Raw genomic sequence first — 57,671 nt, forward strand, 5'->3', positions numbered from 1 at the left:
TGCTGTGATCTTTAACGCCGATGGCACGCAAGTGGCCGTTGCGGAGAATGGCATCGTCCATATGCACAAGATCACCATCGCGCGCGATTTCGGCACCTCATTGGAAGTGCGTGACGGCATCAAGGCTGGCGACGAGGTGGTACTGAATCCGATGGTGAATCTGGCCGAGGGTCAGAAGGTGAAGGCCCACAAGCAGGCGGCGTGAGCAGGAAAGGAAACGTAGCCATGGTGCAACTGTTAGGCGTCTTGATGCTATCGCTGTTGGGCTGCGATGCGGTTCTGGCGCAGGTCTCGACCATGGGCACGACGTCGATGGGGCTTCCGACCACTCCTGGTACGATGGTTTCCTCGCCGCTTAACGGGCCGAGTCCGTTCTCCGCGGCGACGCTTCCGGGGGCGGCAGATACCAGCCTGGCTCCGGTGCCGCTGGCGTCGGATCCGACAACGCCGGGCACCGTTATCAATTGCGCGCCAACCACAGCGCCAAGTGCGGCGACGCCCGCCGCCGCACTGGGAACGATCTCGACGGCGAATCTCGGTAGCGCGACCGGTACGGCCACCCCGACCGCGCCGGTTGGTAGCCCGCTGGACTCCAGCAGCTGTATCCTGAACGGGAATACCAGCCCAAGCGATCCTTCATCGTTGCCGCTCACGACTCCGCTGATTTCCAGCGTCCTGCCCGGCACGCTTGAGGCGCCGACTGCCATCCTCGGCGACACCAGTATCGCTCCGTCGGCGACGATGCCTACACCGAACGCGACGGCCTGCAACGAGACCGTCTCGATGAACCTTGCCGCTCCCGGCATGATGGCGGCTGCCAATGCCACGGGTGCCACGGCGACGCCAGGGGTAACCGCGCTTTCGGGCTGCTGACTTAAGGTGCAGAGCTGTGCCTATGACTTCTTCTGGCGCAAAGCGGACATGAACGCCATATGCGGTGGCTGAGATGGCGCCTTTATATTCATATTCGTTCATTGTTACTTTTAAGCGAAGTGAGAGAACCTGATCGGCAAACGATATCGACCCACAGCTGGCATTCACAAGGCGTTCAAACGGGCCTAACCAATATCTAGAGGTCGTACTCACCAAACGCTGTAAAATGGCACAGCCGGGCACATCTGACGGGCAGGTTGCCTTTGCGGCGTGAATGGCCGCTCTGCGCCGAAGATAACGGCGGCGTTTCCGAAACCCTGCTAAAATTCTGGTAGAACCTGAGGCAATACTTCTATGCTGCGCCGCAACATATGGTTTCCAAGCAGGTGCAATGGTGAACCGAGAGATATTCTTCGGGCCGTTCCGCTTCGACGCAGCTACCCGTACACTATGGGACGGAGGCGTTCCGGTTCGGCTTGGCGCTCGCGCGTTAGCCATTCTGCAAGTCCTACTTGAAGCGCCCGGCGCAACCGTCAGTCGGAGCGCCTTGATCAGGAGCGCATGGCCAAGCTTGCACGTTGATCAAAGCAATTTGCGGGTCCAGATCTCAGGGCTGAGAAAAGCTCTGCGTGATTACGGCGCCGCAATTCAGGCTGATCCATCTCAGGGCTATCGTTTCGACGCTAATGTTGTGAAAGAGCCGGTCATCCGTCGCTCTGAAAACCAGCCCCGGTTCGGCATTCCTGGAATTGTTGTGAGGCCGATCGGGCGCGAGGCGGCAGCGGATGGGATTCATGAGCTTCTAAGTAGCCGACGACTTGTGACGATCCTTGGATCGGGTGGCATCGGGAAAACGACGATTGCATTGCAGGTCGCAAACGACCGGGCCGCAAACTACGCGGATGGCGCCTACTTTATCGATCTTGGCAGAATATCCTCAACTGATGTTGTCTACACGGCATTGGCGAATGCGATCGGGTTGAGAGTAACGGACTGGCCCGGTATCGAACAAATCGTGTTGGCGCTCCGCGACAGGCGAATGCTTCTAATCCTGGACTGTTGTGAGCATGTGCTGGGTCCAGTGGCCAAGCTCGTTGCCAGCTTTCTCGCTAAAACGGCGTATGTGGATATTCTCATTACGACGCGAGAGCCGCTGCAGCTTGATGACGAGGCCGTCTGGCGCCTCGCCCCCCTTACAGTTCCCCCGAAGGCTGCCGAAGCGCATACGGATAACATCAAGACTTATTCGTCAGTCCAACTATTCCTGAAGTGCCTGCATCAGCGGGCGGCGAAGCTGCATTTCGATGATAGCCAAGCTGCTGCTGTCGCGGAGATTTGCCGGCGCCTCGATGGGATCCCATTGGCAATTGAAATTGCGGCTTCGATTGCCGCTGTGCTTGGCTTCGAGGAAACGCTCCGCAGCTTGAATGAAAAATCGTCAGTGATCAATGTCGACCGAAGAAGCACGGTTCCCCGTCAACGGTCGTTATTCTCGACGATTGACTGGAGCTATAATCTGCTGTCCGAGGCAGAACAATCCGCTCTGCGACACATCGCTTGCTTTGCTGGGACCTTCTCGCTTGACGCCGGCATCGCCGTGGCAAGCAGCGACCAACTCTGCGCGTCCGCTGCGCGCGACGCCATTATTGGACTGTCTCACCGCTCACTTCTCTCCTCCGACCCGGACTCGATACATGCGGAGTATCGTCTGCTGGATACAACGAGAGCATACATAGCTCAGTTGGATTTCCCTGGCAGCGACATGGCGCAAAGACGCCACGCGGAATACTTCCTCCGACTGCTCGATGGCATCGACTGGGACCTTTACGACGAGACATCCGAGAATACCAAAATGCGGGGCTACCTGGACGAGGTCCGGGTGGCTCTTGATTGGGCGTTTTCGTCAGATCCTGAACTCGGCGTAAAACTTGTTATCGCAGCGGAACGGCTTTGGCTTGCGCTCACCTCGCTGGTTCAAGGGGTCCCTTATCTAACCAGGGCGTTTCATCTCGTCGATGATAGTTCAGCATTTGATGCCGCCGTGCGGCCTCGCTTGCTGGTGTCACTTGCGTCCGCTCAGGTATACTTGCCGGGATTCGAGGGAGCGAGCTTGTATGAGCGTGCCTGGCACGCGGCGCAAGCTGCAGAAGATGACTTCCTGGAGCTACGGGCCCTCTACGGTATCATCCAGAATATGCTTCTCACTCGCCGCCAAGCGATGCGTCATCTCGACGCCTTTGCCAAGGCAGCGGAGCGATCCAATGCCCCTGATGTGCACTATCTTCTGCAACGAATAACAGCATTCAACGATTTTGAAACCTCTGCCATACGATCGGCCCATGAGAGGTTCGAGATGTTCCTGCAGGACTGCCCGTCGATTTCCAGAAGCGCCTACTTGTATTTCGGAGGAATCGACTCGTTCATCTCCTGCAAGATCGGGTTGGCGCTTGCCAAACACTACATGGGATACTGCGAACAGGCATTGTCGCTTGCGAACACAGCGGTTGATGAGGCCGAGGCAAAAGGACATCTGACAACCACCTATTTTACTCTTGCCCAAGGTGCAACATGGGTGAACATATCCTCGGGGGATTTTCACCGTGCGCGCAGCTGCCTGCAGAAATTGGAGGAGGTGTCGCGGCACTACCGGCCTTGGCATGCGGTTGCCGAGGCATTTCGAGCGCTTCTTCTCAAATATGCTGACGGAGACGCTGGATCGGCCGAACGCATCCTGACTTCCTGTTTGGCGGATGAGTTCATAATTAAAACAGGTTCTCTTCATCCGATTTTGTGGGTCGAACTTGCCGATGCACGACGAATTGTTGGCGATCTGGACGGTGCAGAATCTGCACTCTTGAAGGCGATGAGCCAGTGCCTGGGCCCGTCCGATGTTCGTCTCATCGGTAAACACCACCCAATCCTTGCCAAGGTGCTCATTGCTCGGAACCGGCCCGGGGACGTCGATACGGCATGCGAGCTGTTCAGGCAGGCAATCGGGCTAAGCAAGCTGCACGATTTCTATCTCTATGAGTGCGAAGCTGCTGTCGGCCTCGCCGAGCTTGAGTTGAACATGGGACGACCGTGGGTGGCTCGCAATGCACTTATCGATCTCCTATCCAATTTACAGGACAGATCACGCGTGCCGTTTCTCTCTCGCGCTCAATCTATCCTCGCCGGGATTAACGGGCCCTAATGCTCGCGAACTGCGACCACTCGGAGAGACGGGCGTTCAGGAATTTCGAGATCGTTCTTCAGCCATCAGCCAGCGGTAGCGTCGTGACGGAAAACTGATATCTGTGCTTGATGTATGTTCATGCGGAAGCAGTCATACGAGGCCGATGCCGCTTACTGAATTATCGACGGTTAGGCCCGTGAAGTCTAAAAAAGCGGGAAAGGCGGTACTCTGGGGGGCTGATCTCATGATTTACGATCAGGAAGGATTTATTGGCGAGCGCGATAACCGCCTCGCGAACGATGGACGCATCCGTGATGTCATCAGCGGCGACCGCAACCGCATCATCGAGGGTGAAAGCACCAGTAAAAATCGCCAAATGACGTAGCACCGCTCGTTCGTTGACTGGAAGAAGATTTCTGCTCCAGTGTAGTCTCGAGAACAGAGAGTGCTGCATGGGGTTGGCGGCTTGGCGATCGGACTCCAAAACGGACGAGCGTTGATCGAGGTTGCGGAGGATTTCGCCAATGTCGAGAGTGCCGACCATGGAAGCCGTCATTTCGATGGCTAGTGGAATTCCGTCCAGACGTCGGCAGACTTCGACGACGGCCGGTGCGGTGTCGTCGTTAAACCTAAAGTCGCCCGAAACATCGGTCGCGATTCTTATGAAGAGCTGAACTGCAGAGTAGCGTGCAGCATTCACCGCGGTATTACTCGGAGAGGGCGGCGGCACGTCGAGCGGTTCGAGCTGCCAGACGTATTCAGCTCCAACCCTCAAGGTCTCTCGGGACGTTGCCAGGATCCAGACTTCATTGGAGAAGCTCAGAACCTGCTCGACCAGCAACGCTACCGCATCGGTAAGGTGTTCGCAGGAGTCAATGACCAGTAGTAGGCGTCTATCCTGCAGCGCGACCTTTATTTGCTCAAGGGCAGGCGCCTCCCGGGCGGGGAGGTTGAGCAAGCGCGCCAGAGCTTCGCAAATCTGATCGCCGCGCGCAATCCTGTTAAGATCGACGAAGCAGGTTTCATCCGCAAATGTATCGGCTAGTCGACGTGCAATCGCGCGCGCGACAGTTGTCTTCCCGATGCCGCCAGGACCAAGGATCGTTACCAGACGGCATTCTTTGAGAAGGCTAACTATATCCGCAACCACATCGTCGCGACCAACAGGCTCGGTGAGAAACCCTGGCGCCAAGAAGCATCGCTGCCGGGTGCTGCGATACGGATCATTCGGCACCGTTTCTCCGAGAAAGCGATAGCCCAACGAAGATTCGGTCCTGATCAATCCCTCGCAGCCGCGAAGTGCTTTTCGCAAAGTGGAAATTTGTACTTTGAGATTTGCGTCGTCTACGCAGCCATCAGGCCACACTCGCTCTAGCAGTTCACGTTTCCCTACAAGACGTCCGGGGGTCTCGGTGAGCACGCTCAGAATTGCCAGCGCCCGTGCCCCAACTTGTAATAAGATATCCCCTTCCCACAACATTCGCCGATCTCGATCGAACCGGTATGGTCCGAATGAAATTCTCACGTCGGGCCTATGTGCAGGCTGGTCGGTGTTTTTACCGCTCGTTGAGCTCGTTGGAGCGGCTGATCGAGACGCCACCTTCACCGGGATAACCCGGTTTGCATCAGAGGCGAAGCGCCGGAGAGGGCGCTCTGTAGATTTGGCTTATCAGCCAGTGCCTCCGAACGACGACATCGCATAGTTCGACCAATCCATCGGTAAGAGCTATTCGAACAAGACTTTAACCAGGAGTCTACACGCAGAAGGGCTAAGGTGCACGGGCCCCGACTACAGCGGACATTTCGCCGCAGGACCGGCCCCGGGTGAAATTTCCCGCGGGCAGTGAGCGGCGGTTTGGCTATCTGCAAGCTGCGGATTATTTCTCGGCGATTTCGGCTATTTTTTGGGCATACTGTGGATCGCCATGCGCATTACCTCAACGCCACCTTCAGCAAGCTCTGGAAGCTTGGCGAACCACTCCTGTACATAGGGCATGGCGTTATGTGCGTCGAAATCGGCTTGACTGGCAAAAATCTCGTAAAAGGTGAAATGCCCCGGTTTGGCGCGATCTTCCTGAAGAAAGTAAACTAGGTTCTTTGGATCGGCGCGAACCAGGTCGATGAGAGGCAAGGTAGCTGCCCGCAGAGCATCTTCCTTTCCAGGCTTGGCTCGCACCTGGGCGACTACTGAATAGGCGCCTTCGCGAATATCCTGGTAGCGCACATGCGGGGCCTGCTGGGCGACTGCCGCCGACGCCGGAAGGGACAGCGAGAGGGCCAACAGCGCCGTGGCGAGCGAATTGCGGCGGATCGTTTGCATCATGGGTGCCTTTACATCGTTGTCACGAACATCTGGCCAGTGCGACAGGAGATCGTTCGTCCGCCGGAGCTTGCGCGTTAGCGTGTGATAGTCTGCTGCCGTTTCGCCAAGGCTTGGGCAAAACGTTGCTTGACCGGCCCCAGCGCTTTCACAAATTCGAGCTGCTCGCCTTCCGGACCCTTGCAATAGATCAGTTCCCAGCCGTCCGACGGCGCCTCGGTCACCTGGTTCGTGTTGGCGCTGCGGGGAGCTGCCTTGCGGTCCGCCTCGGTCATGACCCGGACAGTGCGGTTCGCTCTCACTTGCGTCATGCCGCGGCGCGCGGATTCTGCCTCGAGGTCGGCGATGAACTTGTTGAAGTCGACATCGTCGCGAACATAGAAGCAGATGTGCATCATACGCGGAAAAGCGGGGCTCATGTGCTGCACTGGCTCGGCAAAGCTCCTGGAGCTACCCATGGGCTGATCCGCGTCTCGATACTGGAGCAACTCGATCACCACATTGTCGAACTGGATGAAGCGAACATCGAGCCTCTGCGCTCCACCGCGCAGGTCGGGAACACCGATCGTCCGAGGATTGACCCCGCGTGCGTTCGCCTCGATTTCCTGGTCGGCCAGCAGCGTGTTCTGCACCCCATCGCCCTGGAAGTCGCCGTGGCGGAAAACTTCGGTGCCGCCCAGCACCTCGGTGTAGAACTGATAGGCCCGCTCCATGTTCTGGACGGTCAGCCCGAAATGCTGAATGCCCTGGAGCCGCGCGCCGAGCGGTGCCTCGTTGCGCTCGGCCGCTGACATTCCGCCGGTGTCAGGTACAGCGGCCGGTGCGGCTGTCGGCGTGCCGCCGATCGCCAGGCCTGCGATCATGGCTACGCCGGCTGTTCGAAGCGCGGCCCGGCGGCCTATTTCAGGGGCATTCTGTGGTTCATCTGTCATTTCTGTCTCCTTGGTCGTTCGGTTGAATTTGCCTGCACCATCCTGCGTTCAAGCGATGCCCGAGCGGACGAACTTGTTGCGATTTCGGGTAGCTCAATCGAGCCCGATAAGAGGGGCTGCGGGACTGACGAGGCCCGCCGAACGGAGCTCGCGCCAGAAATCGGCGGGTATGGATTCCTCGAGCGCGGCACGATCCTCGGCGATACGGCTCGGACGGCTCGCACCCGGAATGACGGCCGCAACTACCGGATTTGCGAGCGCAAACTGCAGGCCTGCGGCCTTCATGCTGACGCCATAGCCGTCGGCAATCGTCTTGATCCGCGCCACCTTGTCGATGATCTCCGGAGGCGCCGGTGCATATTCGAAGTTCGGACCGCCGGCGAGCGCTCCCGAGCTGTAGGGGCCGCCGACAACAATGGCGAGCTCATGCTCGGCGACCATCGGCATCACCCGCTGGAGTGCTCGGGCATGGTCGAGAAGCGTGTAACGGCCCGCGAGGAGGAAGCCATCGGGGCGCGGATCGTCGAGCGCAAGCAGGAGTTCGATTGGTTCGACCCGGTTGACACCAAGTCCCCAAGCCTTGATCACGCCTTCGTCGCGTAGCTGGTCAAGCGCCTTGAATGCGCCCTTGCGCGCACTTTCGAACACCGCCAGCCACTCGTCGCCATAGAAATCTTGCGCTACGTCGTGCACGAAGGCGATATCGATGCGGTCGGTGCCCAGCCGCCTCAGGCTGTCCTCGATAGAGCGCAACGTCGCATCTTTCGAATAATCGTTGACGATCTTGTTCGGGCGTCCATGTTTGAACACGTCGCCTTTCTCGCCGAGGTCACGGGCATCGACATCCTCGATCTCATCCAGGATCACGCGTCCGACCTTGGTGCTGATGACATAATCGCCACGCGGCCTGCCGGTGAGGGCGGCGCCCATACGGATCTCCGCGAGCCCCGCGCCGTAGAACGGTGCGTTGTCGAAGTACCGGATGCCGTCGTCCCACGCTGCATTCACCGTCGCGAGCGCTTCCTGCTCCGGGATGTCGCGAAACATGTTGCCGAGTGGCGCCGCACCGAAACCCAGCTTGCCGGGCAGTATATCCTTGAGTGCCATATGGCATGTCCTCTGTTTCAGGCGGACCAGGTCATCCGTCGAGAGATAACCGTGAGAACATCGACCTCGGCCATCGACGCTCTGCCGCGTCAACTTCAGTCGGAAGCGGATGTGTCTGCGCTCTTTATGAACGCTGCGACCTCGCGCGGATGCGACAGCATCACCGCGTGGCTGCTTTTCAGCTCAGCCACTTTCGCGCCCGACCGCCGGGCCATATTGCGTTGCGCGGTCGGCGGGATCATTTGATCCTCACTTGTCACCATGTAGTAAGTCGGCTTCGCCTTCCAGGCCACACGAGCGACCTTGGTCTGCACCGCCTGCAATCCCCACGGCAGTTGCGCGGCACTCATGAAGCGGGTTGTGGCGGCATCAACATCGGCCGCGAATGACGAGGGGAATTTATCGGCTTCGACGAAGAGGTAATTCCCTTCAGCGACGATCGGAGCCTTGTGCTCGCCGGCTGGCGCAGGCGCTTCTGCGAGTGTACTCACCGACTCCCCGGCCTCGGGAGCAAATGCCGCGAGATAGACGAGGCTGCGGACCTTTGGATTGTCGCCTGCTTCCGTGATGACCATTCCTCCGTATGAGTGCCCGACGAGAACAACCGGGTGCCGGGCCTTGGCGATCACACGTTCGGTTTCGGCGACATCGTCGCGAAGCGAGATCGTTGGCTGCTGGACGACGAGTACCTCATAGCCGGCACTTGAAAGTATGTCGTAGGTGCTCTTCCAGCCCGACCCGTCGACGAAGGCGCCATGGACAAGGACAATGGAAACGGTTCTCTCGGCCGAGGCCGCAGGGACGACTTGAGCGGCGACGATCGATATTGCGGCAAGCGCGGAGATAATTGGTTTCATAACAGGCTCCACTCCTCGATGGGCGGCAATTTCTGTTCGACGAGCGCCATCACTAGATCACGCGTGCATTCAGGTATTTCCGATTCCTGCGCGATGAGGGTCGAATCCTGCTCATCCCGGGCGAAGTCACCCTGCTTGCGATGTGCAATCAGGCCGTGTGGTTAAGCTCTTGCTTTGCCTGCCTTTTACTTCTTTTAACCGCTCCACCCCTCGACTTGGCAGTAAGCTTATTCAGCAACTTCGGATGGATCGGCACGGCGCTCCGGTGCGGCGCGCTGCGAGATTTTTCCGTGGCCGACAGTGTTCACGATTCCAGTCGCACACAGGGACGGGAATCAGCGCTCGCTTGCGATACGGGGCCGGGACTCGCTGCAGCTAAGGGGAGTCACAATGATGCTCGTCACGCATGGAGATCAAAAATATAAGAACAGCGAGAAGCTCGCGGAGACCGCGGATTGGCCTGCACTGAGCATCGAACATCGAAGGTTCGAGGCAGGGCGGCAGGCTACGCCCGTTCCGATTTGCACGGAGATCATGATGCTGCTGTCAGGCGGCGGAATGGTCTATCGGGCCGGCAACGGCGAAGTTCAGAAGAGCCTTGCCCGGCCGGGAATGAGCTATCTCGTACCCGCGGGAACGCAGGAGAGTCATCTCGAGCTTTCGGACCGGATGGAATGTCTTCACCTCTATCTCCCTCCGACGCTGCTGGACCAACGTACCCTCGCAGATTTTGATGTCGATCCCGCAGAGGTGCAGATCGCCTATGCCCACGGTCTGGCGGACCAAGTGCTCTTCCACATCTGCTCGCCGCTTCGTGACCTGCTTCATCGTCCTCGCCAACCGACCGACGCGTTGTTCGTGGAGGGCATTCAAATCGCGCTCGCAGCGCATCTTCTGGGGCACTATACGATTAATCGCTGGCGTCCGCCCGAAAAGTCACCGTCGCTCGATCCGCGAAGGCTCCAGCGCGTGTTGGGCTATATCGACGCTTCCCTTAATCGCGAGATCAGGCTCGAGGAACTCGCGGCCCAGGCCTGCCTCAGCCCGTTTCATTTCTCTCGCCTGTTTCGCGAAGCAACTGGATTGTCACCGCACCGCTATGTGATCGATCGCCGCGTCCAAGCCGCACGGCAAGAACTGGCGCGCAGAAACCTATCCCTGGCGGAAATTGCCCTGGAACTCGGCTTCGGCTCTCAAGCCAATTTCACGCGGGTGTTTCGAAAGGCCACGAGACTTACTCCGGGGCAGTATCGCGAGTTGTGCTGTGGCCAGATCGACGTGAAAGCTGATCGCGACGGTAAGGATTCCGCAGGGATTGCACATGATCCCGCAGGATTCGGAAATACTGCTTAGCTCCCGTGAGGCAGTGCTGGTGCACCAGTCAAATCCGCCAGGGACATATCGACATGATCGAACTCACGGTCAACGGGATCAAGCGGCAGGTCGACGTCGTTCCCGAGATGCCTTTGCTTTGGGTATTGCGCGACGAGCTCGGCATCACAAGTCCCAAATACGGCTGCGGGGTCGCTCAATGTGGCGCCTGTACCGTCCAGATCAACGGAAAGGCTGTCCGATCCTGTCAGTCACATATAGGCGAGGTCGCGGGTAAGTCGGTGGTCACGATCGAAGGGGTGGGCAACAGGGATGACCATCCGGTCCTGCAGGCCTGGATCGAACATCAGGTTCCGCAATGCGGCTACTGTCAGACTGGCCAGATCATGCAAGCCATCTCGCTTCTCGAATTGATCCCCCGGCCGACAGACGAGGACATCAACGAAGTCATGTCCGGCAATCTCTGTCGTTGCGGCACCTATCCACGCATTCGTGCTGCGATCCATACAGCTGCTGCAAAAAAGATAGCGGGGAAGTGAGATGGGCCATATGCAGGGACTTTCCCGTCGGGCTTTCGTTTTCGGCTCCGCAGCCGTGGCTGGTGGTATCGCTTTCGGCTCCTATGACAATGCTGCACAGGGCGCTGCGACCGCCAGTGGCAATCCATTGGTCGCCGGCCTCGGACCAAACTCCGCGACCTTCAATCCCTGGGTGGAGATCAGCCCGGAAAAGATCACGCTCATCGCGCAACACGCTGACATCGGTCAGGGCGTCGGCTCCGTGCAGCCGATCATGATTGCCGAAGAGATGGACCTCGATCCCGGTCAATTCGAAATTCGGTTCGCGGGACCAAGCCCCGCTTATTTCAATACCGGTTTCGCAGATGAGCTGGCCCCGTTCCTGGCAGCGGATCAAAGCCCAGCCGCTGAAGCGGCACGTACTGCGGCGCTCGACAGCCTCAGGACGTCAGGCCTGCAGATGACAGGCGGGTCAAGTACAATTCCCGACACCTACGAAAAGTTGCGCGTCGCCGGCGCGGTCGCACGCGAAACGCTCAAAGCCGCAGCGGCCAAGCGTTCAGGCGTCCCTGTTGCCGACATCCGCACCCAATCCGGCCATGTGATCCTGCCAGACGGGAGGAAAATTCCCTACATTGAACTCGCCGCGGAAGCCGCAAAAATTCCGCCCGTGCTCGATGCGAAGCCGCGCGACCCGTCAAAATGGCGAATACTGGGCAAGCCGATGATGCGCCTCGACGTTCGCTCGAAGGTCATGGGCGAGTTGAAGTTCGGCATCGATCTGAAGATCGATGGCATGTTGTACGCTGCCGTCAAGCTGAATCCCAACAAGGGTCAGCCGCTGAAATCATATGACGCGAGCAAGGCCCGGTCGATGCCGGGGGTCAAAAAGATCCTCGAGATAAAAAATGGCGTCGCGGTGATCGCGACAAACAGCTGGTACGCGATGAAGGCGGTCGACACGATCGATTGCGCGTGGGCACCTTCGATATATCCTGCAGAGCAAGCCGACCATTGGAAGGTTCTGGAGGCGTCATTCAAGCCGGAATTCCTCGGCAAGGAGTGGCGGAAAATCGGCGATGTCGAGACCGGGCTGAAGCGCGGAACGCTGGTCCAGGCGGAGTATCGCGCGCCTTATGTCGCGCATCAACCGCTTGAGCCTCTCAATGGGATCGCGGTTGTCTCCGACGCAGGGATGGAGATTTGGGTCGGCCATCAGAGTCCTCAGGCCGTGCAGTCCATCGCGGCGACAGCGATCGGCCTCAAGCCGGAACAAGTTATCTTCCACAATCAATGGACAGGTGGAAGTTTCGGGCACCGCCTTGAATTCGAGAACGTCCGCGTCCTGACCGAGATTGCAAATCAGATGCGCGGAACGCCGGTCAAGCTCGTGTTCTCGCGCGAAGAAGATTTTCTCCAGGATATTCCACGACAGATTTCGATCGCTCGACACAGAGGGAGCGTCGACAAAGGGAAGATCGTCGCGGCCGACCTGCAACTGGCAGCGACCGCTCCGTTCAAGGGGCTGCTCGAGCGTATGGGCGCGCCGTCGAAAGACCCCGATCCCCAATTGGCGGCCGGCATGTGGAATGTCTATTACGACATTCCACATTTCAGGGCCACGAGCTTTGAGGCGCAGGGACTATCGCCGTGCACCACATGGCGGTCGGTGGGAGCCTCTACAGCCGGCTTCTTCACCGAAAGCTTCATCGACGAACTGATCCATGCGGCCGGCCTCGATCCATTGAAGGCGCGCATCGAAATGTGCGCTGTGCCGACCTACCGTAAGGTTCTCGAAACGGTCGCAGAGATGTCGAATTGGAAGGGACCACTCGGTAACGGTAAGGGGCGTGGTGTCGCGTTCGTCGAGTCGTTCGGGACCCCAACGGCCGAAGTCGTCGAAGTAAGCATGACTGACAGAGGCATCAGGATCGACAAGGTCTGGGTTGCGGTCGATGTCGGCAAGGTTGTCGATCCCGTCAATTTCGAGAACCAGGTACAGGGCGGAGTCGTCTGGGGACTCGGCCACGCCATCAACTGCGAACTTACTTACGCAAAGGGCGGGGCGCAGCAGACGAACTACAATCATCACGAAGCCATGCGGATTTATCAATGTCCGGTGATCGAAGTTCGCGGGCTTGAGAATGATCCCAAAGTGAGAGGGGTCGGAGAGCCGCCTGTTCCTCCTGCCGCCCCCGCGCTCGCCAATGCGATATTCGCGGCGACCGGAAAGCGGATCCGCGAAATGCCCTTCGACAAGTTCATTGATTTTGTGTGAGGGCGAGACATGAAGACATCTCTGAAAGCGGTCGTCTTTGCGGTCTCAGTAATTTCGGCCTTCACGGGAATTGTCGCGGCCAAGGACGAGGCTTCCAAGGACGTGTTGCCGCCTGGCAGCGTGAGTCGCACCGAGGGGCTGGAGGCGTGGAAGCGGATTGAGGCCGTGGTGACGCATCCGCGTTGCGCCAACTGCCATGTCGATGCCAAGGCGATTCCGATATGGACGCCGGCAGGCGAAAGCAAACCCCGCGTGCATGGGATGAATATCCATGGCGGAGAGAGCCGCATCGGGACTGAGAAAATCGCCTGCTCGACCTGTCACATGACTTCCACTCAGCCGAACGAGCCGGCACCCTCGCCACCGCGCGCCAGCATCGACTGGCAGCTTGCCCCGGTAGCCTTCATCTGGTTCGGCAAGAGCGGCGCCGAGATTTGTGCGCAACTGAAAGATCCCAAACGCAATGGTGGTCGCGACGCCGCTGGCCTCGTTGGACACCTGCGGCACGATGCATCGTTAAACGGCTTCATCCCTCGCGGGTGGGCACCCGGAGCAGGCCGCTCGGTCCCTCCGGGGACGTTCGAGGATCACGTCAAAGACATGGCCCTGTGGGGAGCAGCCGGGCAACCATGTCCGAACTGACGGATTGCGCCAAAGCGCGATCAGCGACCAGGTTGATGCAGGCCGCCAAGTCCTAGGCCCGTCTTGGGCCAGGATTATCCACGAAAGGAAGAGCGTTATGGCAATCGGTACGATCGTTCTTGTCCATGGGGCCTTTGCGGATGGCTCTTGCTGGGCGCAGGTTATCCCTCTGCTCACGAAGCGAGGCCTGAAAGCTATCGCAGTTCAAAATCCTCTTAGTTCGCTGGCCGACGATGTTACGGCCACGCATCGGGTTGTAAACATGCAGGACGGTCCGGTTCTCATGGTTGGACATTCCTGGGGCGGGGCCGTCATCACCGAGGCCGGCAACCATCCGCAGGTTAAAGGCCTTGTTTATGTCGCTGCCGGCGCGCCGGACAGCGGGCAGTCGTTCGATGATTGGTGGAAGTCGTATCCGCCAGCGCCTGGCGCTTCCGAAATCAGACCCTATGGTGAAGGCTACGTCGCTTTAACCCTCAAGGGTGTTCGCAAGCACTTCGTGCAAGACATCCCAGTGGATGAAGCCGACATCGTATTCGCCACGCAGGGGCCGTTGGCAGTAAAATGCTTCGGCGACAAGATTACCGAGGCAGCTTGGCGTTCCAAGCTCTCATGGTATGTCGTCGCAGCTCACGATGAAACCATTCCTCCCGACGTTGAGCGCGATTCTGCGAAGCGGATGGGTGCCAAGACTTTGGTGCTTGAAAGCTCGCATGTGCCGATGCTTTCTCAGCCCGATGCGATCGCGGAGTTTATCGCCGACGCGGCGGCTTCTCTGCACGGTTGACGTACATCGGGGCGCGCGCCGGGCAGCCCCTGCCGGTGCTGGGCCCTCGCTTTGCTCCATGCCGTCTTAGCGATACGGACCTGGCGGGGGCGTCGCGTTCAGTCCAAGCGTACGACAAATCGGCGGGTTCCGATCGTGGTCCCGTCCGGTGAGGGAGCGGTATGAATCACTTTCGAGCATTCGTGCTTTGCCTGGCAGGTTTTGCTGCGCTGGCGTTTGCCATGCATCGCCACCAGCGCGAGATCATCGGCGGGTCGCTACCTTTAACGCTAACTCGGGCCCTTCGCATTGTCGGCACCTGCGCTCCGCTTTTCGCGCTCGGTGTTCTTGTCACTGCATGTGGCTGGGGCCTGGGCCTCGTGATATTCAGCGGTCACACCAGCATCGCTGCCGATACCGTCTGTAGTGTGCTTATCGTCTATACGGCGATACATACGCGCAGATTGCAGCGGCGATAGCCTTGCCGCGTATTGGGTATGAAACCTGGCACTACCCTCGTTGGCGTCTTCCACGATACGAAGAGGATCTAGCGTGTCGCTTAGGGTGCGCTGATGGCGATTTCAGTTGAGAAGGCCCGAGGTCGGCTTCTGGCGCAAAGCCGACAATCGTTGGACGCTTGCTGAGATCGGACAGGCAGTGCGAACTGAGAATGCGGCGACAAGATCTTCGGTCATCATCGATCTGCGCATCGAACGATCAGGCAACTCCCGAGCTTGACGCCTTTTCCCTGAGAAGCCAATCCGCTTGCAACTGCGCCATATCAGCCCGCAAACGCGGCACGGCCCAGTCCAAAAAACACCGGACCTTCAACGGCTGCAATCCGGCATCCGGATAGATCAAGCTGACAGGTAATGGCTCCGGTGCGAAATCCGGTAAGAGAATCTGTAGCCGACCAGATTTTAACTCATCCGCCACCTGATAGCAGAGCACCCGGATGATCCCGATGCCGGCAAGGGCGGCCTGTATGGCCGCGTCCGTCGTATTCACGGCCAGCTTCGAGCGCGGCTCCACGGCGAAGGCGGCGGTGTCTCGCCGATAGCGCCATTCGGGCGATGTCGCGAAGCCATTGAAAGCAATTCCGTCATGCCGTGCCAGATCTTCCGGCACGCGCGGGATGCCATTCCGAGCCAGATAAGCAGGACTGGCACAGATGACACGGTGAACGACGCCGACGCGCGTCGCGATCAGTGCATTGTCCTCCAGATGCCCGATGCGCAGAGCAAGATCGACATGCTCGCTCACGAGATCGATCTGCTTGTCGGCCAGCGTGAGCCGCAGCGAGATATCGGGCTGCTCCGCCAGAAAGCTCAGTGCGATGGGCAACAGATGGCGCTCCCCGAATGCGACGGGGGCCGTGACATGGAGCACGCCACGTGGCGCATTGTATTCGCCGCCCGCCTCTCGCTCTGCCTCCTCCAACTGTTCGAGTATCCGACGTGAGGCGGCGACATAGGCGCGGCCGGCATCGGTGAGCGTGAGCTTGCGGCTAGTGCGAATAACCAACCGGGTGCCGAGATGCTGCTCGAGTTCAGCGACTTTGCGGCTGACGGTGGCGAGCGGTGCGCGCATCTGGCGTGCACCGGCGGACAGGCTGCCAGCCTCGACAACAGCCAGCAGCACAGACATAGCCTCAAACCGGTCCATCATACCTTCCGAAGTTTGGGAGGATACCTCTTGCAGTCTTAGGATACCGTTTTCCGGATGGCGACTCTAGTTTTCGCGGAATCGGGGGCGTTGCCAAACGGGTGCCCTCAGGCAGAGGACGCGTGCACCAAGGCTCGCGTCAATGATCAGGAAGGCCAGCCATGACCAATCTCTCTCGTCGCGCGCTGATAGGCGGACTGGGTGTCGGAATAGTTGGTGGCGGCCTTCTTCCCGAGGTTGCCTTGGCCAAGAGTACAGCGGCGCCCGCAAAGGGTGCAGTGACGCCTTTGGCGCAGATCCAGATCGGCCGCTTCACCGTGACCGCGCTGACCGACGGCTATGCGGACATGCCTTACACCTATTTCCCCGGTCGCACGGCCGAACAGGTGGAACAGGCTGCAAAGTCCCAGTTCACGGCGCGGCCGAGCGGCGTCCGTTTCGTGTTCAATCAGTATCTGATCGAGGACGGCCAGCGCCGGATTCTGATCGATACCGGGCCGGCGGGCTCCATCGGCCAGACAGGTGCACTCCCGAAGGCGCTCGCCGCATTCGGCATCAGCCGCGATCAAATCGATGCGGTGATCGTGACGCATATGCATCAGGACCACATGGGTGGCCTGATCGTTGGCGGGAAGAAGAATTTTCCCAAGGCCGAGCTCTATGTCGACCGTCGCGACGTGGTGCATTGGACCGATCCGGCAAAGCAAGCCGGTGCGCCCGACTATCTGCAGCCCAGCTTCAAAATGGCGAACGAAGTCGTGCGTCTGTATCCCAAGCTGCAGAAGATCGATGGCGAGCGCGAGTTCGTGCGCGGCATTTCCATCGTGGATCTGACGGGTCATACGCCGGGCCATATCGGCGTGCGGATCGCCGATGCCGGTCAGAGCCTTGTCATGGTATCCGACATGGTCTTCCCCGTGATCCATCCGAGCGCGACCGATGTGGGCTTCCTGTTTGAACAGGACCGCCCGGCGGCACAGGCAATGCGCGACAAGTTCTTTGCGCAGGCTGCTGCTGAAGGGGCGCTGATCGCGGCGACCCATATGCCCTTTCCGGGTCTCGGTCGCATCGTTTCGGATCGCGGGCAACTGCGCTGGCAGGTGGCGGACTGGGCCTTGCAGACTTGAACGCTCGGCTGAGCGCCGAGCGAAACGCACCGGCACGCAACGACGGCTTTACAGGATCATCCGCATGGCATCGTCGCCCGCCAAATCAAGCGTCCTTGCAACGGGGGGCAGCGCTAGATCTCAAATTGAAAGCGCGACGAAGTATCTTAAAGGCTGAAAGTCCGTTCCATAGTAATTTGCGACCGCACTAGGATATGGTGGTGGATGTAAAAGTTAAATGAGTTTTGGGAAAAGAATTGCAATTCAAGCATCTTCAATACCTGGTTGCTTTAGCCAAACAGCGGCATTTTGGCCGTGCGGCGAATGCTCTGCAGATCAGCCAATCCGCGCTCTCGCAGGCCATTCAGCATCTGGAGAAGCATTTTAGCACGCCTATCGTCCTGCGGGACCAAACTGGATTTCAGGGGTTCACGCGAGAAGGCGAGGCGATTCTCAGTTGGGCGCGCCAATCGCTTGCGGATCACGACAGGCTGTTGAATGCGAGGCACGAAAACGAAGCCGATCTGAAGGGCAGCTTGCGTCTCGCATTGTCGCCGGTGGCGATGACAATCACGTCGCTTCTGACCGCGCCTTTTGCGGAACGCTATCCGGGCATCACGATTTCCGTTCAGTGCAAGACGATGCCGGAGATCGAGCGCGGTATTAAGGAGTTCGAATACGATGTCGGTGTCACCTATCTCGATGGTTTGACGCTCGGCGGACTACGACCATATACGCTTTATGACGAGGCCTATTATCTTCTGGTCCCGAAGGACCATTTCCTGAGCGACAGGGAAATGATCGACTGGCTCGAGGTCGGCGGATTACCGCTGTGTCTGCTTAGCCCGAACCTCCACAACAGGGTGATAATCGACCGGATATTTGCCAGCGTTGGCGCTACGCCGAAAGCGGTAATCGAGACCAATTGCAGCCTCGGGCTCTTCGCCCATATGCGGACCGGAAACTGGCTGACCATCGTCCCGCATTCTTATTTCTATCTCTTGGGCGACTGGCTCTTTATCAGGTCGATTCCGATCGTCAATCCGTCGACGACGGCGACGATAGGTCTTGTAATTCATGAGCGGGACCCGATTTCGCCAAATGTCAGGGCATTCGTGGAGGTGGCGCAACAGGCGGCGATCGGCAAGCAGCTCGACCGATACCGGACTTGACTCTCATTCTGTCGCGAAAACCGGCGCGACGGAATGTCGTCCGATCCGCTGTTGCTTCGCGGCCGGTCGCGTTGGCGAGCCGGGACGTCGCAGCGTGATTAGTAAAAGTGAGAACGTTATTAGCCGTCTCTGCTCAACAATGCCGCTTCCGAAGGGAACTATTTGGACTTGAGATCAAGCCGTCTTTGGCCGGATACATTCGCATCATCGCAACAAGAAAGTGCGGAAATGCGGACCTATCCCAAGTTCAAAGTCGCAGCCATGCATGCGAGCCCGGTTTTCCTCGATACCGGGAAGACCGTCGACAAAGCCTGCGCGCTGATCGAGGAAGCGGTCGACAACGGCGCCAATATGGTCGTGTTTCCGGAAGCGTTCATTCCGTGTTTTCCGATCTGGCACTCGCTCAGGGCACCCGGCCTGAACCACGACTATTTCCGCCGGCTGGCGGCTGCAGCCGTGCACGTTCCCGGCCCGGAAATCCGACGCCTGGCAGAGCTTGCCAAGCGCCGCGACGTGGTGATTTCGATGGGGATCAACGAGGGGACGACGGCAAGCATTGGCTGCCTGTGGAATACCAACATCCTGATCGGCAATGATGGGCGGCTCTTGAACCATCACCGCAAGATCGTCCCGACCTACATGGAAAAGCTGACATGGGCGAACGGTGACGGTGCAGGTCTGCGCGTCGTCGAAACCTCGCTGGGGCGGATCGGCGCTTTGATCTGTGCGGAAAACTGCAACCCGCTCGCGCGCCATGCTCTGATCGCGCAAGGCGAGCAGGTTCATATCGCCACCTATCCATCGAGCTGGATGAGCGGCGGCGGCATGAGCCTTGCGGAGGGCGTGCGGATTCGCACCGAGGCGCACTGCACCGAAGCCAAGGTCTTCACCATCGCCGCGTCGATGTACCTCACGGACAAGGCAAAGGACATTCTGGCGGAGGGCGACATGCAGCTTCGCGAGAAGCTCGAAGCCAGCGAACGAAACCCGACAATGGTCATGGGCCCGAGCGCCGAGCTGAAGGCGGCGGTCCTGAGAGATGACGAAGGCATTCTCTACGCCGATATCGACGTCAACGATTGCATCCTGCAAAAGCAGTTCCACGACCTTTCCGGCTACATGAATCGCTTCGACATTTTCAATCTCACTGTCGATCGTTCGACAAATGATCCGGTGACCTTTGCGCCCGTTCGCGGCCGGCGCGAACATGTCGATGCCGATCTCACAGAAGATGCGCCGAATATTTGGTCGCGCTCGCCTCAAGCTGCGGAGTAGTGCCAGCAGATCGACGCTGAGATTTTTGTTTTGCGCTCGATGTCGATGCCATCGACACGACAATAATGGATCAAGCCTGTGACGACCGCTCGCATACAAGGAATCTTCATCGGTCGCGCGGCCCAGTTGGTCCCGGGCGGCGTGCTGAGCGCATTTGTGAAGAAGAGGGCAGGTGGTCCGGTGGAGGCAGGTATCGCGGGGGTCAGCGGCGACGAGCAAGCAGACTTGCGCGTGCACGGCGGCCCCGACATGGCGATCTATGCGTATGACCGCTCGCACTACGTCGCCTGGACGTCGGAGTTTCCGGAACATGCAAGGCTCTGGGGCGAGGGGGCCTTGGGCGAAAACCTGTCGATGGACGGTTGGGATGAGACCAATGTCTGCGTCGGCGATGTCGTTCATCTTGGCAGCGCGCTCCTCCAGGTCACGAGACCAAGGAAGCCCTGTTTCAAGCTCGCATTGCGCTTCAATGACCTGCGGCTGCCACGCCGACTGGTGGAGACCGGACGGTGCGGATGGTACTACCGCGTACTCAGGAGCGGCGCGATCTCCGAGGGCGATGAAGCCGTTCTGGTAAGCCGCTTACACCCGGAATGGAATATCCGGCGTATCAATGACCTCAGTATTCAGGTCGATGCGGATCCCGTTGTGCTGCGCGAACTTGCCGGCCTGCCCGAACTTGCGGCCAACTGGCGTGCGCAGGTGCAAGCAGCGGCTCTGGCCAGCGATGCGGCCGCGCGAAAAAATGCGTTCCGGACATTCAACGTCATCGGGGTGCTCGACGAAAGCGCCTCGATCCGTTCGTTCGAGCTTGCACCGGCCGACGGGGAGGGCATTGCGCCTGCAGTGCCCGGCCAGCATCTCGTTGTCCGGGGCGACGTGGGTGGGCTCAAGACGTTGCGTCCCTATTCGATATCGGCGGTCGCCAACACGCATCTGCAGATCAGCGTCAAGCGTAAGATCGGCGGCTTTTCGGAATGGCTGCACAAGTCCATCACGGCAGGCGATCAGCTCGATGTTCTGGGCCCACGTGGTTCGTTCAAGCTGGACACAGCGAGCGACTTGCCGCTCGTGCTGATTTCGGGCGGCGTCGGGATCACGCCGATGATGGCTATGTTGCAGGCGGCCACAACGAACAACGGAGCCAGAATCGTCCCTGCCAGTGTCGCATTCATTCACTGCACGCGTGACTCCAGTCAGCAGGCGTTCAAGGCGCAGTTGTCGGACGTTGCCGCGAGACATCCGGCAGTTGCCTTTCACACGCGTTTCAGCCGGCCGCTTTCGGCAGACCGGATCGGAAAGACGCATGACAGCGTTGGCCGGATCGACGGGGATCTGGTTCAGCAGACCGTCGCGCCTCTGGGCGCATGTAACGTCTATGTCTGCGGGCCCGACGCCTTCATGACCGATGTCAGAGGGTGGATCGAAGAGCTCGGTTTTCCGGGCATCCGGGTGATGACCGAAGTCTTCGGCCCGTCAGGAGGCGCGACGCCTGTTGCCGAATGCAAGACGCGGCCGAGCCGCTCGCGCGTCAACTTCATGCGATCCGGCCGCGTGCTGAAAATGACAGACGTGGGCTCGCTGCTCGATCTCGCCGAAGCCGAAGGCGTGGCGGTGGAAAGCGATTGTCGCTCCGGCATCTGCGGTGCCTGTGTTGCGAAGGTGATCTCTGGACAGGTCGGTTACGACGCGGAGCCCATTGCCTCTGTCGCTGAGGGAGAAGTTCTTCTGTGCTGCGGATTTCCCCTCGCTGAAGAGCTCGTCTTGGATCTCTAGATCGCGCGGTATCAAGGAGCGCGATGTAAATCTTGGGAAGAGGGCGCTCCGGGCCTATCGGATTTTGTTCGAACTGCTGAGGAAAGTCGAAATGGACATGAACATCACCAGACGTCATGCGACCGCACTATTGATGGCTGCCCTCGGAGGCGGTCTTCGCTCTGCTCATGCCGAGGATCTGGCGCCACTGCGAATCGCGCATGATCTGCCGATCGCCTGGCTTCCGCTGTATGTCGCGTATGAACGCAAGCTCTGGCAGAGCGATGGAATCAGTGCGACCACCATCCCGTCGCCGCATGGCACCGCGACGCTGATATCGGTCGCCGGCGGCGCTGCGGATATCGGTGTTTCCACGGATATGTCGGTCTGCGTCGGCGCCTTCAGCAAGACGGCCGTCAAGATCATCGCGTCCTTCAATCAGGTCGAGAATATGGAGCTTGCCTGCACCAGTGCAATCCAGAGTCCCGCGGATCTGAAGGGAAAGCGCATTGCCGTCGTGCAGGCAAACCCATCGCAATATTACTTCTCCCTGCTCCTGAAGAAATACAATCTCGCTCCCACCGATGTGTCCCTCGTGCGACTGGGACCGGCTGAAATGCTCTCTGCCCTGAACGGCGGATCGATCGATGGCTTCGTCTGGCAAGAGCCGTTTCTCACGCAGGCCGCCAAGATCGAGGGCAAGAAGTTTCATCGCCTCCGGGAGCCCGGGCTGAACAAGATCTTCGCGTCGATCATCGTCAACGAGAAGACATTGCGAGAGCGGCGGCCTGTGCTTGTGAAGGCGCTGCGAGCGCTCGATCAGGCTTGCGCATTCACGCGATCCAATGCTGCGGAATCGATCCGGATCGGCGCGCAGTTCTCTCAAATGGATCCGGCAGTGGCCGCGGATGCGATCAGCCGCATGGAGATAGGACTGTCGCTGGACGCACCCGTCATGAAGGCGAAGATGATCGACCAGGCGAATTGGGCGATTGCCGAAGGCATCGCGCGGCCGGGGTCCGTTGTCCCTGACTATATGGATTATCTCGATCCGACCGTTCTGGCCGATGCGAGGCGCTCATGAGCTTGCATGTCCAACCGCAAGCATTTGCCGAGATCCCGAACTTCATCCAGATCGATTCCGTGTCCTACAGGTTCGACCCCAGGCAGCTTGCGCTGGGTAACGTCAAGCTGACTGTTCCGCTGGGGCAATTCGTTTGTCTGCTCGGCCCCAGCGGATGCGGCAAGACGACATTGCTCAATCTGATCGCCGGTTTTCTGGTGCCGACCGAAGGATACGTGTTCGTCAACGGAAAGGTCGTGGACAGCCCCGGCCCCGATCGCGGCATGGTGTTTCAGGATTATTCGCTGTTTCCGTGGCTGACAGTTCTGAAGAACATCGAGTTCGGGCCGGGCATTGCCGGCATGAGCGCGTCCAAGCGCCGCGAGCGGGCCATGCATTATCTCGAACTGGTGAATCTAGGACATATCGCCGATCACTATCCGACCCAGCTTTCGGGAGGCATGAAGCAGCGTGTCGCGATCGCCCGGGCGCTCGCAACCGGCCCCAAGGTTCTCTTGATGGACGAACCTTTCGCGGCACTCGACGCGATGACCCGTAGCCGACTTCAGCTCGAGCTGATCCGGATCCATGAACTCGAACGTCCGACGATCCTGTTCGTGACCCACAATATCGACGAAGCGATCCGTCTCGCCGACCGTGTTCTTGTGATGTCGCCCAATCCGGGTCGCGTCGTTTCCGATGTTACGATTGAATTGGAGAAGCCCCGTGCTCGCACCTCCGTCGAATTTGCTCGCCTCTACGACCGCTTCGAAACCGAAATCGGCCTCGAAAGCTCCTAGCGTCGGGATGGATACGAGAAAGCTCAGAAACGTTGCGATCAGCGCACTGGGGATCAGCGGCCTTTTTCTGCTCTGGCACCTGATTGCAACCAGTGGCCTGGTTGACCGGGTGATGCTGCCGTCGCCCGCGGAGGTGTTCGGCTCGGCACTTGCGATCGCAAAGACCGGAGAATTGCAGGATCATATCCAGGCGAGCGTCTTCAGAATGGCGCTTGGCTATGCCGCCGGATCGTGTCTAGGAATCCTCATGGGGGTCGTCCTTGGTCGCAGCAGATTCATGGAGTCGCTGCTGGGGCCAATCCTGCAGATGGCGCGCGCAATTCCCCCGCTGGCTCTGGTACCGCTCATCATCTTCTGGTTCGGGATCAATGAAGGTGCGAAGATATCTCTGATCGGATGGGCGACGTTCTTCCCTGTCTGGATCAACACCCTGCTCGGTGTGAAAGGCGTCAATCCTCTGTTCATCCGCGCCGGACAAAGTCTTGGTGCCCGCCGCGGAACGCTATTGCTGAAAGTCGTAGTCCCGGCTGCTCTCGCTCCTATCTTCTCCGGCATGCGGGTGGCGCTATCGATATCGTTCACGGTGTTGGTCGCTGCAGAACTGGCGGGGGCGCTTGCTGGATTAGGCTATCTGATCCAGACGTCCGCACTTTCGTTCCGCGTCGACAATATCTTTGTCGGCATCGTGGTGCTCGCAATTCTCGGATTCATCGCGGACACGCTGTTCATGCTGGCGCTGTACCGGCTCTTCCCTTGGTATCGGAGCGAGCAGACAGGAAAGTAATCACGTTTGCCCATCGGATGTCCGCTTCTGGCGCAAAGCACACCGACGTGAGCTAAGCCCCGCCGATCGTCTAGGTTTCAAGCCGCCTCATCCGTGCAACCATTCCTGCGATGACCAGCAGGGTTGTGGGTCACCGCATTAAAGCGTGCCGCTGTCGCAGAATTCAATAGTCTTGGGTAAGACCCGAAAACATGTGGCGATTCCGCGTCGCGAACTTGATCAGGAAATCTGCAACAGCGCGCGACCGCGCCAGTTTACTCTGGGTCGGATGGGTGATCAGGTAAATTCCTTCACGCGGTGCCGCGGGGCCCATCTCGATGCGGGTTACGCCGGGGACGGCGTCGCCAACATAACAGGGCAGCACGCCGACGCCGAGACCTGAGGCCACGGCAGCGCGCAGCGAAACGGTGGAGCTGGCCTCAATCGCTGGTGCGCGTCCCCGCGTGAGGCTGACCATCCACTTCCGCTCTGGCATATCGCGACTAGCATCCGACAGCAGGATGAACGGCATCTCCGCCAGGGTCGCGCCGCCCTGCATGCGCTGGGCGAGATCATTGCGAGCGTAGAGTGCGTAGCGATAATCGCAAAGCCGCCGGATGCCGAGCTCGTTGGGCACGGCCAGGCTGATGCGCAGCGCCACATCGGCATGGCCGCGGCGAAATTCGTCAAACTGCATGTCGGCGCACAATGCAATCCGGATCGCCGGATGGGTCTCACGGAAATTGGCGAGGGCATCCGTCAATGCGTGACAGATCAGGGCGTGAGGCGCGGCGAGGCGCACGACGCCGTCCAGATCTGAATTGGGTCCATCGATCAGTTGCGGGAGCGCATCCAGCGCCTCCGCAATCGACCTCGCCTTCGCCAAGAGCGCCGCCGCTGGCGGGCTGACCACCATGCGGCCTTCGCTGCGCTGAAACAGCTTGGTGTCGAGCGCGAGCTCCAGCGTGGCCAGCCGGCGCAGCACCGTGCTGTGGCTGACCCCCAGCCGTCTGGCGGCGCCAAGCGCGGTTCCGCTGGTTTCGATGGCCAGCACTACCCGCAGGTCATCCCACGTGAATCCCACCTGCGGTAGCGTTTCAGTGCTGTCCATAAATGAAAATCATACTTTCATTTTTGGACAATGCCAGCGGCGATCTCGGCATTAGTGTTGCTTGGGGATTGGTGGCAACGGCGGCAGCCGGATGGCAACATTCACGAGGGTAATCATGAACATGAAGCGTTTACTGCTGGCGGTTGCACTGGCGGCGAGCCTGTCGCAAGCCGCGCACGCCGAGGACAAGGTGCTGTTGCAGCTCGACTGGATCGCGAGCGGTGAACACGCCGCCTATTACGCAGGAATGCAGAAGGGCTTCTTCAAGGATGCCGGCATTGATCTCAGCATCGTCCGCGGGTATGGATCCGGCGATACGGTCAACAAGGTGGCAGCGGGCGCGGCCAAGTTCGGCGTGGCGGATGTCGGCGCGGTGCTCGCCGGCCGCATGCAGCAACAAGTCCCGGTCAAGTCGATCGTTGCGGTCTACACTTATTCGCCGCACTCGATGTTCGTACTGAAATCGTCAGGCATCAAAAGCTTCAAGGATCTGGCTGGTAAGAAGATCGCTGTCAGCGCAGGTAACAGCCACCGGATCTACTTTCCGGAAGTCGCGCGTCGCGTCGGGATCGATCCGGACAGCGTGACATGGGTGACGACCGATGCCTCCGCGATGGCGGCGATGCTGATCGCCAAGCGCGTCGATGCCGCGCCGTTCTATTCCATCCATCAGTATTACCAGAACAAGGCCGCGGTGCAGGCCGGCGAGGAAATCAGCTCGCTGCCGTTCGTGTCGGCGGGCTTCGCGATCTACGCCTCGTCGCTGATCGCCACCGATGAAACCATCAAGACCAATCCCGATCTCGTGAAGCGTTTCGTCGGTGCCGCGGTGAAGAGCTATGCCTGGGCGCGCGACAACCCGGTGGAGACCTGCAAGCTGCATGTGCAGAAGAACCCGGAAGTCCTGCAGGACGAATGCGAGGGCTCGCAGAAGGCGACCATGGGCTTCATCTTCAACGAGCATCAGAAGGCGACCGGGCAGGGGCATTTCGAAAAGGCCCGCCTGAACGATACCTGGAAGGCCGTGGCCGAGAGCCTCAAGCTCGATGCCTCATGGGATCCGTCGCAGGCCGTCGACGATAGTTTCGTGCCGTGATCTCGCTGGCCCGGGTCGGCAAGACCTTCAAGACCCGTCGCGGCGGCCATGTGCAGGCGCTGGACGACGTCACGATCTCGGTTCAGCCGGGAGAGTTCGTCGCCATCGTCGGCGCGTCGGGCTGTGGCAAGTCGACCTTGCTGCGGATGGTGGCCGGGCTGGTGATGCCTGACATCGGCCACCTTACGCTCGATGGCAAGCTGGTGACCGAAGCGACCGAAGGCACGGCGATGGTGTTCCAGTCGCCGACTTTGCTGCCGTGGATGAATGTGGAGCGCAACGTCACGTTCCCGCTCAGCCTGTCGGGTGGCGATGGTTCCGAGGCGCGCGAGCGTGCCCGTGCGCTGTTGAAGTCGGCCGGTCTCGCGGGCTTCGAGCAGCGCATGCCGCGTGAACTCTCCGGCGGGATGCAGCAGCGCGTCGCCATCTGCCGCGGTCTTGTGCAAAAGCCGCGCATTCTGCTCATGGATGAACCATTCGGCGCGCTCGATGCGCTGACGCGCGAAGAAATGAGCCTGTCGCTGCTGGCGCTGTGGCAGGCCAACCCGATGGCGGTGCTGTTCGTGACCCATTCGATCTCGGAAGCCGTGCTGCTGGCCGACCGCGTCATCGTGATGTCGCCGCGACCAGGGCGCGTGGCGGAGATCGTCGAGGTCAACCTGCCGCGCCCGCGATCATTCGACCAGGAAGCATCGGCGGAATTCCATCGCTGTGCACAGCTGATCCGCAGCCGCATCTATGGCGGAGCGTCCCATGCTCACTAGTACTGCAGACTGGGGTCGCCGCAATCTCCCCGTCATCGTCTCAAGCCTGGCATTCTTGCTCGGCTGGGAGCTGCTTTGCCGCGGCTTCGGCATTCGGCCGTTCTTGCTGCCGTCGCCGAGTGCGATCTGGACCGCCGTGGTGCCTGTCTGGCCGAATATCGCCATGCATACGATGACCACTCTGCGGACGGTCATGCTGGGCCTCGTAGCCTCGATTGCGATCAGCCTGCCGCTCGCCATGCTGATCGCGAGCTCGCGCACCATGTCGGCGGCAATCTATCCGCTGCTGGTGCTCACCCAGTCGGTGCCGAAAGTGGCGCTGGCGCCGATCCTGCTGGTCGCGCTCGGCGCCAACGAGTTCTCGCGGGTAATCATCACGTTCCTCGTTGCGTTCTTTCCACTGGTAGTGAGTTCGGTTGCTGGCCTTTTGGCGGCACCGCCCGAACTGATCGAGCTCGGGCGATCATGTCGGGCCACCCGCATGCAGGAATTGCTCCGCATCCGCCTGCCTTATGCGCTGCCGTTCGTGTTCGGCGGATTGCGGGTTGCTGCGGCACTTTGCGTGGTGGGCGCCGTGGTGGCCGAATTCGTCGGCGCGGATTCCGGCCTCGGCTATCTGATCCAGACGTCGATGGCATTCTTCCGCACGCCCGTCGCCTTCGGCGCGGTGGTGATCCTCGCGATCATGGGCATCGTTCTGTTCCAGCTGGTCGAGGTGATCGAGCGCCTGCTGGTGCCGTGGTCGAGCAATATCGATAGCAACTCCAACGACGACAACTAGGTCTGGTGCAATGGCAAAGAATTATCCGGGATATGTACTGATCCGCGACGCGTTGATCTCGGACGCGGGTGCACGCCGCGGTGTGCAGGGCGATATCCTCGTCAAAGACGGGATCATCGCCGAGATCGGCCTAGGCCTTGCGGCCCCTGAAGGTGCCGAGATCGTCGATGCATCGGGCATGCTGGTGCATGCGGGTTTGATCAATGCCCATACCCATGGCCATGGCGGCCTTGGCCGCGGGCAGGGCGATCGCTGGACGCTGGAACTGCTGCTCGCCGCCGGTCCCTGGATCTCGGGCGGACGATCGCTGCAGGACAAGAAACTCACGGCGCAGATTTGTGCCGCGGAGATGGTGCTGAAGGGTTGCACGGCGGCGTATGATTTATACTACGAGTATCCCGCACCGAGCGTTGACGGCATGGATGCCGCTGCCGAAGCCTATGCCGAGGTCGGCATGCGCGCCGTGCTCGCGCCGATGGTCGCGGATCACAGTTTCTACGAAGCGATCCCCGGCCTGCGCGACGCGCTTCCGGACAATCTCCAGCAACAGGTCGACCGGCTGCGCATGGGGCCAGGCGATCGCACGATTGCGGCCATCGGGACGATTCTAGAGCGTTGGAAATGGTCGTCGCATGACATCCGGCCCGCAGTGGCGCCGACCATTCCGATCCATTGCAGCGATAGCTTTATGTGCGGCTGCGCCAAGCTGGCGCGCGATCACGGCGTTCCGATGCAGAGTCATGTCGGCGAAAGCAAGGTGCAGGCGGTGGTCGGCAAGGAGCGCTACGGCAAGACGCTGGTGGCGCATCTCGATGCGCTCGGCCTGATCGACGAGAAGTTCTCCGCAGCCCACGCCGTCTGGTTGGACGATGACGACTTCCGGCTTATGGCCGACCGCGGCGCCTCGCTGGCGCACAACGCCGGCAGCAACATGCGTCTGGGCAATGGCCTGTTCCGGATGCGCCGCGCGCTCGATCTTGGCGTCAATATCGGCATCGGAACCGACGGTGCGAACTGCTCGGACAATCAGAACATGTATGAGGCGATGCGCTACGCATCGATGGCGTCGAAAGTGCAGGGACCGGACCCCTACAAATGGGCCTCGGTCGAAGAGATCTACCACGCGGCAACAGCCGGTTCGGCGCGCGCGCTGGGACTATCCGATACCGGTGTGCTTGCGCCGGGCTATAAGGCCGACATCGTGTTCGTCGATCTTGGTGCAATCAACTGGATTCCGCACAACTGGACGGTCAATCAGTTGGTCCATACTGAGGATTCGACCTCGGTGCGTCATGTGATGATCGGCGGCACCTTTGTCGTCCGTGACGGGAAATTGCTAACGCTGGATCTGGCTAAGCTTGCGCGGGAGGCGGAGGCGGCGCGAGAGCGACTCGAAGACGTCAATAGCGAATGGCGCGACCTTTTCGAACGCTTGCAACCGGTCGTGTCATCGTTCTGCCCGGGTCTGGCGGCGCGCTCTTACCAGATCAACCGCTATCTATGCGAATAAGTCGCATTAATTGGCGAGTGCGTTCCACACATTTCAAGCTTGGTGCAAGATCGACACTGGGTAGCCAGAACATCCGCTTGGCGGGATCGCCCCAAGTACAGGCAGGATCTGCCGTCAGAGCGCCGTGTCGCTCCTCCCGATCGATGCGAGTATCGTAGGCCTAGATAGACTACCTGGATCAACGGTCCCTCAGTGGCAGTGTAGAATCCAAGAGATTGATCGAGATGCTTGAGTTGCAACTCCTACCCGAATTCGTGATACAGACGCCACCAGGCAGCCGGGATGCATTGTGTAGATGCGCATATCGAGAATCATGTTGTCTTACTAGGCTGTAACGAAGATCGACGTTAGGCTGGTCGGGTTAGTTTGAGTGGCCCGTCGCGAAAAGGGGTCAGCATAGCGAAGGCCATGTCGTGCAACGGTGTAGGCACGCCATGGTGCCGTCCAAGGCGTATCACTTCTCCGCTCAGGGCATCGAGCTCGAGTTTACTGCCGGCATCGAGGTCGAGGCGCATCGATGCCACGCCGTCCGGCGGAAAGCTGGCGAGATAAGCGAGCAGGCTGTCCGCCATGTTGTCTGGAAACGTGACGCCGACGGCGCGGCCGACGGCCATGACCTCGTCGATCGACTGACGAACATAGGTCTTCAGGGTCTCGTCGTGATAAAGGATTCCGGCCGGCAATCGTGTAAGGCAATGCAGCGCAGAGCCGGTGGCGACGCCGACGAATTTCATCCAGAGTGTGGTGGCGATATCGTCGGAGATGGACGCATCGACGCCTGCCCTCTGCCAAGTATCGACGACCGCCTGCGCAGCAGGGCTCACGTCGCATTCCGGATTGCCAATCACCACGCGCGCCAGTCCGCCATTGAAGACCGTTGTCGGATGGGTCAGTTTAGCCACCGAATAGACAGGACCGACGGCGATCCGTTCGCTCGGCAGGAGCGATTTCAGCGTATCATAGACGTTGACGCCGTTCTGGATGGCGATAAGCGTGCCGCCGGGTTTCAGGGCGGGAAGGGCTAGGGTCGCGGCTGAGCGCACGTCGTAGAGCTTGACGCAGAGCAGGATCGCATCGACCGGCGCGATGTCGTTCGGCGCCGCCGCGACCTGGGCGCGATCGAGCGTGAAGGGCAGTTGCCCTTCGGCAGTGATCGCGGAATTGCGCAGAAGGGCCAGACGTTTGCCGCGTGCGAGGAACGTCACGTCAGCGCCCGCCTGCTGGAGCCAGCCGCCATAAAGCAGGCCGATCGCCCCCGCCCCCATCACTGCAATGCGCATCTTTCCGTCTCGCTCTCGGTTAGTTGTCAGTCGACAAGATATCCTCATGTCGGTGGCATCAACGCAGCCGACGACAATTCAGGCTATTTGCCCGCCTCTGAGAGCCGAAATCGCTGGCAACTGAGCAAAATGCAGCGAATAAATGCTCTTCTTTTGCTCATTATGTGGGAGCACAACAGCCGCACAAGTTTGAAACGGTGTCACTGACTCGGTAGAGTACCGTACAGAGCTTTCGAGGGATCCAAGCAGAATGCGGTCTTATGCTCCATCATTCTCATCATTCGATGCGCCATCACAGGCGGCGAAGCTGCATGGTGCGGAACATGACTTCGATCTGCCAAATGCCCATGACAACATCATTGACGCGGATGCAGTGCGAGAGGAGCTCAGCAGCATTCTCGGCTCCTCCACCTTCGCCGGACTAGTTAAGGCAAGGCATTTTCTCGCTTACATCGTCGAGGAAACACTGGCGGGAAACGGCAAGAGGCTGAAACAGTACAATATCGCCACCGAAGCGCTCGGGCGCGATGCCTCGTTTGATCCCGAACTCGATCCCGTGGTGCGGCTGGAGGCCGGCAAGCTCCGCAAGGCGCTGGACAATTACTATCTCGCCGAAGGCGCCGCGGATCTGATCCGCATCCTCGTTCCGAAAGGCGGCTACATTCCGTCCTTCGCATGGGTGGAGCCTGCTTCCGTTACCGTTCCGATCGCGCAGGCCAGGCCCGAACTCGATCCGCGCCGACTGCTGGTGGCGACGTCCGCCAGCGCCATGGATGGCGAGGACTCCCGGCCGATCTCGGTCGGACTGTTCGAGCAATTGACCGTAGAGCTGACACGCTATGCCGATGTTTCCGTGGTGCCATACGATGCGCTGAGCATCGGCGCGGCGGCCGCCAGCCCCTACGCACTGGGCGCCGAATATAGCGCACGCTTCGTTATCACCAGCAGCGCACGCCAAGGTGGCGCCAAGGTGCGGGTGACGATCCGGCTGCACGATGTGGAAGCCGAAACGATCATCTGGACGGAGTCCTTCGACTTCGACGCCAGGTCGGACGCGCTAATCGAGGCCCAGGACAGGGTCGCACGCCGCGTGGCCGCCGACATCGCCGACTATCATGGTGTGATCGCCCGATTGCTGAGCCTGCAATCGGCCGAGCAAGATGACGGGCCGTGGAAGCTACAGACCGCCATCCAGCGCCATCGCTATCTCGCGCGCGTCACCAATGAACGCGTCTATCGCCGGGCGCGGGCCGATCTCGAATTCGGCATCCAGGCGGCTCCCTATCATGCGATGCTGTGGGCGGCTCTGGCCCACACGGTGTTTACCGGCAATGTGGTCGGGTTCGATAACGATCCGGACTGGCTGAGCCTTGTCGATCGCTATGCGCAGCATTCGTTCGAGCTCGATCGCAAATGCGCCTTCGGGCATGTGGCCGCGGCCACGCTCGGAATCTATCATCGCGATGTCGACGGCACGCTGGAAATCTGTCGTCGGATCATGGAGGACAATCCCCATGCGCCGAGCACGCAGCTGAGCGCCGGCTTCTGGCGAGCGCTCGCCGGTGACTGGGAGGACGGGACCAGGATGATTTCCAGTGCGCTGGAAATGATTTCGCATCCGCCCGGGTGGGCGTTTCGTGCCACCTTCCTCAACTTCTATCGACAGCGGGACTATGCGCGCGCGCTGTTCGAGATCAAGAAATACCACGCCACCGAGCATTTCACGCCGTCGCTTCTGCGAGCCGCGGCGCTCGGCCAGCTCGGCCGGATTGAGGAGGCGCAGCTCGCGGCGGCGGAGGTGCATCGCATCTGTCCCAGCTTTACCGATCTGTCTGACCGGTATTTTCGATCACTGTCTGCGTTCGACTCGTTGTCGGATGATCTGAAGGATGGCTTGCAGAAAGCGGGCGTCAGCATCTAGCAATTCCTGTGCAGCAGCTGCTTGCCGGATAGGCGCTCTGCTCATCGTCTGGCCGTACTTCGCTGCGTTTTTAGGCGCGTGCCGTAGTCTACCCGCGCCCACGGTAGCGAACCTACCGGCCTTTCGCTCTCCATCATTAGATGCCCCCATGATCGCACACGACGCCTTGCAGCCGGTATTTCCGGCCGCTCGCAGACCTGTGTCGAGGGAAACGAATTGAGGGGCCAGCCATGTTGAAGCGAACCATTCGAAACCTTGCTCTCTCCGCAGCGTTGCTCGCGACTCATGTGGTGCAGACACCGTTGTGGGCGCAGGCGCCTTTTCAGGGAGAGGGCGGCAAGGTGCGCGTACTGTCGTTCCCGAGCGGCAACGACTATCCCTTTCGCGTGATCGCGAAACTCGGTCTCGACAAGAAGCACGGTTTCGAACTCGAAAACATTCCGATTCAGCCCGGCGGCGCCGTCATGACCGCCTTCCGCTCCGGTGCGACCGAGGGTGGGCTGATGAACTGGCTTGAGATTGCCCGCGCCCGTTCTGCCGGCGAGGATATGTCTGCGGTCGTTCCATTTCTTGAAATGCCCAACGTCTGGGTGGTCCCGAAGGATTCTCCGGCAAAGGACATCGCAGGGCTGAAAGGCAGAAAGGTGGGCACGTATAACCGCTTTGCGCCGGAATGGGTTCTGTATCTCGCCGTGGCGAATGCAAAGGCCGGCTACAATCCGAAGACCGAAAGCACAATTCAGGAGGCCGGCCCCGGCCTGTTGCGCGGGCTGCTGGATCAGAAGCAGATCGAGGCGTCCTTCATCTTCTATAATCTGGCAATGCCGATGGCTGCAACGGGAGACTATCGGATCCTGTTCAACAGCCGCGACCTGTTGCAGCGGATGGGTATGGCAAAGGACACGATGCTCACATCTGTGGCGTTTCGCGATTCCTACATCAAATCCAATCCGAAGAACGTGAAGGCTTTCGCGATCGCCTATCAGGAGGCCGTCGAACATCTCAGAAAGGATGACGGCATTTGGGTCGAGCTGCTTGCTACGCAAGGCGTGACCGATCCGGCGGTAATTAAATTGATGGTAGATTGGAGCCGCGAGGTGACCATGGATAAGTTCTCCGCTGATCCGATGAGTGAGACTAAGGTGCTGTTTGATGCTCTTTATGCCGCCGGCGGCAAGGAAGCCACAGGCATCGACAGGCTCCCGGACGGTATCTTTAACACCACAGTGTCGAAATAGTCCCGATGAAGTGGTTGGGATCCGAAGGTGGATGGATCAAGCTGATCTCGATCGGCTTGCTCCTGCTGCTCTGGTATGTCGCCGCACTGACGCCGGCAAAGCCGATATTTCCGCCGCCGCATGTCGTGCTCGGCTATCTTATCGCTGACCTTCAGACATGGGCCATGTGGTCGCATCTGTTCGTCACGCTGACGCGAATCGTGCTTGGTTTCGCACTCGCCATGGCTGTCGCGGTGCCGTTCGGCATTTTGCTCGGCTTCTCCAAGACTGCGCAGCAGTTGTTCGGGTCCTGGGTCGTGATCGGGCTTATGACGCCCAGCCTGGTGTTCATCATCCTGGCCTACACCGCGATCGGTCTGAATGAGCTTGCGGCCGTGATAGCCGCTGCGCTCGCGGTAGTCTGGGTGCTGACGATCAATATCTGGGAAAGCGCCAAGGCGGTCGACAATAAGCTGATCCAGATGGCGCGGGTGTTCAAGCAGCCGATGTCGAAGATTGTGACCCGCATCATCCTGCCGCAACTGGCTGCGCCGCTGATGGCATCGGCGCGTTTCGGTCTCGGCCTGATCTGGAAGATGGTGCTGTTCGTCGAGCTACTTGGGCGCAGCAATGGCATCGGTTACCAGATTGAATATTACTATCAGCTGTTCGATCTCGGCCGTGTGCTCGAATACACGGTGTTCTTCGTCGCAGTGATGCTGCTGATCGAGGTCGCCATTCTCGGGACAATTGAAAAGCGGCTGTTCCGCTGGCGCCCTGCAACGAGGATCGCATAGATGGCTTCCGCTTCGATCAGAATCGAGAAACTCTGCAAGGATTTCCATGCTCATGGCAGCGGCGCTGCCTGGCGCGCTCTCGAAAATGTTAGCCTGAAGGTAGAGTCTGGCGAGTTCGTCACCATCCTAGGCCCGTCCGGCTGCGGCAAGTCAACCTTACTCAATGCGTTGAGCGGCCTAGACAGCGATTTCTCCGGCGCCGTAGCGATCGAACATAACGGCGTTCGCGCCAACAAGGCGCGTGTCGCTTATTTGTTCCAGGAGCCGCGGCTGCTGCCGTGGCGGACGGTGCGCAGCAATGTGGAATTCGCGCTCGATGCGGCCGGCTTTGCCAGGAGTGAATGGGGTGATCGCGCCGACAAATGGATCAACCTCGTCGGGTTGAAAGGCTTTGCCGATTTCTATCCGTTGCAGCTGTCTGGTGGCATGCAGCAGCGCGCGGCGATCGCCCGGGCCTTCTCTATCGAGCCGGAAGTCCTTCTGATGGATGAGCCCTTCAGTGCCCTCGACGAATTGACTGCACGGCGGATGCGGCAGGAATTGTTGAGCCTGTGGGAAGCCGATCGACGGACGGTTCTGTTCGTTACCCATAACTCGCTCGAGGCGGTCTATCTGTCTGACCGCATCCTGATCATGAAGCGCGGGCCGGGGAGCCATGTCTGCGAGGAGATCGTGCTCGGGCATCTGGCGCGTCCGCGTATTTATGAGGACCCCGCACAGTTCGAGACGCAGAAGAACGTTCTGCAAAGGCTCATGCACCATGTGGCGTAGCACGGGGCTTCGCGAGGGTAGTGCAACGGTTGCGAACTGTACGGGCGGCCGCCGTTGCTGTTGTTTCCGCAGACGGATGATCGGGCAGGATTGTTGATGACGACGGGCAGTGTTGCAATCGCGGGTGCCGGTATTGGCGGGCTTGCCGCAGGTCTCGCGCTGCTGCGTAAGGGATGGAAGGTCCATATTTACGAGCAGAGCGATTCCATCCGAATTCTGGGTGCTTCGATCTATATTTGGGAAAACGGCCTGCGCGTGCTGGAAACACTTGGTGTGTTCGACCGGGTGGTGGCCGATGCCGTGCATGTCAGAACCCGCGAGCGTCGGGATGCCGGTGGCGAATTGTTCGGCATCGAGAATACGGCGTCGAGCGGGCGTCTCTATCTGCCGCTGCGCAAGGCACTGCTCACCTCGCTGCAAGATGCAATAATCGAGGCCGGCGGCGAGATCAGCTTCGGCATGCCGGCAGTTGGTGCAGAGCCCGCCGGCGTGCTCAAATTCGCCAATGGATGTTCGGTGAAAGCCGACCTGGTGATTGGTGCCGACGGCATCAATTCGCGGGTACGCGACAGCCTAGACATGCTGCAGTGGCGCAAACCAGCAGGGCAATACGGCTATCGCATAATGATCCGGCGCGAGGCCGGGGAGGTCGACGACGACGCGCGCAGCAGGATTTGCGAGCACTGGAACGGGACTCGCCGCTTGCTTTATGCGCCGAGTACGCGAGAGCAGGTCTATATCCAACTGACGTCGGTGCGCGGCGATCCCGCCGCGGGCAATCCTTTCGATCGCGCGTCTTGGATCAAGACGTTTCCGCATCTTGAATGGATCATGGAGCGGATTCCAACTGACGGCAAAGGCGACTGGTTTGAGACTGTGCGCCTAAAGAGCTGGACAAAGGGACGGGTTGCTCTCATCGGCGATGCTGCCAGTGCTCAGCCGCCATTCCTCGGCCAAGGCGGTGGCATTGCCATGACGTCATCGCTGTCGCTCGCTGATGCGTTGTCCAAGCACGATGACGTACCTGCGGCACTCGCGAAATGGGAAAGCGATGAACGTCGTTTTGTCGAATGGGTGCAAACCGTGTCACGCTACTATGGTCAGCTCGCTCGGACGCCGCCCGCGTTCCGTCGTGCAGCCTTGAAACTGTTCGGTGGGAATCAATGGCTGCGTGAGCGCACCATCCGTTGCGCAGCGATCCGCGCACCGCTCGGCGCCACCCCGCTTGTGGCCGAGGGAGCATAACTCGTGAAACCGAGGCCTTTCGATTATCAGCGTGTGGCGTCACTCGTAGAGGCTTACGCCTTGCTGTCCGAATATGGCGAAGGCGCTAAGGTCGTGGCCGGCGGCCAGAGTTTGGTGCCTATGATGAACCTGCGCCTGGTGTCGCCGCTGCTGCTGCTCGATATCGGTGCAATCGACGAGCTGCGTGGTGTGAGCCTGAACGGCGACATGCTGCGGATCGGTGCGCTTGTGCGTCATTGCGAAATTGAAGCGAGCGAACTGATTGCGCGTCATGCGCCGTTGCTCGCCAAGGCCGTCGAGCATGTCGCGCATATGGCGGTTCGCAACCGCGGCACATTTGGAGGCAGTTGCTGTCATGCCGATCCCGCTGCGGAATTCCCAGCCTGCAGCCTTCTGCTCGGCGCCGTCATGGAAGTCGGATCGATACGTGGCATACGCGAGATAGCAGCAGCGGACTTCTTCCACGGGCCGTTCACGACCGCCGTGGAGCCGGATGAATTATTGCTGGCCGTACACATCCCGGCGGCGGTGCCCGACGCTTTGTTCGCCTTTCATGAATTGTCGCGGCGCCAGGGCGACTACGCTCTCTCCGGGGTCGTGGCGCGCGCGCGCTGTGTGGGCGACGCTTGGATCACCGACTGGGTGGCGTTTGGCATCAGCGACCGGCCGGTCGTACTACCGTCGGTGAAACGTCTATTTGATGATCATGGTCCGCTCATGTTGGGCGGCAGCGATGTCGAACACGCGATCGCGCATGATCTGCCCGATGATGGGTCCGAAACCGAGAACGTCCGATTTCGCCGCGTCCTTACGGCAGAGTTGGTCCAGCGGTGCCGGGGCGAGTTCTCCGGCTATTTCACCGGTCAGGTGATGTGATGGAAAGCATCTCCATCGTCAACTTGATCATCAATGGCCGCCCGGTTCGCCGTGCGGTGTCGCCGCGCCAGAGCGCGGCCGAATTCATTCGCCAGGACCTTGGCCTGACCGGGACCCATATTGGCTGCGAGCATGGAGTCTGTGGCGCCTGCACCATCGTTGTCGATGGCGCCGTCAGTCGTGGTTGCCTGCTGTTCGCCATCCAGCTTGAGGGCCGGGTCGTGGAGACTATCGAGGGCGCGACCCTGTGCGGCCGGGTCGCGGATTTGCAGGCGGCTTTCGTGGCGCGCAACGCCTTGCAATGCGGTTTCTGTACGCCCGGCATGATCCTGACCTCCGCCGAGGCGCTTGCGCGCTGTCCGGACATGTCGCGGCCAGAGATTCGCGAAGCCATCTCTGGAAACTTGTGTCGTTGTACTGGCTATGAAGCCATCGTCGATGCGATCGAAGCCTGCACGGAACGGGCGAAGACATGACGGTGCATCGAGCCATTGGCAGCTCACGGCCGCGGGCCGAGGCGAAGGTGTTCGTTGAGGGGCGCGGCTGCTATCTCGATGACGTGCAAGTCGGCAAGGTGCTGCATGTTGCGTTCCTGCGCTCCCCTCATGCCAAGGCCGGCATTGCGTCGATCCGGACCGAGGCCGCGGCTGCGGCCGAAGGCGTCACCGGTGTCTACACAGCGGCAGATCTGGCACCGGTCTGCCGCGGCTGGGAGACATCTCAGACCTATCCAGGCTTTCTGCTGCGTACCCAGACGGCACTGGCGAGCTCCGAAGTGCTGTATGTCGGGCAGCCCGTGGTCGCCGTCCTGGCCGAGTCGCGCGCGCTTGCGGAAGACGCTATCGAGCTGATCGAGGTCGACTGGGAGGCGCAGGCTGGCGCCGTCAGTCTCGGCGACGCGCTTGCCGACGATGCCGCACGCGCCCATTCGGACCTAGCCGGCAATATCGCCTACACGGCACAGATCGGCGACGAGCCGAACGACGATCCCTTCAGGACGGCTGCGGTGGTGGTCGAGGAGGCATTCAGCTTTCATCGGCTCACCGGCTGCTCGATGGAGACGCGCGGCGTCATCGCCAACTACCTACCGGGCGACGACAGCCTGACCATCCATCAAAGCCATACCGCGCCGCATCAATTGCGGTCGCTCTATGCGATGCACCTCGGCTTCGACGAGGGGCGCATTCGCGTGGTGTGCCCGCATGTGGGCGGGTCCTTTGGCGTCAAGATCCATCTCTATGCCGACGAGATCGCAACGGTGGCGATTTCGCGGCTCGTGGGGCGGCCTGTGAAGTTCATCGCCGATCGCATCGAATCTTTCGTCTCCGACATTCATGCGCGCGAGCAGATGCTGACGGCACGTCTCGCGCTTGACGCCGAAGGCCGCCTTCTCGGCTGGGAGGCAACGTCGCGCTTGGCGGTCGGGCCGTTCTCCACGCATCCGGGCTCCAGCGTGCAGGAGGGCGACGAGGCGCTGCGATTGGCTCTCGTGCCGTATCGCATTCCGTATGCGCACGGAAGGCTGGATGTGGTGTTCCAAAACAAGACCATGGTCGGCCAGTATCGCGGTGTCGGTCATCCGATCGCCGTAGCGATCGGCGAATATCTGATCGACAAGGCAGCGGCGCAGCTGGGGATCGAGCCCACCGAACTGCGAATTCGCAATTATGTATCCGACGACTCATATCCGATCCGCACCCGCAGCGGCGTAGACCTGGAAGCGCTGTCGCACCAGAAGTGCATGGCGCGGCTGCTAGAACTGATCGACTTGCCCGCGCTACGCGCAGAGCACGAATCCCTCCGTGCACAGGGCATCTTCCGGGGCATAGGTTTCGCGACATTCGTCGAGCGGACGGCAACGGCAACCGCATCTGCCGCGCATCTGCGCAAAGCCACAGGGCAGGACGGCATCACGCTCGCGATCGATCCGTCCGGCGCGGTGCGGTGCGCAATCACGGTGACCGATCAGGGGCAGGGCACACATGCGGTGATCGGGCAGATCGTGACGGATGCCCTCGGCGTCGAGGCGGACCGGGTCCGCGTCATCTCCGGTGACAGCCAAGCGACGCCTTATGGCTCCGGCGTGCGCGCCTCGCGCGGCACGCCAGTCGGCGGCGAACTGGCGCTACAGGCGTCGCGGCAGTTGCGCGAGGTCGTGCTGAGGGCCGCGGCCGCCCTGTTGCAGATGCAACCCGAGGCGCTGGACATGCGCGATGGCGTGATCGCGCCTTTAGAAGGTGGCACGCCGAGCATCAGCCTCGCCGACTTAGCTGAGACCGTTTATTTCAAGGCGCAACTGTTGCCGGCCGGGCCGCAGGTCAATCTGTCTTTGTCGATGCATCTCGGGCATGACTGGCCCGCTCTGGTGCCGACCAATGGCATCCAGGCCTCGCTGGTCGAGGTCGATACGCGCACCGGCTTCGTCCGCCTGCTGCGCCACTGGGCGGTGGATGATTTCGGCACCGTGGTGAATCCGCTGCTGGTGAGCGAGCAGGTGCGTGGCGGTATCGCCCAGGGCATCGGACAGGCGCTGTACGAAGAGCTGGTCTATTCCGAAGAGGGGCAACTCACCAATGGCACCTTCGCCGACTATCTCGTGCCAGCGGCCGCAGACCTGCCCGATATCGTGGTCGAACATGTCGAGACACCGTGGCCGCACACCGCACTTGGCGCCAAAGGCGCCGGCGAAGCCGGGACCACGGGTGCGGTCGGCGCCGTCTTCAACGCCGTCAACGACGCGATACGCCCGCTGGGCGCCAAGATCACTGAATTGCCGATGACGCCAGCCCGCATGCTGAAGGCATTGGGGCGGCTCTGAGAGATGGAAAATCGATCATGATGAGTAACCACTGGCCCGACAGTGACAAGGTCCACGTCGCCAACGTCAATGTACCGCAATCGCTTCTGGCCACGGAGTTCGCCGGAGAGCCGGCGGCTTCGCGGCTTAGGCTTGTGGATCTCATCATCGACGGCGGCAAAATCGCGGCCATCGAACCGCCTGGTGCGGCACCGCAACTCCCGGCTTTCGATGCGGACGGCGGCCAAGCCTGGCCACCTTTTGCAGATCTGCATACGCATCTGGACAAGGGCCAAATCTGGCCCCGCGCGAGCAATAGAGAAGGCACGCTGGATGTCGCCCGCGCCACCACGCGAGCCGATACAGTCGCGCACTGGAACGCGGAGGATGTCGAGGCGCGGTTCGATTTCTCGCTACAGTGCGCCTACGCTCATGGGACGACAGCGATCCGGACGCATGTCGATTGTTTCGTTCCTGGGCAGGCAGAAATAAGCTTCGGGGTATTTCGCCGGTTGCGAGACAAATGGTCGGATCGCATCAAGTTGCAGGCGGCCGCGCTGGTTAGTACCGATCTTTACGACGCTCCGGAAAACGCCGCGCTTATCGATTTGATCGCCGAGGCGGAAGGTAGGCTTGGCGGCATCACCTTTCGGCTCAGCGAGCAGGAAGACCCTGCCATTCTCGATCAGCGGCTGGATCGCCTCTTTGCTCTCGCGACGTCGCGTGGCCTCGACGTCGACCTGCATGTTGACGAAAACGGTTCGCCCGCATCGGCCACTCTTGCGCAGATCGCAGAGGCCGTGCTTCGCTCGAATTTCCGCGGTCAGGTCGTCTGTGGCCATTGCTGCAGTCTGTCAGTGTTGAGCGACGAACTCGCGGAACGCACTATCAGGCTGGTGCGCGCGGCCAATCTTAATATCGTCAGCCTGCCGCTTGTGAACCAGAACCTCCAGGGGCGGAAGATTAACGCAACGCCGATATGGCGCGGCGTGACTTTGTTGCGCGAACTCAGGGCGGCCGGAGTCAATGTAGCTCTGGCGAGCGATAATTGCCGAGATCCCTATCATCCGTTTGGCGACCTGGACCTGCTGGAGGTCTATGCAGGCGGCGTCAAGATCGGCCATCTCGACAGCATGATGGGCGAGTGGGCACCGGCGGTAACCACGACGCCATCATCACTCATCGGCGTCACCCGATCCGGCACATTTCGGCCGGGCATGAATGCCGACTTCCAGATTTTTCGCGGGCGCAGCTTTAGCGAACTTCTGGCCCGGCGTCAGTCCGATCGGCTTGTCATAAGGAACGGCAAACCGATCGATACGAAGCTTCCGGACTTCCGAACTCTCGATCATCTGATGCCCAGGTAATCACGCGTCGTCATCCAGAAACCGAGGAGACCATCATGTTTACAGCTAGTCACCATGCCGCATGGCGCCATGTGTTGTCGCTCAGCCGTTTGCGCGAAGGCGAGAATGTCATCGTGCTCGGCGCACAGGCGGGGCGAAACCAGTACAAGTCGATTGCGGTTCAGGTTGCGCGCGAGCTCGGTGGCGAGCCGGCCTATCTCGAAGTCGAGAACCCCAACAGGCTACCCAAATCGGCGATTCCGGCGCTGCGGTCGGCCGATCTTCTCATCGATCTGTCGCATGCGCATGATCCGCTCATTCGCCAGCTCGGCCAGGACGGTGTGCGCACACTCACGGTTCTCGAGCCGCCGGAAATTCTCGAACGCATGTTGCCCCAGCAGAGCGACAAGGCGCGCGTCGATAGTGCGCAGAAATGCATCAAGGCTGCGCGCAAAATGCGGGTAACGTCGGCGGCCGGCACCGACTTCGAGGTCGCTCTGGGCGAATTGAAGGGCAACAGCCAATATGGATTTGCCGACGATCCTGGCCATTGGGATCAGTGGCCGGGTGCGTTTGTCACGACATATAGCAACGACGGGTCGGCGCAGGGGCAAGTCGTGATCGATGAGGGCGACATTCTCTTCCCGCAGAAGGAATATGTCCGCTCGCCGATCAAGCTGTTGATCGAGGACGGCTACATCAAAGCGATCGAAGGCGGCGTCGATGCTAAGCTTCTGAAGGCCACCCTGGAGTCTTATAACAATCCCGAAGTTTTTGCTGTTTCGCATCTCGGTTGGGGCTTGAGTAGAAATTGCCGCTGGGACGCGCTCAGCTACTACAATAAACAGGACGTCGAAGGACAGGATGGTCGCGGCTTTTACGGAAATTTCCTGTTTTCGACTGGGCCCAATCTGTCGGGCGGAGGCTCCCGCCGCGCACCGTTGCATCTCGACATTCCACTGATGGGATGTTCGACCTTCTTGGACGGCGTGCCGATGGTCGTCGATGGCGTCGTGATTCCCGAAGATCAGCGCGTATAGTCACGCATAGCAAAAAACCTGGAGCCAGCCAGCGATGAAATCGGAAGATGCTGCCAGTATTCGCCACACCCGGTATGCCGAAAAGGTCTTCGATGTCCGCGTGACCGAGGGTGTGAAGTTCGGCGCGGGGGCCATCGACTGGACTCCGGCGAAGGGAGCAACGCGATTCAGGCCGCTTCTGCTCGATGTCTACGAGCCCGACGAGCGACCGGCGGTGCCACGTCCAGCACTTATCCTGGCATTCGGCGGCGCTTTCCAGCGTGGGACCAGAAAAGACGACGTGGTCGGTGAACCGCCCCACAGGAATACGGCGATCTCCGAATACTGTCGGCAGTTCGCCCGGCGCGGCTACGTGTGTTTTTCCATCGACTACCGTTTGATGCCCGAAGCGCCCGATCCAGGCGCCACGCCGACCTGGATTGCCGGCACTACGATCAACGTGGATCGGGCCAACTTCGTAAGGAATCTTCTCGCTTTGCAACCTTGCACACCGCAGATGATGATTGAAGCGGTGGAAGCCGCGACCGATGATGTCACGGCGGCCGTATCGTTCGTTCGCAGTCGTTGCCACGATCTGATGATTGATCCGCAGCGGATTGCAGTAGGTGGCTTCTCGGCGGGGGCGACAGCCGCCATCAATTCCGCGTTTGCCGAATTGTCGCCCGTCGCGGCGGTGGTCGCCCTATCGGGGCGAATGTCCCTCCAATCGGCGCAAGCATGCGTACTTGATGCAAAGTGCCCCGCTGTTTTGATGATATTTGGCGAAAACGATTTGCCAGGATCGTTGGAAGACCTAGAGCCGCGAACTCGGTATTTTGAGAAAGTCGGACTGGCGCACGAAGTGGTTCGCATCACAGGAGCCACCCACTTTTACCCGCGGTCCTCCCAAGTGGAACGCAAGGACGGGAGCCGGACCGATCTTGAAACCCTGATGGCGGAATTTCTCTTCAGGCACCTACATCTCGATCACCAGGAGTGAACCTTTTCCATGTCCGCCGGACTAAGCTGGTAGGCGCGGTCAGCAAAAGAAGCGTGCGTGTGGTACCATCCCAGAAAAGTATTCTGCTTGTTGGGTGTGTTTCCCCGGGGTGAACGGTAGCCTTCGGCGCCATTGCTTTTGTACTTGAGGCCATAGAACGAGACTGGCCAGAATTCAGGGTCCATCAACCGTCCAACGCCGTTTATGCAAGCAATTTGGTCGTCCGACACCTCCATCATTTTACGCAGGTCAGGGGGGCATCGCTCTCGCTGTGAAGAAGCGAATCGCACATCAGAGGGGCGAAAGTATCGTAGCCAAGTTTCTGGAAGCGATCGATCTGCGCTCGATCCTGATAATTGACGGTTGGAAGCCCTTTCGGTTCTTCCGCTTGCACCAGGATGTGATCGGTATTCGTGCCGTCGAATAAACTCGGTCGCTATAGGGGCAAAGCGGACGTCGAAAGCATCATTTGCTATTGGCGACCGCCAAACTCGCCATCTCACGCGCCAATGCAAGAAATGCCTTCAACCCCGCCGACGGATTGCGGCGTCCAGGATAGTACAAACAAAGCCCGGAAAAAGAAGGCGTCCAATCCTCCAGCAGACGCACGAAGCGTTTTGCTTCGACATCTGCCATGACGCTCTGCTCCATGAAATAACCGATACCGACACTCTCCGCGACAGCGATCCGGGACAGGTTGACCTCATCCAGCGTAAGGTGACCAGGCGCATCGATCTGTATGGACTCTCCATCCTTCTCGAACCGCCAGCGAAACAAGGCTCCGTCTGGTAGACGGACTCGAATGCACTTGTGATGCAAAAGATCGGGCGGCACGCGCGGCCTGCCATGTCTTTTCACGTAGTCGCTTGACGCGACGACGGCATAGCGCTGCGGGCGTCCCAGCGACACCGTGATCATGTCGGTGGGCACAAGATGCGCGACGCGGACGCCCAGGTCGAAGCCGTCAGCAACCACATCGACCAACCGTCCTTCCGTGACCAGATCCACATGCATGTCCGGATAGCGGCGGAGAAATTCGATCACCAACGGCGATATAATCTCGCGAGCGGCGAAGGGCGCGGCATTGATCCTGATCGTTCCAGACGGCGTCTCGCGTTGCGACCGCACGACGTCCAACGCGCCATGGAGATTGAGCAACGCCGGGCCGACCTGTTCGACAAACAATCGGCCAGCGTCTGTGACGGAAACACTGCGCGTTGTTCGATTGAAGAGACGTACTCCAAGCCGTTCTTCCAGTTTACCGATCGCGTGGCTGAGGGCGGTGGTGGACATGCCAAGGTCGATCGCTGCAGCCCGAAAGCTTCCTCGACGAGCAATCGCAATCACGGCCCCCAGATCGTTAAGTCCAGCCCGCTCCATTATCCCGTTCCATGCAATTCCTCATCCCAAGTTGTCCCACTTACTGCATCAATCGTCGAGTGCTAATTCTCATTCATCGGGCTCACCGCGACATGTCCTGTCCAATACGAGGAAGGCAGCGGTCGTTTGGAGGCGCAGCAAGGCAATGCGCAACGATGCCAAGAAAGGACCTCACGTGGCACTAATCCTACCCAAACCCATCGCCGACTTCGTCGAAGCGAACGCGCGCCTCGACCTGAAGGGCATGATGAATCCTTTCGCGGCCGACGCGGTCATTCTGGACAACGGACACAGGCACGAGGGCCGCGATGACTTGCAGACCTTGTTCAAGGACGAGGTGATCGGCGCGAAGGCGGTGTTTACACCCGACACCCTTCGCCATGAGGACGGTCAAGTGGTGGTCGAAGGACCTGCCCACGGTGACTTTAAGGGCAGCCCGATCCGCTTCACGTATCGTTTCACCCTCGAAGACGACGCAATTACGAGTTTGGGGATCACGGCATGAGCATCAAAGCTGATCCGAACGAATTTGCCGGAAAACGCGTGCTCGTCAGCGGCGGGACAAAGGGTGCAGGCCGCGCCACCGTTGATCGGTTTCTTGCCGGGGGCGCCCGGGTGATCACCGCCGCGCGCGGAGCACCGGAGCCCATCGACGGGGTTGAATTTGTCCAGGCGGACCTGACAACGGCTCAGGGCGGCGATGCGCTCGCCAAGGCAGCGCTCGAGCGCTTTGGCGGGATCGATATCCTGGCTCACGTCATCGGTGGATCGTCTACGCCAGGTGGCGGCTTCGTTGCCCTGACGGATGACCATTGGTTGGCTGAACTCAATCTGAATCTGCTGGCGACCGTTCGCCTGGATCGCCTCCTGATCCCGCAGATGATCGAGCGCGGCGGCGGCGCCGTGGTCCATGTGACCTCCATCCAGTCGGTGCTTCCTCTTCCAGAGGCAACGACCGCCTACGCGGCGGCCAAGGCCGCACTCAAGACCTACAGCAAGTCCGTGTCGAAGGAAGTCGGGCCTAAGGGGGTGAGGGTCAATGTGGTCTCGCCCGGCTGGATCATGACGGAGTCGTCAATGGACCTGTTGAAGCGTCTACAGGCCGCAAACGGCGGCACGATCGAAGACGCGCGGCAAGTCGTCCTCGACAGCCTGGGCGGGATTCCGATCGGCCGTCCAGCCGACCCACACGAAGTCGCCGATCTCATCGCCTATTTGGCCTCGGATCGCGCCGCCGCAATCCACGGCGCCGAGTTTGTCATTGATGGCGGGACCGTTCCAACCGTCTGACTTCACCGATCCAACGTTTGGATCTTCATAAAAAGCGCAAAAGCCGCCTCGGCGACGACCCCAGCCCCTAGCTTAAGTGTGGAATCGGAAAAACAGCGAAATCACATGCATCAAGGGGCGCTGAATTCATAAAAAGATTGAATTCGGTGCCTCTTCTTTGCGGAAATGGGGCGGATAGCGGGCATGCCGCAGACATACCAAGAGCGACGCGAATGACCCAATGTGGACATTCTGCAAAAGGCCGCAAAAACTCTAAAAAACACTGGAATAGTACTGGAACACTGCTTCATCGCGTTCAGCGACAAATGCGGGTCGCTCTAGGCCGGGCGGCTTGCCGCTAAATTCCTTGGTGACAATTCCATCGACCTCGAAGACTTGGCGTCTGGTAGGTTTATCGCCGCCACCATCAAACACGATAGCTTCCCAATACCGTTGACAGGCGACAAATCCGTTCATCGCTCCATCCCGATAATCTAGTCTTTGTACGTATTTGCTTTTCTCGTTGGTCTTGGTCATCGGCAGGCTGGATGTGAGGGGTGGCCACAAGAGTGGATAAATTTCCGTTGGTGGTCGACTGGCGAGGCGCAGGCCCGAGCGGCTGATGATTTGCCCGCTCCTGATCGGTAGCCCACCTCGGCCATCCCCTGGTTCAAATCGCCGGGTCAAAAGCAAAATGATATTTCCTAAGCTTTGTCGCTCCGCTTCGCTCGGCATGGTCCAATATCGAGGACGGCCCTCGGGCCAAAGATCGCGCAATTTGGCACGAAGATCATCAGGCAATTGAAGCCGTCTGTAACCCTCGCAACTTCGTACATATTGGCCAAGCCCAGGCGGATCGGAATTTGGGAAGTCGTAGCCCCACGGGCCGGGTAACACGCCCCGCTCCGTATATTGTTCGGCTGACTTCTTGCGCCATTCCTCCCATTCGTAGCGGGTCGCACGGTCGATGCGCGCGCCGTGAAACGCAAGCTTGGCGATGGGGCTGTCATAGGCATCCTCGCTCGCATAGCCCAACCCCGCCGAAAGATCAGAGACGTCCTCAAACCAGACCGCGAGGGGAAGAAGATCTGGCGGCACATCTCCGTTCTCGGAAGTCAGGCCGTGGCAGCCATCTACGGTCTGCAGCAGAACGGCTTGCCCGTCACGCGTAGCCTGCACCATTGCACGCGGGCTCAGAGTGGTGTCGTTGGACAAACCTCCAGCCCGCCACCTCGTCAGACGGATGTTGCACGCCGCTACGTAATCAAAAGCGATTTTCTCGCCGGTCGCCTTGACCTCGAAGTCCGCCCTGAAGCGATAAAAGTATCCACGATCCTGCACATAGGTTTGGGACATGGGCTTGTGAAAAGACTGCAACAGAGCCACGACCGCTGCACAGGCAAGGGAGAGGCCGGCGACGACGAGCAGAAACTTGCGCAAATCACGAATTCCGAATCTAACGAACCGTCCAGCCGACCTGTTAACATTACCACACGTCGGGGTTGATGGAATTGCTAAAGACTAGCGTCCGGGTGTTTTGGGTTAAGATACTATGATCAACCGGCGGCTTTCAAAGGTCCGCCTCTGGCACTTTTCGGACCTGAGGCGATGTCCGGTTTAAGTCTGCAACACGATGGATAGCGGACATGCCTCAAGCTCTCACAGAAACGCGCGATTTATGAGTACGCGCGCTAGGTAAAGTATAGCACACCCTCGAACTGGATCGGCCCCTTGGCTAACCCGATGCGCATTGCAGGGATCTTCCCGTCGTGCCCCTTGGCGATGAAATTGAAATAGGTGCGATAGATTCCTGACTGGCCCAGAATGTCGATGGACAGTTGGGTAGCGGATTTCTGGACACAGAAACATGCAGGATGGATGCACTAGTTAGGCCTCAACACTAGGCCCAACACGAATGGCTGATGGATTTCCAAATGCGCGCGCTCTGCGAAAAGCAACAGCGTGCGTCCGTCGCCAAACTGGACAAGTGGATCGTGCGTCAGCCATTCTGGCCGAGACCGTAACTTTGAGCCGCAGCAAGTGATCGAACTCTCGAGAAGCTCGCTATTTTCAGCTGGGTTTTTGTAGGACTGACGCGATGGTCATCGGAGACGTTCCAACACGGTCAAAAAGACCTTCAAAATGGACGATCTTCCCGTTCGTCACAAAACGGCGCTTCTCGGCCGTCGCCGTCCGTATGGTCACGAAGCCATAGCCGCATGTGTCACAGGTCCAGAGATAGCTGACGACGTCATCGGTGAGAAAGGCCGACGCTTCGGCAGCAATCATCGAGTCCGCACAAACCGGCAGGTCGGAAGATTGCTGTCACCGCTAAATGGGGACGGTGACTACCGGTCGGTGAAATCGATCGCTTACGGTCTCTGTCGGAGGATGCGTCTTCGACTCGTGACGAGAAGAGCCTTCTGCGGATGAAGGGCATCGATTTCGAGCTTCTCATAAGCCCAATCAGTCGGGGAACACGCTTAACGCGCCGGATTCGGCTTTTTAAGGGGCGTAGGGACATTAATAGGGAGCCTTTCCAGCGCGCGGCAACAGGCAGCGCCCACCAACCGACTAGATGCAGTTGCAAATGAGTTGCAACAAGGGAGGGATTGCTCTATGCAGCTCTGATGGATGCACTTTCGCCGAAAACCTCGACCGATTCGTCAACGTCTCCAATCCCCGGCAGCGTTTCAGACGCGGCCGGCTGGCGCTCCGGCCTTGGCGGGGATTTCCGGCGGAGCCTTTCGGAGGTCAATTCGTCGATCCCGGTTCCGATCGGTGGCCACTGGTTTCGGCGGCTGCTGGCGTTCGCCGGACCGGGTTACATGGTCTCGGTCGGCTACATGGACCCCGGCAACTGGGCGACCGATCTCGCGGGTGGCTCGAAGTTCGGCTACACGCTGCTCTCGGTGATCCTGCTGTCGAACGTGATGGCGATCCTGCTGCAGGCGCTGGCCGCGCGTCTGGGCATCGTCACCGACCGCGATCTGGCGCAGGCCTGCCGCGACAGCTTTTCCCGCCCGGTCAACATTATGCTGTGGCTGGCCTGTGAGACGGCGATCATCGCCTGCGATCTGGCGGAAGTGATCGGCACTGCGATTGCGCTACAACTGCTGTTCGGCATTCCGCTGATCGGGGGCGCGCTCATCACCGCGCTGGATGCCTTTTTGCTGCTGTTGCTGATGAACAAGGGTTTCCGTTTTCTCGAAGCCTTCGTGATCGCGCTGCTCATCGTCATCGCAGTCTGTTTCACGGTTCAGATTGTTGCCGCGGCTCCGCCCGTGGCTGCAGTGCTGAGCGGCTTCCTGCCGTCCACCGCGATCGTGACCAATCCCGAAATGCTTTACATTGCGATCGGCATCATCGGAGCGACCGTGATGCCGCATAACCTCTATCTGCATTCGTCGATCGTGCAGACCCGTGCCTATCCGCGCACCGATGAGGGCCGCCGCGACGCGATCAAGTGGGCGACGACGGACAGCACCATCGCGCTGATGCTCGCGCTGTTCATCAATGCGGCGATCCTCATCGTCGCGGCGGCGTCCTTCCATACCAGCGGTCATGCCGATGTGGCCGAGATCGGTCAGGCTTACGAGTTGTTGTCGCCGTTGCTAGGTCTCGGCATCGCATCGACGCTTTTTGCGATCGCACTGCTGGCATCCGGTCTCAACTCGACGGTGACGGCAACGCTGGCCGGCCAGATCGTGATGGAGGGCTTTCTCCGGCTGCGTCTGCCTAACTGGGCGCGCCGGCTGCTGACTCGCGGCATCGCCATTGTCCCGGTCGTGGTCGTCACCGCGCTCTATGGCGAACGCGGCACCGGACAACTCCTCGTCTTCAGTCAGGTCATCCTGTCGATGCAGTTGCCATTTGCGATCATCCCGCTAGTGCGGTTTGTCTCGGATCGGCGAAAGATGGGTGACTTCGTAATTTCGCGGTCGGTCGCCACGGCGGCATGGATCATCGCCGGCATCATCGTGATCCTCAACTGCAAGCTGCTTTACGACACCTTTTTCGGCTGAAGACCTGAAATCCAGGACGGCGGCGGATGATGCCGAAGGCGGATCGTCAGCCGGGCCAGCTAATCCTGCGGCTCGGGCATGGTCTCGCCGGTCGCGTCCACGCGCAGCCATCCTGATGGCGCCAGCCGCTGCTGTGGCAGATAGCGGCCCTTGTAGTCCATCTTCTTGGAGCCTTCGATCCAGTAGCCAAGATAGACGTAAGGCAGGCCGAGCCGCCTGGCGCGGGCGATGTGGTCGAGGATCATGAAGGTGCCGAGCGAACGGCTTTCCTCACCAGGTTTGAAGAACGAATACACCATCGACAGCCCATCGCTCAGCACGTCGGTCAGCGCGACTGCGAGCAGGTCCTCGCCGCGGCCGGTGATCCCTGTATCGGGGCCGCGGCGGCGATATTCGATGATGCGGGTTTCGACGTGGCTGTCCTCCACCATCATCGCGTAATCGAGCACGGTCATGTCGGCCATGCCGCCATGGCGATGGCGCTGGTCGAGATAGGCGCGGAACACCGAATACTGTTCGGAGGTCGGCACCGCGCTGCGCTGCTCGCCGATCACGTCGGCATTGCGTGCCTGGATCTTGCGGAAGTTGCGCGACGGCTTGAACTCATTGGCTATGACCCGGACGGAGACGCAGGCGCGGCACTGGTCGCAGGCCGGGCGATAGGCGATCGACTGGCTGCGCCGGAAGCCGCCATGGGTGAGCAGGTCGTTGAGATCGCCGGCCTTGTCGCCGACCAGATGGGTGAAAACTTTCCGTTCGTGCCGGCCCGGCAGGTAGGGGCAGGGCGACGGCGCCGTGAGGTAGAATTGCGGAGTGTCGCGGGAGTGCTGGGTCACGGGTTGCCGTCGGTCTCCGAAGCAGTTTGGCGTAGCATCGCGCCGGCCGGGCAAACGGTCAATCGCTTTGCCCGGCCAAGTTGGCGTCCTTCGCGGCTGTTAGTAGGCACGGCCGGGCGGCTGGGCGTAAGCGGCGCGGACCACGGAGTTATTCACCACCACGGTTCCCAGCACGAGGTCGTGCAGCAACTGGCGGCGGCCGTTGAGCAGGCCGACGACCAGCACCAGCGGCGTAAGCAGCGATACCGAGGCCCAGAACAAGACCGCGTGTGCGGCGCCGAGTACGAAGTAGCCGGGCGTGCCTGAGAAGGTGCGCATCTGCAGATCCATCATCCGCATGCCAACGGTGGCCGAATGCGGCCCGCCCAGCGACATGCCGTAATAGACGACCGGCCAGATCACCGTCGCCGGTGAGATCAGCCAGAACAGCGCCCAGCCGAGGCCAAGGGTGACTACGCCGAATAGAAGAATGAAAACCCAGGCCAGCACGATCGGAATCGACAGCACCACGAGATCGATCAGGAAGGCGACAACGCGGCGCATCAGCACGCCGCGGAACAAATCCGCCTGCGCATAGGGATCGAAGGCATGGGCGCGGGGCGGGGTACCGGCACTGCGCCAGGTGTCGCCTTGCCAGCTTCCGTTGTTGGGGCCGCCAGCATTCGGGCCGGTATCAGACATGACGCATCCCTCCGTTTGCATCCTCACGGTCCATCACATGGATATCACCAGACCGCGCAACAAGTGCGCGGAATCGTTACAGACTGTCCATGACGTAAATCAGGCGAGGCTTGAGCGCGGATGCGCTCAGCGCAATGCCTTGATGCGTTCCGCGGCGTGCGGCGCGAAATAGGTCAGCACGCCATCGGCGCCGGCGCGCTTGAAGCCGAGCAGGCTTTCCATGATGGCGCGGTCGCCGTCGATCCAGCCGTTATTCGCGGCGGCCATGATCATCGCGTATTCGCCGGACACCTGATAGGCGAAGGTCGGAACCGCGAACGTGTCCTTCACGCGGCGCACAATATCCAGATAGGGCATGCCGGGCTTGACCATGACCATGTCGGCACCTTCGGCCAGATCGAGTTCGACCTCGCGCAGCGCCTCGTCGGAATTGGCGCTGTCCATCTGATAGGTGCGCTTGTCGCCGGTCAGCGTCTTGGCCGAGCCGATGGCGTCGCGGAACGGGCCGTAGAAGGCCGAGGCATATTTCGCGGCATAGGCCATGATCTGCACGTCCAGGAATCCGGCTTCATCCAGCGCCTCGCGGATCGCGCCGACACGGCCGTCCATCATGTCCGATGGCGCAATGATATCGCAGCCGGCTTCGGCCTGGACCAGCGCCTGCTGGACCAATACGGCGACGGTCTCGTCGTTGAGGATCTTGCCGTTCTGGATCAACCCGTCATGGCCGTGGCTGGTGAACGGATCGAGTGCCACGTCGCAAAGCACGCCGAGATCGGGGAATTCCTTCTTGATGGCGCGGACGGACTGGCAAACCAGATTGTTGGCGTTGCAGGCCTCGGTGCCCATCTCGTCGCGGAGCGACGGATCGGTATAGGGGAACAGCGCGATGCAGGGGATGTCCAGCTTCATGGCGCGCTCGGCATCGCGCACCGCCTGATCGACGCTGAGGCGCTCCACGCCGGGCATCGAGGCGATCGGGGCGCGCTGGTTGTCGCCGTCGATCACGAACAGCGGCCAGATCAGATCGTCCGTGGTCAGCACGTTCTCGCGGACCAGCCGGCGGGCCCATTCGGACTTGCGGTTACGGCGGGGGCGGGTGGTCAGGCCGAGGGAGGGGGCATCATAAGTGGCCGGGCGGGGGGCATGATCGCGCAATTCGATGGGGCGCCCGAACTTGATAGCCATAATACCGTCTCTCCCGCGGGCCTTCGTGAGGTCGAAAGCCCCTTAAATTCGACCTGTTCTAAGTCTAGCACCTCGATGTCCCGGCGTCACCGCGATCATGCACGTCATGCGCGCGCGACGTGACGGGCTGGGTCATTGATTTTGCAGGCCCAAAGGCTCACAAAAAGCCCCCATGAATCGCTCAAACCATCGCCCAAACGTCCAGTTCCCATCCGCGAGATCGCATTCGCATGTCTGAGCAGATGCCGCGCGACCTCGGGTCGAGAGACCCCACGTCGCGGGACCATGCCATGTCGGTTGCGGCGATCTCGTCCGGACGCATCGAATCTGACGAGAACATCTGGACCCGGCGCCTGGTCCTGTTCCTGCGCGTGATGGCCGTCGTCTCGATGATGCAGGGCCTTTATCACTGGGCGCAGGTCACCGGCTTTGTCGGCACCGAGGATGACGCCTTCGAGGTCCAGACCATGGGCTGGCAGACCGCCACGGTCTATTTCGCCGTCATCGAACTGGTCAGCGCCGTCGGCCTCTGGCTCGCGACGCCATGGGGCGCCGTCGTCTGGCTGACGACCGTGGTGTCCATGGCGGTCATCGAGCTGATGTTTCCGACCATCTATGGCGGCAATCTCCTGATCGTCGGCGTCCAGGCTGCGTTTCTCGCAGGCTACCTTGCGCTGGCATGGATGGCGGCGCGCGAACGGCCGCCATAGGCTCAGGACGTCAAGCAGAGGCCTCGCAGAAGGCCCTGCATTCAGGGAGGTTATGTTGAACCAGCTTTATTCCGGCGGCACCGCCGGCAGCCTTATCGTCAGCGCCATCGCCCGCTATGGCGACCAGCCCGCGCTCGCGGACGGCCATGTCCGCTGGAGCTACCGCGAATTCGGCGACGTGGTCGCCCGTTTCATCAGCCTGTTCCGCAGCCTTGGCCTGAAGAAAGGCGATGCGCTGTCCATCCTGTCCGGCAATCGCGCCGAAAGCTGGGCCGCGATATCAGCCGCCGCCGTGATGGGCCTGCGCTACACGCCGCTGCATCCGATGGCCGCCGAAGACGACCACGCCTTCATTCTCGAGGACGCCGAGATTTCCGCGCTGATCGTGGAGGCTGGCAAGTTCGCCGCGCGCGGCCTCGCGCTGCGCAGCCGCGTGCCGGGCCTGAAACATCTGCTGTCCTTCGGCGCGCTCGATGGCGCGCGCGATCTGCTGGCCGAACTGCCCAATGCGACGCCGGCGCCGCTGGTGGACGAGAGCAGCACCGGCGATATCTGCTGGCTGGCTTATACCGGCGGCACCACGGGTCGTTCCAAGGGCGTGATGCTGCCGCATCGCGTGCTGGTGGCGATGTCGCTCGCGATCTATGCGGACTGGGACTGGCCGGCCGATATCCGCTATCTCGCCGCGACGCCGATCAGCCACGCCGCCGGCATCACGCTGTTTCCGGTGATGCTGCGCGGCGGCTTCGCGCGGCTGGTGCAGGGCTTCGATGCGGAGACCTATTGCCGCGTGGTGCATGAGGAAAAGATTACCGCGACCTTCCTGGTGCCGACGCTGATCTATGCGCTGATCGACGCGCCGGAGCTGCGCGCCAAATACGACATGTCGTCATTGCAGATGATCGTTTATGGCGCGGCGCCGATGTCGCCGGACCGATTGCGCGAGGGCGTTGGCATCTTCGGGAATGTGTTCGTGCAGCTCTACGGTCAGACCGAAGCGCCGCAGATCATCACCACCATGCGCAAGATCGATCACGACGACAGCAAGCCGGGTCGTCTCGGTTCCTGCGGCCGCGCCAATCCGATGGTCGAGGTCAAACTGTTCGATGCCGAGATGCGCGAAGTGGCGACAGGGGAGCCCGGCGAGATCTGCGTGCGCGGCTCGCTTGTGATGGATGGCTACTGGAAACGGCCGGAGGCCACCGAAGAGGCGTTCCGCGGTGGTTGGCTGCACACCGGCGATGTCGCCGTGAAGGACAGCGACGGCTTCTTCTATATCGTCGACCGCACCAAGGACATGATCATCTCCGGCGGCTTCAACATCTATCCGCGTGAAGTCGAGGATGCCTTGATGGCGCATCATGCGGTGGCGTCCGCCGCCGTGATCGGAATTCCCGATGCGAAGTGGGGCGAGGCGGTGAAAGCCTTCGTGGTGCTGAAAGCCGGCGCGAATAATTCTGTGGAGGAACTTCAGGCGCATGTGAAAGACAAGCGCGGCGCGCCGTGGTCGCCGAAGACCATCGATTTCGTCAGTGAGATCCCCGTGACGGGCCTCGGCAAGATCGATCGCAAGGCTTTGCGCGCGCCTTATTGGGACGGGCGAACGCGCGGAGTTGCGTAAAATTGTCGAATTAATTTTCGGGGCGTTGGCGGTAAGACTTCGGTCACCCTAACGCCCCGGTTACGAACCTTACGCGAGTGTTTCGAATTTTAGGCAAGCTGTTCCGCTATGCGACAGATCGGGCGGACAAAGCTGGAACATGGGCTCTGCAGCGTGAATCAAACCTTGCGAAAACCCCTTGTTTCACCGGCTTAATCTCAGATTCACTGTCTCAAATTCATGATCTCTTTATTGTCTTATTTAAGCGGTTCTTCAAACGCTCCCCCTTAAGTTGGCCCTATCAGACGGGACACAAGTTTCGTCGAATAAGTCGATAAAAACGACAACAGGGGTAGTGTCATGATGAAGACCGTTGCGACGGTGGAAAGCGTCGATCTCGTTCCGGGCCAGGCGCCGGTTCAGCCGCTTTATCTGGAAGCCTTGACGTTGGTGGAGCGTCTGCATCGCCGCCTGCTCGATGTCATCAAGGATGAATTCGATCGCCGCGGCCGCGCTGATATCAATTCGGTCCAGGCACTGCTGCTCTACAATATCGGCGACAAGGAATTGACCGCCGGCGAGCTGCGCACCCGTGGTTACTATCTCGGCTCCAACGTGTCCTATAACCTGAAGAAGCTCGTCGAACTCGGCTTCCTCGATCATCAGCGCTCGCGCGTCGATCGTCGTTCGGTTCGCATCCGTCTGACGGCGCAGGGCCAGGAAATCCGCCACATCGTCGACGCGCTGTATCAGAAGCACGTCAAGACGGTCGAGCAGGTCGGTGGCATCTCCAACGAGGAATTCGCGACCCTCAACAAGTCGCTGCACCGCCTCGAGCGCTTCTGGACCGACCAGATTCTGTATCGTCTCTGAGACTTTCGACCTCCAAGTCGCCGAACCACCGCCGACGGATTGCCCTCCGAAAGCACATCGAAATGCGCGCAAGACGCATGCGACACTGAAATTGATCAAGGCGCCCTCGCAGGGCGCCTTTTTCTTTTCGTGTGATGCACTGGTCGCCTGGTCAAGCCGGGCGATGACATGGGAGCTCCAGGGCCAACCGTTGATCTCCTCTGGCCCCCATTTCGGAAATAGCCCTTCGCCGATGGAACAAGTTCCATTCTCGCGCTTTATCGCTTCATCAGAAGGGATCAAGCCATGCTGGTCGAACGCGGTCTGAAGGTGATGAATGTCGAGGCGGTGGGCGACGCCTATGCCATCGCTGCGAACTACCTGCGCAGGTCCGGCGAGATCCCCGATACTTATCTCACCAATGATCGGCTGCTCGAAATCATCGTCCGGATGTTTCATCGCGGCGAAGACAACAAGCTTCGCCTTGCGAACAGAGCGATCGCGCAATTCCAGGCTGCACGGGCTGAAGCCGCGTAGCCGGTTTTCTGATGTCCAACGGGGAAAATGACGACATGCAGATTGCCATCGACCGCATCATGCACACCTATGACCTGATGATGAGCCGCACCCAGGCGGCATCGGACGAAGCTCGCACCAAGGTGACCGACTATGTGCAATCGCTGTTCGACGGCGGCGAGAAGGACCCGCACCGGCTGACGGTGTTCGGCTTGACCTATCTGCGTGAGCTCGATGGCAGCAACGATCCGGTGAAGGCTGGATTTACCGGGCTTTGAAGGATTCGTCGCCATAGGATGGGGCGAGCGTCTTCGTGAAACCCGTCATACGATCTCACGCTACGCTCTCGATCGTCATGGCCGGACTTGTTCCGGCCATCCACGTCTTATTGTGGATTTCGCCAAGGCGTGGATACGCGGGACAAGCCCGCGCATGACGGCGTTTGGTTTGAGCGCGCGCGCGTCACGTGATTTCCAATTCAACTGTCAAACAGCCACTGCTCGTCAGACATGCGTCATCACCCCCATTATTTGCGGCGCGGGGGCGCCGTCGTCTCTTGCATTCCCGCCCCCTTGTGAGAGGGCGTGCGGAACGCCGGGTGCCCGTTGCACCCTTGGGCCTGATGCGATGCGGTCTTCCGCAAGGGGGTAATGCATCAGGACTTTCGGAGGCGCCGAGCGAGTG

General features: G+C 60.1%; 53 protein-coding genes (1 of these 53 running past the window's edge). 39 read left to right on the forward strand and 14 right to left on the reverse strand.

Annotated features, from left to right (window positions below; translation table 11 throughout):
* The 3 genes from AB8A38_RS02400 to AB8A38_RS02410 form a co-directional block, all read left to right on the forward strand.
* Positions 1–205 carry the final stretch of an efflux RND transporter periplasmic adaptor subunit gene (locus AB8A38_RS02400; RefSeq protein ID WP_439084831.1) on the forward strand. It extends 1,049 nt beyond the left edge of the window, so the window shows 205 of its 1,254 coding nt (coding positions 1,050–1,254); its start codon lies beyond the left edge, outside the window; it ends in the stop codon at positions 203–205.
* A gap of 20 nt (positions 206–225) precedes the next feature.
* A complete protein-coding gene (locus AB8A38_RS02405) occupies positions 226–873 on the forward strand; it encodes a hypothetical protein (RefSeq protein WP_439084832.1) in 648 nt (215 codons plus the stop codon).
* 391 nt (positions 874–1,264) lie between these two features.
* Entirely contained in the window at positions 1,265–4,066 is a 2,802-nt protein-coding gene (locus AB8A38_RS02410; protein ID WP_439084833.1) for an ATP-binding protein, read from the forward strand.
* A gap of 160 nt (positions 4,067–4,226) precedes the next feature.
* Here AB8A38_RS02410 and AB8A38_RS02415 read toward each other — a convergent pair whose 3' ends face one another.
* The 5 genes from AB8A38_RS02415 to AB8A38_RS02435 all read right to left on the reverse strand — a co-directional run bounded on the left by AB8A38_RS02415 (position 4,227) and on the right by AB8A38_RS02435 (position 9,264).
* A complete protein-coding gene (locus AB8A38_RS02415) occupies positions 4,227–5,528 on the reverse strand; it encodes an ATP-binding protein (protein ID WP_439084834.1) in 1,302 nt (433 codons plus the stop codon).
* A gap of 417 nt (positions 5,529–5,945) precedes the next feature.
* On the reverse strand, positions 5,946–6,371 hold the full coding sequence (locus AB8A38_RS02420; RefSeq protein WP_439084835.1) for a putative quinol monooxygenase: 426 nt from the start codon (positions 6,369–6,371) through the stop codon (positions 5,946–5,948).
* A 74-nt stretch (positions 6,372–6,445) separates the two neighbouring features.
* Positions 6,446–7,300 carry a VOC family protein gene (locus tag AB8A38_RS02425; protein WP_439084836.1) on the reverse strand — a complete coding sequence of 285 codons (855 nt, stop codon included), beginning with the start codon at positions 7,298–7,300 and terminating at the stop codon, positions 6,446–6,448.
* A 93-nt stretch (positions 7,301–7,393) separates the two neighbouring features.
* Positions 7,394–8,407 carry an aldo/keto reductase gene (locus AB8A38_RS02430; protein WP_439084837.1) on the reverse strand — a complete coding sequence of 338 codons (1,014 nt, stop codon included), beginning with the start codon at positions 8,405–8,407 and terminating at the stop codon, positions 7,394–7,396.
* Between the two features lie 95 nt (positions 8,408–8,502).
* Positions 8,503–9,264: an alpha/beta hydrolase gene (locus AB8A38_RS02435; RefSeq protein ID WP_439084838.1), complete on the reverse strand. Its 762-nt coding sequence runs from the start codon at positions 9,262–9,264 to the stop codon at positions 8,503–8,505.
* A 390-nt stretch (positions 9,265–9,654) separates the two neighbouring features.
* Between AB8A38_RS02435 and AB8A38_RS02440 the strand changes: the two genes are divergently transcribed.
* The 6 genes from AB8A38_RS02440 to AB8A38_RS02465 all read left to right on the forward strand — a co-directional run bounded on the left by AB8A38_RS02440 (position 9,655) and on the right by AB8A38_RS02465 (position 15,279).
* Positions 9,655–10,617 (forward strand): helix-turn-helix domain-containing protein, encoded by a 963-nt coding sequence (locus AB8A38_RS02440; RefSeq protein ID WP_439084839.1) that lies wholly within the window; start codon positions 9,655–9,657, stop codon positions 10,615–10,617.
* 53 nt (positions 10,618–10,670) lie between these two features.
* Entirely contained in the window at positions 10,671–11,135 is a 465-nt protein-coding gene (locus AB8A38_RS02445) for a (2Fe-2S)-binding protein (RefSeq protein WP_439084840.1), read from the forward strand.
* 127 nt (positions 11,136–11,262) lie between these two features.
* Positions 11,263–13,392: a molybdopterin cofactor-binding domain-containing protein gene (locus AB8A38_RS02450; RefSeq protein ID WP_439084841.1), complete on the forward strand. Its 2,130-nt coding sequence runs from the start codon at positions 11,263–11,265 to the stop codon at positions 13,390–13,392.
* A gap of 9 nt (positions 13,393–13,401) precedes the next feature.
* The gene (locus AB8A38_RS02455) at positions 13,402–14,034 is read left to right on the forward strand and encodes a hypothetical protein (RefSeq protein WP_439084842.1); all 633 of its coding nucleotides are present in this window, start codon (positions 13,402–13,404) and stop codon (positions 14,032–14,034) included.
* A 97-nt stretch (positions 14,035–14,131) separates the two neighbouring features.
* Positions 14,132–14,821 (forward strand): alpha/beta fold hydrolase, encoded by a 690-nt coding sequence (locus tag AB8A38_RS02460; RefSeq protein ID WP_439084843.1) that lies wholly within the window; start codon positions 14,132–14,134, stop codon positions 14,819–14,821.
* 161 nt (positions 14,822–14,982) lie between these two features.
* Positions 14,983–15,279 carry a DUF3325 domain-containing protein gene (locus AB8A38_RS02465; RefSeq protein WP_439084844.1) on the forward strand — a complete coding sequence of 99 codons (297 nt, stop codon included), beginning with the start codon at positions 14,983–14,985 and terminating at the stop codon, positions 15,277–15,279.
* Positions 15,280–15,517: 238 nt separating this feature from the next.
* On the opposite strand, the gene AB8A38_RS02470 is transcribed toward AB8A38_RS02465, so the two are convergent.
* A complete protein-coding gene (locus AB8A38_RS02470; RefSeq protein ID WP_439084845.1) occupies positions 15,518–16,465 on the reverse strand; it encodes a LysR family transcriptional regulator in 948 nt (315 codons plus the stop codon).
* A 161-nt stretch (positions 16,466–16,626) separates the two neighbouring features.
* Here AB8A38_RS02470 and AB8A38_RS02475 point away from each other — a divergent pair, with 161 nt between their 5' ends.
* The 7 genes from AB8A38_RS02475 to AB8A38_RS02505 all read left to right on the forward strand — a co-directional run bounded on the left by AB8A38_RS02475 (position 16,627) and on the right by AB8A38_RS02505 (position 24,420).
* Entirely contained in the window at positions 16,627–17,592 is a 966-nt protein-coding gene (locus AB8A38_RS02475) for an MBL fold metallo-hydrolase (RefSeq protein WP_439084846.1), read from the forward strand.
* Positions 17,593–17,828: 236 nt separating this feature from the next.
* The gene (locus tag AB8A38_RS02480) at positions 17,829–18,743 is read left to right on the forward strand and encodes a LysR family transcriptional regulator (RefSeq protein WP_439084847.1); all 915 of its coding nucleotides are present in this window, start codon (positions 17,829–17,831) and stop codon (positions 18,741–18,743) included.
* A gap of 228 nt (positions 18,744–18,971) precedes the next feature.
* On the forward strand, positions 18,972–20,018 hold the full coding sequence (locus tag AB8A38_RS02485; protein WP_439084848.1) for a carbon-nitrogen hydrolase family protein: 1,047 nt from the start codon (positions 18,972–18,974) through the stop codon (positions 20,016–20,018).
* 78 nt (positions 20,019–20,096) lie between these two features.
* On the forward strand, positions 20,097–21,794 hold the full coding sequence (locus AB8A38_RS02490; protein WP_439084849.1) for an MOSC domain-containing protein: 1,698 nt from the start codon (positions 20,097–20,099) through the stop codon (positions 21,792–21,794).
* A gap of 91 nt (positions 21,795–21,885) precedes the next feature.
* Entirely contained in the window at positions 21,886–22,857 is a 972-nt protein-coding gene (locus AB8A38_RS02495; RefSeq protein WP_439084850.1) for an ABC transporter substrate-binding protein, read from the forward strand.
* Positions 22,854–23,636, forward strand: coding sequence for an ABC transporter ATP-binding protein (locus AB8A38_RS02500; RefSeq protein WP_439084851.1), 783 nt, complete (start codon positions 22,854–22,856; stop codon positions 23,634–23,636). The genes AB8A38_RS02495 and AB8A38_RS02500 overlap by 4 nt, the downstream gene beginning before the upstream one ends.
* A 7-nt stretch (positions 23,637–23,643) precedes the next feature.
* A complete protein-coding gene (locus AB8A38_RS02505; protein WP_439084852.1) occupies positions 23,644–24,420 on the forward strand; it encodes an ABC transporter permease in 777 nt (258 codons plus the stop codon).
* 163 nt (positions 24,421–24,583) lie between these two features.
* On the opposite strand, the gene AB8A38_RS02510 is transcribed toward AB8A38_RS02505, so the two are convergent.
* Complete coding sequence (locus AB8A38_RS02510; RefSeq protein WP_439084853.1) at positions 24,584–25,510, reverse strand: LysR family transcriptional regulator; 927 nt, start codon at positions 25,508–25,510, stop codon at positions 24,584–24,586.
* 115 nt (positions 25,511–25,625) lie between these two features.
* Between AB8A38_RS02510 and AB8A38_RS02515 the strand changes: the two genes are divergently transcribed.
* From AB8A38_RS02515 to AB8A38_RS02530, 4 genes are read left to right on the forward strand one after another with little or no spacing between them, the layout of a single operon-like run.
* Positions 25,626–26,606 carry an ABC transporter substrate-binding protein gene (locus AB8A38_RS02515; RefSeq protein WP_439084854.1) on the forward strand — a complete coding sequence of 327 codons (981 nt, stop codon included), beginning with the start codon at positions 25,626–25,628 and terminating at the stop codon, positions 26,604–26,606.
* Positions 26,603–27,370 carry an ABC transporter ATP-binding protein gene (locus tag AB8A38_RS02520; RefSeq protein WP_439084855.1) on the forward strand — a complete coding sequence of 256 codons (768 nt, stop codon included), beginning with the start codon at positions 26,603–26,605 and terminating at the stop codon, positions 27,368–27,370. The genes AB8A38_RS02515 and AB8A38_RS02520 overlap by 4 nt, the downstream gene beginning before the upstream one ends.
* On the forward strand, positions 27,360–28,151 hold the full coding sequence (locus tag AB8A38_RS02525; RefSeq protein ID WP_439084856.1) for an ABC transporter permease: 792 nt from the start codon (positions 27,360–27,362) through the stop codon (positions 28,149–28,151). Before AB8A38_RS02520 ends, AB8A38_RS02525 begins: the two co-directional genes overlap by 11 nt.
* A gap of 10 nt (positions 28,152–28,161) precedes the next feature.
* Positions 28,162–29,661, forward strand: coding sequence for an amidohydrolase family protein (locus AB8A38_RS02530; RefSeq protein ID WP_439084857.1), 1,500 nt, complete (start codon positions 28,162–28,164; stop codon positions 29,659–29,661).
* A 347-nt stretch (positions 29,662–30,008) separates the two neighbouring features.
* Here AB8A38_RS02530 and AB8A38_RS02535 read toward each other — a convergent pair whose 3' ends face one another.
* Positions 30,009–30,941, reverse strand: a complete 933-nt coding sequence (locus AB8A38_RS02535) for a ketopantoate reductase family protein (RefSeq protein ID WP_439084858.1) — start codon at positions 30,939–30,941, stop codon at positions 30,009–30,011.
* A gap of 250 nt (positions 30,942–31,191) precedes the next feature.
* On the opposite strand from AB8A38_RS02535, the gene AB8A38_RS02540 reads away from it, so the two are divergent.
* The 11 genes from AB8A38_RS02540 to AB8A38_RS02590 all read left to right on the forward strand — a co-directional run bounded on the left by AB8A38_RS02540 (position 31,192) and on the right by AB8A38_RS02590 (position 43,930).
* Positions 31,192–32,862 (forward strand): hypothetical protein, encoded by a 1,671-nt coding sequence (locus tag AB8A38_RS02540; RefSeq protein ID WP_439084859.1) that lies wholly within the window; start codon positions 31,192–31,194, stop codon positions 32,860–32,862.
* A 302-nt stretch (positions 32,863–33,164) separates the two neighbouring features.
* Positions 33,165–34,100 carry an ABC transporter substrate-binding protein gene (locus AB8A38_RS02545; RefSeq protein WP_439084860.1) on the forward strand — a complete coding sequence of 312 codons (936 nt, stop codon included), beginning with the start codon at positions 33,165–33,167 and terminating at the stop codon, positions 34,098–34,100.
* Positions 34,101–34,105: 5 nt separating this feature from the next.
* Entirely contained in the window at positions 34,106–34,876 is a 771-nt protein-coding gene (locus tag AB8A38_RS02550) for an ABC transporter permease (protein WP_439084861.1), read from the forward strand.
* Positions 34,877–35,647, forward strand: a complete 771-nt coding sequence (locus AB8A38_RS02555) for an ABC transporter ATP-binding protein (protein WP_439084862.1) — start codon at positions 34,877–34,879, stop codon at positions 35,645–35,647.
* A 54-nt stretch (positions 35,648–35,701) separates the two neighbouring features.
* Positions 35,702–36,892 (forward strand): FAD-dependent oxidoreductase, encoded by a 1,191-nt coding sequence (locus AB8A38_RS02560; RefSeq protein WP_439084863.1) that lies wholly within the window; start codon positions 35,702–35,704, stop codon positions 36,890–36,892.
* Between the two features lie 3 nt (positions 36,893–36,895).
* Entirely contained in the window at positions 36,896–37,768 is an 873-nt protein-coding gene (locus AB8A38_RS02565; RefSeq protein ID WP_439084864.1) for an FAD binding domain-containing protein, read from the forward strand.
* On the forward strand, positions 37,768–38,244 hold the full coding sequence (locus AB8A38_RS02570; protein ID WP_439084865.1) for a (2Fe-2S)-binding protein: 477 nt from the start codon (positions 37,768–37,770) through the stop codon (positions 38,242–38,244). The genes AB8A38_RS02565 and AB8A38_RS02570 overlap by 1 nt, the downstream gene beginning before the upstream one ends.
* Entirely contained in the window at positions 38,241–40,586 is a 2,346-nt protein-coding gene (locus tag AB8A38_RS02575) for a xanthine dehydrogenase family protein molybdopterin-binding subunit (RefSeq protein ID WP_439084866.1), read from the forward strand. The genes AB8A38_RS02570 and AB8A38_RS02575 overlap by 4 nt, the downstream gene beginning before the upstream one ends.
* A gap of 17 nt (positions 40,587–40,603) precedes the next feature.
* Entirely contained in the window at positions 40,604–41,932 is a 1,329-nt protein-coding gene (locus tag AB8A38_RS02580; protein ID WP_439084867.1) for a cytosine deaminase, read from the forward strand.
* Between the two features lie 35 nt (positions 41,933–41,967).
* On the forward strand, positions 41,968–42,951 hold the full coding sequence (locus tag AB8A38_RS02585) for a 2,5-dihydroxypyridine 5,6-dioxygenase (protein ID WP_439084868.1): 984 nt from the start codon (positions 41,968–41,970) through the stop codon (positions 42,949–42,951).
* Between the two features lie 34 nt (positions 42,952–42,985).
* Entirely contained in the window at positions 42,986–43,930 is a 945-nt protein-coding gene (locus AB8A38_RS02590; RefSeq protein WP_439084869.1) for an alpha/beta hydrolase, read from the forward strand.
* Between the two features lie 465 nt (positions 43,931–44,395).
* Here AB8A38_RS02590 and AB8A38_RS02595 read toward each other — a convergent pair whose 3' ends face one another.
* Entirely contained in the window at positions 44,396–45,310 is a 915-nt protein-coding gene (locus AB8A38_RS02595; protein ID WP_439084870.1) for a LysR family transcriptional regulator, read from the reverse strand.
* A gap of 145 nt (positions 45,311–45,455) precedes the next feature.
* On the opposite strand from AB8A38_RS02595, the gene AB8A38_RS02600 reads away from it, so the two are divergent.
* Positions 45,456–45,815 carry a nuclear transport factor 2 family protein gene (locus AB8A38_RS02600; RefSeq protein ID WP_439084871.1) on the forward strand — a complete coding sequence of 120 codons (360 nt, stop codon included), beginning with the start codon at positions 45,456–45,458 and terminating at the stop codon, positions 45,813–45,815.
* On the forward strand, positions 45,812–46,600 hold the full coding sequence (locus AB8A38_RS02605; RefSeq protein WP_439084872.1) for an SDR family oxidoreductase: 789 nt from the start codon (positions 45,812–45,814) through the stop codon (positions 46,598–46,600). The genes AB8A38_RS02600 and AB8A38_RS02605 overlap by 4 nt, the downstream gene beginning before the upstream one ends.
* 252 nt (positions 46,601–46,852) lie before the next feature.
* On the opposite strand, the gene AB8A38_RS02610 is transcribed toward AB8A38_RS02605, so the two are convergent.
* Complete coding sequence (locus AB8A38_RS02610) at positions 46,853–48,019, reverse strand: hypothetical protein (RefSeq protein ID WP_439084873.1); 1,167 nt, start codon at positions 48,017–48,019, stop codon at positions 46,853–46,855.
* Positions 48,020–48,649: 630 nt separating this feature from the next.
* Positions 48,650–48,868: a hypothetical protein gene (locus AB8A38_RS02615; protein ID WP_439084874.1), complete on the reverse strand. Its 219-nt coding sequence runs from the start codon at positions 48,866–48,868 to the stop codon at positions 48,650–48,652.
* Positions 48,869–49,209: 341 nt separating this feature from the next.
* Here AB8A38_RS02615 and AB8A38_RS02620 point away from each other — a divergent pair, with 341 nt between their 5' ends.
* On the forward strand, positions 49,210–50,604 hold the full coding sequence (locus AB8A38_RS02620) for an Nramp family divalent metal transporter (RefSeq protein ID WP_439084875.1): 1,395 nt from the start codon (positions 49,210–49,212) through the stop codon (positions 50,602–50,604).
* A 59-nt stretch (positions 50,605–50,663) separates the two neighbouring features.
* On the opposite strand, the gene AB8A38_RS02625 is transcribed toward AB8A38_RS02620, so the two are convergent.
* From AB8A38_RS02625 to hemB, 3 genes are all read right to left on the reverse strand, one after another.
* Positions 50,664–51,440, reverse strand: a complete 777-nt coding sequence (locus tag AB8A38_RS02625; protein WP_439084876.1) for an arginyltransferase — start codon at positions 51,438–51,440, stop codon at positions 50,664–50,666.
* Between the two features lie 99 nt (positions 51,441–51,539).
* Positions 51,540–52,121: an RDD family protein gene (locus AB8A38_RS02630; RefSeq protein WP_439084877.1), complete on the reverse strand. Its 582-nt coding sequence runs from the start codon at positions 52,119–52,121 to the stop codon at positions 51,540–51,542.
* Positions 52,122–52,247: 126 nt separating this feature from the next.
* Positions 52,248–53,309: a porphobilinogen synthase gene (gene hemB / locus AB8A38_RS02635; protein ID WP_315842586.1), complete on the reverse strand. Its 1,062-nt coding sequence runs from the start codon at positions 53,307–53,309 to the stop codon at positions 52,248–52,250.
* A gap of 230 nt (positions 53,310–53,539) precedes the next feature.
* Between hemB and AB8A38_RS02640 the strand changes: the two genes are divergently transcribed.
* The 5 genes from AB8A38_RS02640 (at position 53,540) to AB8A38_RS02660 (ending at position 57,265) form a co-directional block, all read left to right on the forward strand.
* Complete coding sequence (locus AB8A38_RS02640; protein WP_089263845.1) at positions 53,540–54,019, forward strand: DUF6163 family protein; 480 nt, start codon at positions 53,540–53,542, stop codon at positions 54,017–54,019.
* Between the two features lie 52 nt (positions 54,020–54,071).
* Positions 54,072–55,640 carry an AMP-binding protein gene (locus AB8A38_RS02645; protein WP_439084878.1) on the forward strand — a complete coding sequence of 523 codons (1,569 nt, stop codon included), beginning with the start codon at positions 54,072–54,074 and terminating at the stop codon, positions 55,638–55,640.
* 339 nt (positions 55,641–55,979) lie between these two features.
* Positions 55,980–56,492: a transcriptional regulator LdtR gene (gene ldtR / locus AB8A38_RS02650; protein WP_068732529.1), complete on the forward strand. Its 513-nt coding sequence runs from the start codon at positions 55,980–55,982 to the stop codon at positions 56,490–56,492.
* A 285-nt stretch (positions 56,493–56,777) separates the two neighbouring features.
* Entirely contained in the window at positions 56,778–57,008 is a 231-nt protein-coding gene (locus AB8A38_RS02655) for a hypothetical protein (RefSeq protein ID WP_439084879.1), read from the forward strand.
* A 35-nt stretch (positions 57,009–57,043) separates the two neighbouring features.
* Positions 57,044–57,265 carry a hypothetical protein gene (locus AB8A38_RS02660; protein WP_068732570.1) on the forward strand — a complete coding sequence of 74 codons (222 nt, stop codon included), beginning with the start codon at positions 57,044–57,046 and terminating at the stop codon, positions 57,263–57,265.
* Positions 57,266–57,671: the final 406 nt, after the last annotated feature.

The organism is Tardiphaga sp. 839_C3_N1_4 (assembly GCF_051811045.1).
GTDB lineage: Bacteria > Pseudomonadota > Alphaproteobacteria > Rhizobiales > Xanthobacteraceae > Tardiphaga.

Coding starts and splice junctions, on each gene's coding strand:
- AB8A38_RS02405 (WP_439084832.1), top strand. CDS start 226: ATGGTGCAACTGTTAGGCGTCTTGATGCTATCGCTGTTGGGCTGCGAT.
- AB8A38_RS02410 (WP_439084833.1), top strand. CDS start 1,265: ATGGTGAACCGAGAGATATTCTTCGGGCCGTTCCGCTTCGACGCAGCT.
- AB8A38_RS02415 (WP_439084834.1), bottom strand. CDS start 5,528: ATGTTGTGGGAAGGGGATATCTTATTACAAGTTGGGGCACGGGCGCTG.
- AB8A38_RS02420 (WP_439084835.1), bottom strand. CDS start 6,371: ATGATGCAAACGATCCGCCGCAATTCGCTCGCCACGGCGCTGTTGGCC.
- AB8A38_RS02425 (WP_439084836.1), bottom strand. CDS start 7,300: ATGACAGATGAACCACAGAATGCCCCTGAAATAGGCCGCCGGGCCGCG.
- AB8A38_RS02430 (WP_439084837.1), bottom strand. CDS start 8,407: ATGGCACTCAAGGATATACTGCCCGGCAAGCTGGGTTTCGGTGCGGCG.
- AB8A38_RS02435 (WP_439084838.1), bottom strand. CDS start 9,264: ATGAAACCAATTATCTCCGCGCTTGCCGCAATATCGATCGTCGCCGCT.
- AB8A38_RS02440 (WP_439084839.1), top strand. CDS start 9,655: ATGATGCTCGTCACGCATGGAGATCAAAAATATAAGAACAGCGAGAAG.
- AB8A38_RS02445 (WP_439084840.1), top strand. CDS start 10,671: ATGATCGAACTCACGGTCAACGGGATCAAGCGGCAGGTCGACGTCGTT.
- AB8A38_RS02455 (WP_439084842.1), top strand. CDS start 13,402: ATGAAGACATCTCTGAAAGCGGTCGTCTTTGCGGTCTCAGTAATTTCG.
- AB8A38_RS02460 (WP_439084843.1), top strand. CDS start 14,132: ATGGCAATCGGTACGATCGTTCTTGTCCATGGGGCCTTTGCGGATGGC.
- AB8A38_RS02465 (WP_439084844.1), top strand. CDS start 14,983: ATGAATCACTTTCGAGCATTCGTGCTTTGCCTGGCAGGTTTTGCTGCG.
- AB8A38_RS02470 (WP_439084845.1), bottom strand. CDS start 16,465: ATGGACCGGTTTGAGGCTATGTCTGTGCTGCTGGCTGTTGTCGAGGCT.
- AB8A38_RS02475 (WP_439084846.1), top strand. CDS start 16,627: ATGACCAATCTCTCTCGTCGCGCGCTGATAGGCGGACTGGGTGTCGGA.
- AB8A38_RS02485 (WP_439084848.1), top strand. CDS start 18,972: ATGCGGACCTATCCCAAGTTCAAAGTCGCAGCCATGCATGCGAGCCCG.
- AB8A38_RS02495 (WP_439084850.1), top strand. CDS start 21,886: ATGGACATGAACATCACCAGACGTCATGCGACCGCACTATTGATGGCT.
- AB8A38_RS02500 (WP_439084851.1), top strand. CDS start 22,854: ATGAGCTTGCATGTCCAACCGCAAGCATTTGCCGAGATCCCGAACTTC.
- AB8A38_RS02505 (WP_439084852.1), top strand. CDS start 23,644: ATGGATACGAGAAAGCTCAGAAACGTTGCGATCAGCGCACTGGGGATC.
- AB8A38_RS02510 (WP_439084853.1), bottom strand. CDS start 25,510: ATGGACAGCACTGAAACGCTACCGCAGGTGGGATTCACGTGGGATGAC.
- AB8A38_RS02515 (WP_439084854.1), top strand. CDS start 25,626: ATGAACATGAAGCGTTTACTGCTGGCGGTTGCACTGGCGGCGAGCCTG.
- AB8A38_RS02525 (WP_439084856.1), top strand. CDS start 27,360: ATGCTCACTAGTACTGCAGACTGGGGTCGCCGCAATCTCCCCGTCATC.
- AB8A38_RS02530 (WP_439084857.1), top strand. CDS start 28,162: ATGGCAAAGAATTATCCGGGATATGTACTGATCCGCGACGCGTTGATC.
- AB8A38_RS02535 (WP_439084858.1), bottom strand. CDS start 30,941: ATGCGCATTGCAGTGATGGGGGCGGGGGCGATCGGCCTGCTTTATGGC.
- AB8A38_RS02540 (WP_439084859.1), top strand. CDS start 31,192: ATGCGGTCTTATGCTCCATCATTCTCATCATTCGATGCGCCATCACAG.
- AB8A38_RS02550 (WP_439084861.1), top strand. CDS start 34,106: ATGAAGTGGTTGGGATCCGAAGGTGGATGGATCAAGCTGATCTCGATC.
- AB8A38_RS02555 (WP_439084862.1), top strand. CDS start 34,877: ATGGCTTCCGCTTCGATCAGAATCGAGAAACTCTGCAAGGATTTCCAT.
- AB8A38_RS02570 (WP_439084865.1), top strand. CDS start 37,768: ATGGAAAGCATCTCCATCGTCAACTTGATCATCAATGGCCGCCCGGTT.
- AB8A38_RS02575 (WP_439084866.1), top strand. CDS start 38,241: ATGACGGTGCATCGAGCCATTGGCAGCTCACGGCCGCGGGCCGAGGCG.
- AB8A38_RS02580 (WP_439084867.1), top strand. CDS start 40,604: ATGATGAGTAACCACTGGCCCGACAGTGACAAGGTCCACGTCGCCAAC.
- AB8A38_RS02585 (WP_439084868.1), top strand. CDS start 41,968: ATGTTTACAGCTAGTCACCATGCCGCATGGCGCCATGTGTTGTCGCTC.
- AB8A38_RS02590 (WP_439084869.1), top strand. CDS start 42,986: ATGAAATCGGAAGATGCTGCCAGTATTCGCCACACCCGGTATGCCGAA.
- AB8A38_RS02595 (WP_439084870.1), bottom strand. CDS start 45,310: ATGGAGCGGGCTGGACTTAACGATCTGGGGGCCGTGATTGCGATTGCT.
- AB8A38_RS02600 (WP_439084871.1), top strand. CDS start 45,456: ATGCGCAACGATGCCAAGAAAGGACCTCACGTGGCACTAATCCTACCC.
- AB8A38_RS02605 (WP_439084872.1), top strand. CDS start 45,812: ATGAGCATCAAAGCTGATCCGAACGAATTTGCCGGAAAACGCGTGCTC.
- AB8A38_RS02615 (WP_439084874.1), bottom strand. CDS start 48,868: ATGATTGCTGCCGAAGCGTCGGCCTTTCTCACCGATGACGTCGTCAGC.
- AB8A38_RS02620 (WP_439084875.1), top strand. CDS start 49,210: ATGGATGCACTTTCGCCGAAAACCTCGACCGATTCGTCAACGTCTCCA.
- AB8A38_RS02630 (WP_439084877.1), bottom strand. CDS start 52,121: ATGTCTGATACCGGCCCGAATGCTGGCGGCCCCAACAACGGAAGCTGG.
- hemB (WP_315842586.1), bottom strand. CDS start 53,309: ATGGCTATCAAGTTCGGGCGCCCCATCGAATTGCGCGATCATGCCCCC.
- AB8A38_RS02640 (WP_089263845.1), top strand. CDS start 53,540: ATGTCTGAGCAGATGCCGCGCGACCTCGGGTCGAGAGACCCCACGTCG.
- AB8A38_RS02645 (WP_439084878.1), top strand. CDS start 54,072: ATGTTGAACCAGCTTTATTCCGGCGGCACCGCCGGCAGCCTTATCGTC.
- ldtR (WP_068732529.1), top strand. CDS start 55,980: ATGATGAAGACCGTTGCGACGGTGGAAAGCGTCGATCTCGTTCCGGGC.
- AB8A38_RS02655 (WP_439084879.1), top strand. CDS start 56,778: ATGCTGGTCGAACGCGGTCTGAAGGTGATGAATGTCGAGGCGGTGGGC.
- AB8A38_RS02660 (WP_068732570.1), top strand. CDS start 57,044: ATGCAGATTGCCATCGACCGCATCATGCACACCTATGACCTGATGATG.